This window comes from Pigmentiphaga litoralis, from assembly GCF_013408655.1.
Classification (GTDB): domain Bacteria; phylum Pseudomonadota; class Gammaproteobacteria; order Burkholderiales; family Burkholderiaceae_B; genus Pigmentiphaga; species Pigmentiphaga litoralis_A.
In genome coordinates this window covers 3,760,237-3,816,362 of record NZ_JACCBP010000001.1, presented here as the reverse complement: position 1 = coordinate 3,816,362, position 56,126 = coordinate 3,760,237, and the positions used below count along the sequence as shown (strand labels likewise).

Below are 56,126 nucleotides of genomic sequence, written 5' to 3'. Positions count from 1 at the left end.
GAACCGTCAATGGTCGCTGTACGGCAGCTATGCCGACACCTTCGCTCCGCAAAGCCAATACCGCACGGCAGCGGGCAGCGTGCTGGCCCCGGCCGTCGGATCCAACATCGAAGCGGGTGTGAAAGGCGAACTGTATGAAGGCCGCCTGAACGTTTCGGCCGCCGTTTTCCACACCAAGAAGAATGGCGTGGCGGTGCTGGACGCGGCCAATCCCGATGGCTGCCCGAGCGGCGGCGCGACGTCGTCGTGCTACCTGAGCGGCAGCACGCTGCGTAGCCGCGGCTTTGAAGTGGAAGCCACCGGCGAAGTGCTGCCCGGCTGGCAAGTCGCCGCCGGCTACACCTATGTGTCGAGCCGCGACAATGCCGGCGAAACCATCAGCGCCGAAACGCCGCACCACTTGTTGCGTGTGTCAACCAACTATCGTTTGCCGGGCGATCTGAACGACTGGACCATCGGTGGCGGGGTGTCTGCGCAAAGCCGCTATTCCTACTTCGCGGCCGACAACACGGCGGTCCGCATGGGCACCGGCGGCCGCGCCGTGTTCGACCTGCGCGCGTCCTACCGCGTGAACCGTCAATGGACGGTGGGCCTGAACATCGGCAACCTGTTCGACAAGACCTACTACGCGATGCTGGGCGAACTGCGCCGGGGCAACTACTACGGTGAACCGCGCAGCGCGACGCTGGTCGTTCGCGGCTCGTTCTGATCACCGCAGGCCGTCTCGCATGAAGGCGCATTTCCGTCAGAGCATGGCGTGGCTGCACACCTGGTGCGGCCTCGTCTGTGGCTGGCTGCTGTGCGCCATTTTCCTGACCGGCACACTCAGCGTGTTTCGCGACGAAATCACGCGGTGGATGGAAGCCGAACCCGTCGTGGTGGCGCACGCATCGTCCACCGGGCCCGCTGCTGCCGAGCAGGTAGCGATGGGCACGGCCTACCTGGCGGCGCAGGCAGCCGACGCGCGCTTCTGGCGCATAGAACTTCCCAAGCGGGAAGGCGCGCCGCTGAACGTGTTCTGGCGGATCGGCACCACCAATCAGCAGGCCGCGCTGGACCCGCAAACGGGCCAGGTCGCCGACATTCCTGCCGCCCGCAAGACCACGGGCGGCGGCCACTTCGTCAAATTCCATTACTCCCTGCAGGCCGATGTCCCCGGCTTCTATGTGGTGGGCGTGCTCTCGGCCGGCATGTTGATCGCGCTCATTTCCGGCGTGGTGATCCACAAGAAAATATTCATCGACTTCTTTACGTTCCGGTGGGGCAAGGGGCAGCGGTCGTGGCTGGATGCGCACAACGCCACCGCCGTGCTCACCTTGCCCTTCCTGTTCATGATCGTCTACACAGGGCTGGCGATCTTCTACACCAGCTATGTGCCGATGCCGATGGAGACGGTATATGGCAACGACGGCAAGGCCTTCAGCCGCTTCGAAGCCGACGTGGCGTCGCACGCGCCCGCGCATGGCATCGCCCCATTGGGCGCGCTGTCTTTGCGTGACCTGTCCCGCCCCCTGGCCGTGGCCGAGACGGTCCTGGGCCGGCCGATCGGACGTGTACTGATCGATCGGCCAGCCAGCGCCGATCCCAAGGTGCGCTTCTTTGGCGCCAAGACCGACACCGGCGACTCGCCCCGTCTGCTCAATGCCGAAGGCAGCATCACCTTCTCTGCCGCCAAGGGCGCCGTAACGGCCTTTGACGCGTCAGACCCCATGCCGTTTTCGATCCACGACATCCACCGCGCCACCGAATACCTGCACCGCGTGGCCTTTGGCGGCGCGGTCATGCAGTGGCTGTACTTCCTGAGCGGCCTGGCCGGCACCGCCATGATGATCACCGGGTCCCTGCTGTTTTCCACCAAGCGCCGGCTCAAGCACGACCACGCCTTCGGCGCTGCCACGCCGTATCTGTATCGCGCCATCGAATCGTTGAACGTCGCATTGATCGCCGGATCAGCCATTGCCAGCATTGCCTACTTCTACGGGAATCGATTGATCCCTGCCGATGTGATCGGCCGCGCGCCGATGGAAATCCGGGTGTTCTTCTGGGTGTGGCTGGCGACACTTGTCCACGCCGTGGTGCGGCCGCCGCAACGCGCGTGGGTCGAGCAAGCCGCGGCCGGGGCGATGCTGTGCGCGTGCCTGCCGTTGCTGAACGCGATCACGACCGGACAGCATCTGGGGGTGTATGTGGCAGCAGGGGACTGGGCGCGGGCGGGGGTGGAGATCACCAGTCTCGGCTTCGCAATGCTGCTGGCGGCGATCGCCTATCGTGCGGCGCGGGCGCCGGTCGCGGTCAAACGCAAGGCGCCTGCCGTGCGGCCCGCGTCTGCACAGGCGGCGTCTTCATGAGCGGCATCAGGTCATGATGAACATGCCTGTCTCGCTCACCGTCTTCGTTGACGAGCGCGTCGCGTCATGAGCGGCGCTGCATCCTCCCGCTCGCCCGCCGCCTACCGCTGGGGCGTCTTCAGCCGGGTGATGGCGGCCAGTCTCGGCGCCTACGCGCTGGCATCCTTGGCGTCGTCTGTCCTCGCCGTCGCGCTACCGATGCTGTCCGCCATCTCGGTGGCCGACGGCGTGATCATCGGCACACTGATGAGTTTCGTGTTCCATGCGGCCGCCGCGATCTGGGTGTTCGCGACGCGATCGGCAGTGCGGGCGTGGATCGGCATCGGCGCCGTGTCGGGGTGCCTGGCGCTGCTCCTGAAAGGCTTGCACGCGTTGGCGTGAGCAGGGGAATGGGAGCCGGTGAATGCGAGCCGGTGCATGGGACCGGTGAACGCATCCGGTGAATTAGGCAGTTGACTTCGAGTGCACTCGAAGTCGTACGCTACACCCATGACGACATTTCTTTCCATCGCCGAGGCGGCCGCCGCCACCGGCCTGTCCGCCACCACCCTGCGCTACTACGAACAGATCGGCCTTATCGCGCCGATCGAACGCCGCAGCGGCGCGCGCCGCTATGGCGACGCCGACCTGCGCTGGATCGAATTCCTGGTTCGGCTGCGGGCCACCGGCATGTCCATGCGCGACATGCAGCGCTATGCCGAACTGCTGCGGCTCGGCCCCACCCCCGACTCCGTGGCCGAGCGCCAGGCGCTGCTCGAAGACCACGCGCGGCGGGTCGAAGCCGACCTCGACACCCTGACCGATACCCTGGCCCGCATCCGCGCCAAGATCAGCGGCTATGCCGCCCTGAAAGCCCCCGACGCCCCCGGCGCGGCCGACGCGCCCCTCTGTTCCACTACCCGGAGATCTGCAGCATGACCACGACACTTCCTACCCGTACCCTGGGCCGCAACGGCCCCACCGTCTCGTCCATCGGCCTCGGCTGCATGGGCATGAGCGACTTCTACAGCGATCGCGACGATGCCGAATCCATCGCCACGCTGCATCACGCGCTGGACCTGGGCGTCAACTTCCTGGACACCGCCGACGCCTACGGCCCGCATACCAACGAACAACTGATCGGCAAGGCGATCGTTGATCGCCGCAACCAGGTGATCCTGGCAACCAAATTCGGTCTGGTGCGCGATCCGGCCAATCCCGCGGCGCGCGGCTTCAATGGGCACCCGGATTACGTGCGCGCCAGTTGCGAAGGCAGCCTGCGGCGGCTGGGCGTCGATCACATCGACGTGTACTACCAGCACCGCGTCGACACGAACGTGCCGATCGAAGACACCGTGGGCGCGATGGCCGACCTGGTGCATGCCGGCAAGGTGCGCTGGCTGGGCCTGTCCGAAGCGTCCGCCGCCACCATCGCCCGCGCCGTGGCCGTGCACCCGATCGCCGCCGTGCAAAGCGAATATTCCCTGTGGACCCGCGACCCCGAAACCACCGGCACGCTGGCCGCCTGCCGCGCGCACGGCATCAGCTTCGTCGCCTATTCGCCCCTGGGCCGCGGCTTCCTGACCGGCGCCTTCACCACGCCCGACGACCTGCCCGCCGACGACTACCGCCGCACGTCCGCCCCGCGTTTCCAGGGCGACAACTTTGCCGACAACCTGCGGCTGGTCGACGTCGTCAAAACCCTGGCCGCCGCAAAGGGCGTGACGCCGGCGCAACTGGCATTGGCCTGGGTGCTGGCGCAGGGCGACGACATTGTCCCGATTCCCGGCACGAAGCGGCGCAAGTACCTCGACCAGAACGTCGGCGCGCTGGCCGTGACGCTGGACGCGGCGGATCTGAAGGCGCTGAACGATGCCTTCCCGCCGGGAGTGGCGGCGGGGCTGCGGTATCCGGAAGCGTTTATCGGGTCGGTGAACGTGTAGGGTTTGAAGGTCAGGGGACGGCGCACGTGGCGGTCCAGCCGGTCAGTGGCGCCATCGGGAAATCGTTTGCCACAACGCTGTCCACATTGGTGAACCCGGTGTCGCGCAGCGCCTGCGCCATTTCACCTGCTGCCGTGACATGCCGGCCCAACATCATCATGGACAGGTAGTACGGCAGCACAGCGGCTGCCTCTTGGGGCGTCGCACCGACTTCCGCTTGCGCGCACACCAGGACACCGCCAGGGCGCAACGCCGCATGAATGCGCCGTAACGTGGCGGCGACATCGGGAACGAAGTGCAGCACCGATGCGCACCAGATCACGTCGTACCCCGTGCCGATATCGTCGATGGCCAGGTCCCCACCGATCACCGACAGGCGGTCATCCAGCCCTGCGGCAGTAATGTTCTCTTGGGCAACCTCGGCCGTTTCGGGCAAGTCGAACACGACGGCGTTCAGTTGGGGAAAGTCGTTGGCGAGCGCGATGGCCACCCAGCCAGGGCCGCCGCCCAGGTCCAGCAGGCGAGTGGCGGTGTTCATGGCAGGGACGCGAGCCATGACACGGCTCGCAGCGGCAACGGTAAAAGCGCGTTGCTCCTGGCCGATCTGTGCACGGGCTGCGCTGGCCCACAACGCGCCCATCGCGGCGCTTCCTGGCGGCGAAGACGGTGGAACACTGGGCGTCGCCTCTGCGGGTGCCGCAGCAGTCGCGGCCACGGCAGGAGGCGTCAGCCGATTCCGCAATCGCGCGCCCGATTCACGCATAGCCTTCAAACGGACTATCCATGCGTCCCCGCAATCGACCTTCTGCCACAGCGCCGGTGAGCGGCGCTATCGATCGGGCACCTCGGTCACGCAACTGCGATTGCGCATCGACCAGACGGCCATGACGCGCTACTTCGGGCCCGACGCATGGCATACGTGGGCGCCTGACAGCAGTGTCCGCCTTTGTGCGTCTCAAAAGACGTCCGAGGCGGTATCCGCGCACGTCGCGGCAATGCTGCATCAGGTGACGCAAGAAAGCGCCGCGTCGATCGACCTGTACATCCCTGCCTTGAGTCTGCTTGCCAAGGTAATGCGTGGAATGCAAAAAGCACCTTCACGCAGTGCTGGCCTGAGCCACCGGGACCTGGAAAAGATTGAGCACGTTCATGAAATCATGCAGACGCAACTGCACCGTCCATTGACACTCGACTACCTGTGCCTGACCGCGGGATTGAGCGTGTTCAAGCTCAAAGACGGCATTCGCCGCCGTTACGGCACGACACCGCACCGGCTGCTGCACGACCCTGCGGATGCAGCGTGCCTGGACGCTGCTGGAAGCGGGGTGCCAGGTCGCGCAGGCGGGCTGGCAGGTGGGCTATGCGCACCCCGGCAATTTCGGTGCGGCGTTCGCCGCGTATTTCGGCAGGTCGCCCAAGACCGTGTTCGGCAAACGGCATTGAGTCACGCGGCGCACCCTCGGCAATAATGCCCCCATGACCGACACCGTCCCGCTGCGCGTCCTGCGCACCCTTGCTGCTGTTGCCGAGACCGGCAGCGTGACGCGCGCTGCGCGTGCCTTGCATCAATCGTCGTCATCAGTCTCGCGCGCGGTGCAAAGCGCAGAGGCGACGCTGGACATCCGCCTGTTCGACCGCGGTGCGCGCGGCGTGTTGCCCACCGCGGCGGGCGAGGTGCTGGCGATGCGGGTCACGCGCGCCATGCAGTTGTTGCGGGCGGCGGCGGACGGGTTGCAGCTGCGGGGGGCTCCAGCGTCGGTGGCGGCGTTGCCGCGGCTGGTCAGCGACACCTCGTTGCAGGCCTTGGCGGCGCGGTCGGCCCACCTGACCGAAAGCGCGGCCGCAGTAGCCCTGGGCATGTCGCAATCGGCATTGCACCAAGCGTTAGGCCGGCTGGAACATCTGGCCAAGGTGCAGCTGTTCGAACGCACCCGGATCGGTACGCGGCTGAACGAGTCGGGGCGCTGGCTGCTGCAGCACACGCAGCAGGCGCTGGCCGAGATCCGGATCGGGCATGAAGAACTGGCGCGGTGGCGCGGCCTGACAGGCCGGCAGGTATCGATCGGATCGTTGCCGATTGCGGGCGATGTGCTGGTGCCGCGGGCGGCGGCACTCGCCCTTGCGGCGCAGCCGGACCTGCGCCTGGCTGTCAAGGACGGGACCTATGACGCGCTGATCGACATGTTGCGGGCGGCGGATATCGACTTCGTGGTCGGGCCGCTACGAGGCGTGTCGGCCGCGCCGGACCTCGTGGAAGAAGTCCTGTTTGTCGACCGGTTCGTGGCGGTGGTGCGGGCGGGGCATCCACTGTTGAACCGGCCCCGGCGTAAAGGCGTTGCGGCCCAACTCAAGCAGATGGTGGCCTACCCCTGGATCGGCGCCTTGCCGGGCACGCCTGCGCAGCGGGCGTTCGAGCGGCTGTTTGCCGACGCGGGCATTGCACCGCCCGAAGTGTCCTTGCAGGCGCACAGCACGGCCGTGGTCCGGTCGGTGTTGCTGTCGGGGGATCACATTGCGTTGGTGTCGCCCCTGCAGGTGCGGGCCGAGGTGGACGGCGGCCTGCTGGTGCATGCCTGCGGTCCTTTTGTCGGAACCGAGCGTGCCATTGGCATCGCCCAGCGGCGGGACGCGCTGGCGTCGTCGGCCTGCGCGCACGTGCTGGCCTGCCTGCGCCAGGCGACAGTCGAAGCGACCGGCAATAAGTAGAACGCAACGCTTGCTCCCCAGCATGCAAGGCTGAAGCCGCGTTGGCACGACCTATGCTCCGTATACTGAGTTCCCAAGAGCAACGTGCGTCGGACCGTTAGCGGTCGCTCGGCACGCGACCCCCACGAGCGGGATCGCTGCCAACGCACGGACACGACACCAATAGGGGACAGGCATGAAGCATTGGATAAACGCAACGGTCGCCATCACGGCTGCCGGACTGATGGCAGGCTGTGCGGCCCCGATGCAGACGGCGGTTCCGACCATCCCGACCACGCCAACCCCGTCCGGCCCGGTCGAAGTCGTGTGGCTTGGCCAGGCCGGCTTCAAGATCACGACGCCGGGCGGCAAAGTCATCGTGACTGATCCCTGGCTGCGCACGAACCCCAGCGCGCCGTCGCCGTACAAGGAGCTGGATGGCTTTGGCAAGATCGACGTGCTGCTGGTCAGCCATGGCCATTTCGACCACATTGCCGATGCGCCCGCGCTGTCCCAGCGCTACAACGTGCCGCTGCGCGCGCCGGGAGACCTGAGCCAGGCGCTGACGACCTTGGGCGTGCTGCCACCAGCGATGCTGCCGCGCATGAACAAGGGCGGCACGGTCCAGCCGGCGCCCGGCATCAAGGTCACTGCGGTGCATGCCGAACATTCGTCGGTCTATGTGTGGCGCAACCCGGGATCGGGCAAGGACGAGACGCATGCGGGCGGTGAACCTGTCGGCTGGATCATCGAGCTTGAAAACGGCTTCCGGATCTACCACGCGGGGGACACGGCAGCCTTCGGCGACATGCGCCTGATCAACGAACGCTACAAGCCCGACCTGGCGCTGGTGCCGATCGGCGGCAACTTCACCATGGACCCGGTCGACGCCGCCTGGGCCGTCAAGGACATGATCCGGCCCAAGGTGGTGATCCCGATCCACTACGGTACGAACCCGCTGGCACTCGGCACCGCCGCGCAATTCCAGGAAGCCATGGGGCAGAGCGACATTCGTGTCATCGTCGCCAAGCCCGGCCAGCCGCTGACATTCTGACGCGGCCGCGGGGCATAGGGGCGCGGGCCCCTTGCCCCACGCGCACGATCATTGATTTCAACAACAACATCCGAGACACCCATGACTTTCCTTCTGCGCGCACGCCGCCGCCACGTACTGCAAACACTCGCCGCCACGTCCCTGGCGCTACTGACAGGCGCCGCCTTCGCGCAAGACGCCGCCAGCTATCCCGACAAGCCCCTGCGCATGATCGTGCCCTTCACCCCCGGCGGATCGACCGACATCCTGGGCCGCACCATCGCCCAGCAACTGAGCCTGGCCTGGGGCAAGTCCGTGGTCGTGGAAAACATTCCGGGCGCGGGCGGCAGTATCGGCGCGGACAAGGTCGCCAAGGCGCCGGCCGATGGCTACACCCTGCTGATGGGGCACATCGGCACCCTGGCCGTCACGCCGTCGCTCTATTCCAAGCTGCCGTATGACCCGATCAAATCCTTTGCGGCGGTCGCATGGGTCGCGCGCGTGCCGAACGTGTTGGTCGTGCACGCGTCGGTGCCTGCCAAGACCCTGAAGGAACTGGTCGACTATGCCAAGGCCAACCCCAACCAGCTCAATTACGGGTCGGGCGGCAACGGCAGCGCGGCGCATATCGCCACCGAATACCTGAAGCTGCAAAGCGGCACGCAGATCCAGCATGTGCCTTACAAAGGCACCGGCCCGGCCGTGAATGACCTGCTCGCGGGCCACATCAAGATGATGTTCACGGGCGTGCCGGCAGTGATCGCGCAGATCAAGGCAGGCCAGTTGCGCGCGATCGCCGTGTCGTCCCCCCACCGCGTCAAGCTGTTGCCCGACGTGCCGACCGTGGCCGAAAGCGGTTATGCCGGCTTTGAAGCCGACCAGTGGTACGGCGTGGTCGCACCGGCCAACACACCGCGGGCGATCGTTGAAAAGCTCAACAAACAGATCAACCAGTCGCTGTCGTCGCCCGATATCGAAACGCGTCTGGCCAGCGAAGGCGCGGAGGCCACCCCCAACACGCCCGAAGTGTTTTCCAAGCTGATCGTGACCGAGATCGCGCGATGGCGCACGGTGATCGAAAAGGGAGGGGTGAAGGTCGAGTAACGTTGACGTGCCTGCAGACCAGCAGACCGGCGAGTTTCTACCCGCCACGCAAGGCCAGCAGGCGCCGCAGCCGGGCAACACCCGCGTCGCTGGCCAACAGGATCGACGCTGCGTCGGGGTCGGCAATCTCCTCTCGTTCGATGGCTTCGAGCAGTACCCGGTCTTCATCAAAGGTCGCCTGGTACAAGGCCTCGAACTCCCGCGTCACATCCGCATCGTCCACCGCGATGTTGCGCAGCTGGAACGAAAAGTAATGCGTGGAATGCGCCGTCTCGGGCGTCAGGAACGCGTAGGAGATGGTGCGATACGGCGCCGCATCCATCGCCGCTTCATCGTGCGGCTGTCCGGCTTCCACGGCGCCAAAGTCCACTGACGACACGCAGGGCAACGCCAGCCGGTACACCTGCCACCGGTCCATGGGCCGGTCGTGTCCCAGAAAGCGCTGCATCATCGGAACGGGCGGCTCGCCGTTCACCCAGCGGCGGCAGACGACGTCGCCGTGTTCTTCGGTCGCCGTGATCGGTACGTCGTCCGATCCCTTGCCCCCGATCGTGCGCCGATGGACGAAGCCCGTATGCGCCGGGTCCACCAGGTTGTCCAGGATATTGGTCCATCGCGCCGCAAAACGCAGGTAGCCGCGTGACGCCGTCCAGCCCGGTGCGTCGTACTGAGGAATCGACACCAGCCTTGACGGATCGGCCGGCACCGATTCATCCATCCACGCAAACACCAATCCATACCGCTCAAGCGTCGTGTAGCTCGTGACGCGTGCCACGGGCGGAATCCGCGATTGGCCGGGTACCCGAACGCAGGCGCCATCGGGCGCATAACGCACACCGTGATACGGGCACTCGACCGTGTCGCCGACCCGCTCGCCCATCGACAGCGGCGCAAACCGGTGTGCGCACCGATCGCGCAGCACTACGGGGTGTCCTGCCGCGGTCCGATAGATGACCACGCGCCGGCCAAGCACCTCGCGCGCCAACAAGGCATCCCCGACCTCGGCCGATGCTGCCACGGCGTACCAGGCATCGCGGATGAAGGCGGTCGGCGCTGTCACAGCTTGCGCTCCGCCTCGGCAGGCAGGAAGGCCTCGTTGAACACGTCTTCCGCGCTCACATAGCGCTTCAGCCCATAGGCATCGACGATCTGCACGATGTTGGTTCGCAGCCGCGCCTTGTCCACGCCGCCCAGTCCCGCCGATCGAACGGCGGGGGTCGCCAGGAAGTTGTCCAGGAAGAAGCGCAGCCGGCGTTCTTCGACGGCAGGATCGATGATGCCTTCGCGCTTCTGGACGTAGCGGATGCCTTCCTTGGGATCCTTGACGGTGTCCTTGATCCCGCGATTCAGTGCGCGCACGAAGGCGGCCACGGCTTGCGGGTTCTCCTTGATCATGCGTTGGGAGGCGACCACCACGTTGCCGTACAGGTTCACGCCATAGTCGGCGTACCGAAAGTAGGTGATATCGGACGCCTTGATGCCGCGGGCTTCAAGGTTGAGCAGGCTCGTGTAGAAGAAACCGGTGATGCCATCCACTTCCCCCCGCGCCATCAGCGTTTCGCGTATTGCCGGGTCCACGTTGAGCCACGTCACGCTCGCCGGATCAATGCGATTGGCCTTGGCAAACAAGGGCCATGCCTTGCGGCCTGCGTCGAACACGGGTGCCGCCAACTTGCGGCCGGCCAGGGCGGCCGGGGTGTCGATGCCGGACTTCTTCATGACGAAGATGGTGGATGGCGCCCGCTCCAGCAGCACATACACGGCCTGCAGTTTTTCGCCGGCGGGGTTGGATGCCAGGTACTCGACCACCGAACTGATGTCGGCAAATCCGATGTCGTGCGTGCCCGAAGCAATACGCTGCACGGCCGCGCCCGACCCGGCGCCGGCATCGATCGACACGTCCAGATTTTCCTGTTTGAAGTAGCCCTTGCCTTCAGTCAGCAGGGCGATGGCGCCCGGCCCGTCGACCCGCCAATCGAGCGTGAATCGCACGCGTGTGGTCTGGGCGTGCACCACCTGGGGCAGGGCGCCCACGCCCGCCGCACAGAGCAGGGCGGCAGTCACACGAACGGCCAGGCGGCGGCGCCAGATAGCGGAAAACAAAGAGGAGGTCATGCGTCGTTCCTGTTGATGACGGCGGACGCCGGGGAAGCGTTTGACCAAGGCTACCGGTGCGATGACAATCGGTGAAGGCGCATAATCCGATTAATCGATCGTTTTTATCGATGGCGCTCGCCATGTCCCGGGACCGCAATGACGCATCCGTTACCTTCCTCGCCCACGCTCTCGGAACTTCGTGCCTTCGTGGCCGTGGCTGATGCAGGCCACTTCACCAAGGCGGCCGAACGGCTGGGCCTGTCGCAGTCGTCGCTCAGCGCTGCAATCGGCAAGCTGGAAGCGGCGATTGGCACGCGCGTGTTCGATCGCCACACGCGGGGCTGCCGGCTGACCGATACCGGCACCGACATGCTGCCCGCGGCGCGGCGTCTGTTGCACGATATGGATACCCTGGTGGAGGGGGCCCGCAGCGCCGCCACCCTGCAGCGCGGACGCGTCACCATCGCCGCGCCCAGCGCGCAATGCACCTTGCTGCTGCCACCGCTCGTACGCCACTTCACGCAGCAGCATCCCGGCGTGCGCGTGACGGTGCATGACATTGCCGAAGAACATGTGCGCGAGCAGGTGCGCACCGGCGCCGCCGACCTGGGCATCGCAACCCAGACCGACGAGCGCACCGAATTGATGGCGACTCCGTTCTACTCCGACCAGTACATCGTTGCCATGCGCAATGATCATCCGCTGGCTGTGCGCAAATCCGTGGAGTGGAGTCAGGTGTGCAAGGAGCCGATCATCGGACCCCTGCCCGGCAATCCGGTGCGGCGTCACCTGGATCAGCGGCTGGCGCGCGAAGGCCTGCAGCTTGATTACCGGTACGAGGTGTCGTTGCCATGGACCATGGTGGGCCTGGCGCGCGAAGGGCTGGGCGTGTCGGTGCTGACGTTGGCGGTCAAGCCGCTGGTCGACTGGCTGGGCCTCGTGATGAAGCCCATCGGGCGTCCGGCCATCGCTCGCACCTTGGTCGTGTTGCGGCCGCCGGGGCGGACGCTGTCACCTGGCGCGGCCGCCTTCCGGGACCTGCTGCTGGGCAGCAACGTCCGGTAGATGCCGGTCTGGGAACCGGGTCGTTCAGGCCCCCAGCTTTCGCGGATCCACCAGCAGGTGCCGGCCGACGTCCTGGATGTTCTTGGTCCCGGTCAGCGCCATGCTGACGTCCAGTTCCTTGCGCATCACGTTCAGCATGGTGGTGACCCCTTCCTGCCCCATCGCGCCCAGCGCATACAGGAAGGCGCGGCCGATCATTACGCCACGCGCGCCCACGGCGCAGGCCTTGAGCACGTCCTGGCCGCTGCGCACGCCGCCGTCGAACATGACTTCGATATCGTTGCCCACCGCATCCACGATCGCAGGTAAAGCCGAAATGCTGGAAAGCGCGCCGTCGAGCTGGCGGCCGCCATGGTTGCTGACGACGATGGCGTCGGCGCCGCATGAGGCCGCGATGCGCGCGTCTTCGACATCCAGGATGCCTTTCAGGATCAGCTTGCCGCCCCACTGCGACTTGATCCAGGCCACGTCGTCCCAGGACAGGGTCGGGTCGAACTGGCTGGCGGTCCACTGGCCCAGGCTGTTGATGCCGGTGGTGTCTTTCACGAAGCCGTCCAGGTTGCCAAAGGTCTTGCGTTTGGCGCCGGCCATGCGCAGCGCCCAGCCCGGCTTGCTCATCACATCCAGGATGTTGGCCAGGGTGATCCTGAGCGGCACGGTCATGCCGTTCTTGATGTCCTTGTGGCGCTGGCCCAGGATCTGCAGGTCCAGCGTCAGCACCAGCGCGGAACACTTGGCGGCCTTGGCGCGCTGGATCAGCGACGCCACGAATTCGCGGTCACGCATCACGTACAGCTGGAACCAGAACGGCTTGGTGGTCGCGGCCGCCACGTCTTCGATCGAACAGATGCTCATGGTCGACAGCGTGAACGGAATGCCGAACGCTTCAGCGGCGCGCGCGCCCAGGATTTCGCCATCGGCCCATTGCATGCCGGTCAGGCCGGTCGGCGCGATGGCGACGGGCATGGTCACGGGCTGGCCGAGCAGGGTGGTGGCGACCGAACGTTCGTCGACGTTGATGGCCACCCGCTGCCGAAGCTTGAGCGCGCTCAAATCTTCGGTGTTGGCGCGATAGGTGCCCTCGGTATACGAGCCGCTGTCGGCATAGTCGTAAAACGCGCGGGGGACGCGCTTCTTGGCCAGCAGGCGCAGGTCTTCGATACAAGTAATGGCGGGCATGACGATTCCAGAGTGATGCGTGTTGCAAGGAGGCCAGGCGCCTCCATCCGCTATTTTGCAACAGTCCGGCATCGGCACGCGAATCGCGTCATTACAATCGCGCCACGTCCCTCACATTTGCGTGGCTCGCCATGAACGATCTCCAGCACCAGCTTTCGATGTCCATCCTGATGACGCCCGACATGGCGAACTTCTCGGGCAACGTCCACGGCGGCACGATTCTGAAGTACCTGGACCAGGTGGCCTATGCCTGTGCCAGCCGCTACGCGGCCCGCTATGTGGTGACGTTGTCGGTCGATCAGGTCGTGTTCCGGCAGGCGATTCACGTTGGCGAACTGGTCACCTTCTATGCGTCGGTCAACTACACCGGGCGCACGTCGATGGAGATCGGCATCAAGGTGGTGACGGAAAACATCCGCGAGAAAACGGTGCGCCACACCAACAGCTGCTACTTCACCATGGTGGCCGTGGACGACGAGGGCGTACCGGCGATCGTTCCGCCGCTGGAGCCGCAGACCGAAGAAGAAAAGCAGCGGTTCGAAGCCGCCGGCCTGCGCCGCGAACTGCGCCAGGAAATGGAGCGCCGCCACAAGGTCATCAAGGTGCGCACCACCGGCGCGGTCGAAGACTGACCGGCCCGCCATCCCCCGCCAACGTTGTATTGACAGCAAGACGTGCGGCTGCTATAGCGCTGCCGCGAAGTGTTTGCTATCGTCGCCAGCATACGAAAGTCAGACATCAAGAAATCAATAAAAAAGGCGCGGTGATGAGGCACGTCGGGGAGTCCGGGTTATCGAACCTGCGTATTCGTCATCTTCAACTGGTGGAGTCACTGGTGGATTTCGGGGCGCTGTATCAGGCCGCGAAAGCGATGAACATGACGGAGTCGACCGCCAGCGCCATGCTGCGCGAAGTCGAAGCCGCCTTCGATGTGTCCTTGTTCGACCGCACGCCCCAGGGCATGACGCTGACGAAAGCGGGCGAAATCGCCATCGGCCGCCTGCGTGGCGTGTCGAGCGAACTGGCGATGCTGACGCAGGAACTGGTGCAGCCCGAAGCCACGCCCGTGCTTCGCATCGGCGCCGTCCAGCACACCTTTTTCGGCGTCCTGCAAAAGGTCGTGCCGCAACTGCTGGCCGAAATGCCGTGCCGTCTGGAACTGTGCGACGCCACGTCGTCCGAGCTGGCCTCGTGCCTGCAGCAGGATGAACTGGACTGCATTCTGGGCCGCATGCCCGAAGACTGGATCGAGTCGTTCCAGAGTCCGGCCTTTTTCTACAGCCCCCTGTACGACGAAGAAATCTGCGTGGTCGCGTCCCCCGATCACCCGTTTGCGCGCTGCGACGCCGTCATCCTGGAAGACCTGGTGAAGGAATCGTGGGTGCTGCCCAAGCCCGGTTCCCACCTGCGCCATGTGCTGACCACGGCATTCGTGTCCGAGGGCCTGCCGCCGCCGGAAGCGTTGATCGAAACGTCGTCCTTCGTGTTCACGCTGCCGCTGTTGACCGGGTCCAAGCTGCTCACGGTCGCCACGCGCGATCACGGTGTGAGCTATGAATGGGCGGGCCAGGTGCGGGTGCTGCCGATCAAGCTGCCGCAGCTGTCGCCGCCGGTCGCCTTCGTTGCCAAGAAGCGGTCGATGAAGAACCCGGCCGTGCTGACCTTCTGGGAACTGCTGCGCCGGGCGGAATCGCCGCCAATGATCTGACGTAAAGTTGAGGTTTGCGCGCTAGTAAAAAGGAACCTCAGTGAACTTCACCCCGAACCCCGCCCGCGGCACGCGTGGCATGGCCGTTGCCCCCAACGCCCTGGCGTCGCAAAGCGCGATGGCCGTCTTGCGTGAGGGCGGCAACGCGGTCGAAGCCATGATCGCCGCGGCCGCCACCATTGCCGTGGTGTACCCGCACATGAACAGCATCGGGGGGGATGGGTTCTGGCTGATCTCGCGGCCGGGCGAAGCGCCTCGCGGCCTCGAAGCCTGCGGCGCATCGGCGGCATCGGCTAGCATCGACACCTACCGCGCCCAGGGCATCTCGGCGATTCCCTTTCGCGGCCGCCTGGCCGCCAACACGGTCGCCGGCACCATTTCGGGCTGGGACGCCGCCTACCAGTATTCGCAGCAAGCCCTGGGTGGCCGCCTGCCCCTGACGCGTCTGCTCGGTGACGCCATCGACTATGGCCGTGACGGCATTCCTGTCACCCGCAGCCAGGCCCTGTGCACCGCCGGCAAGCGCGACGAACTGATGGCCGTGCCCGGCTTTGCGCAGACCTTCCTGCACGACGGCGCGGCGCCGCAGGCCGGCACCCGTTTCATGCAAGCCCGGCTGGCTGCGACGCTGGATCACCTGGCCCGCCATGGCCTCGACGATTTCTACCGCGGCGAACTGGCGCAAAGCATGGCGAGCGATCTGGCCGCCGTGGGCTCGCCCGTGTCCCTGGCCGACCTGAACCGTCACGAAGCCGTCTGGAAGACGCCGCTGGCCTTGCAGCATTCGCTGGGCAAGATCTACAACATGCCGCCGCCAACGCAGGGCGTGGTGTCGCTCATGATCCTGGGCCAGCTGGACCGCCTGTTCAACGCCGACATGGACCCGCTGGGCGCATCGTACGTGCATGCCTGCGTCGAGGCCACCAAGCAGGCCTTCAGGATCCGCGATCGCGAAATCACCGACCCGGCCCACATGCGGATCGACCCGCAAGGCCTGCTCGATCCGGCCGCGCTCGACGCGATGGCGCAGGCCCTGTCGGCCGACCGCGCGCTGCCGTGGGGCCAGGGCAAGGGCCCGGCCGATACGGTGTGGATGGGCGTGATCGACAAGGACGGCGTGGCCGTCAGCTTCATCCAGAGCATCTATCACGAGTTCGGCAGCGGTATCGTGCTCGACCAGTCGGGCGTCAACTGGCAGAACCGCGGCTGCAGCTTTTCGCTGGACCCGGCCGCGCGCAACCCGCTGATGGGCGGCCGCAAACCGTTCCATACGCTCAATCCGGCCATGGCGCATTTCGACGACGGCCGCATCATGGTCTACGGCAACATGGGTGGCGACGGGCAGCCGCAATCGCAAAGCGCGGTGTTCAGCCGCATCGCCAACTTCGGCATGAATCCGCAGGCCGCGATCGACGCGCCCCGCTGGCTGCTGGGCCGCACCTGGGGCCAGGTCAGCGACACGCTCAAGCTCGAAGCGCGCTTCCCGCAAGCCACGGTCGACGCGCTGCGCGCGCTGGGTCATGAAGTGGATGTGCTGCTGCCGTACGACGAAACCATGGGTCATGCCGGCGCGGTAGTGATGCACCCGGGCGGTTTGTTCGAAGGCGGATCGGATCCGCGCAGCGACGGGGCGTGCGTGGGCTGGTAAGCCGCTCCGCTTTGGCAGGGGCCGGTCGGTTCAAGCGATTGAACCGACCGGCCCTTGGCATATTCACTCGGGCCGGATGTTCGCGTTCTTGATCACTTCCGCCCACCGTTTCTGGTCGGCGGCCATCGTTGCCGTAAAGGCTTCCGGCGTGCTCGTCTCGGTAAAGATGCCCTGTTCGGCCAGCTTGTCCTTCACTTCAGGCAAGGCCAGCGCGCGGCGCAATTCGGTATTGAGCTTGGCGATCACCGGCGCCGGGGTCTTGGCCGGCGCAATCATCCCGATCCAGATATCGCTTTCGTAACCCGGCAGCGTTTCCGCAATCGTCGGCACGTCCGGCAGCAGCGGCAGCCGCTTTTCGCCCGTGATGCCCAGCGCGCGCAACTTGCCGCTGCGAATATAGGGCAGGGCGGAATTGATCGGGCAGAACATCATGTCGACCGTGCCCGCCAGCACATCGACCAGCGCCGGCACCGAGCCGCGATAGGGCACCTGCGTCATCCGCACGCCTGTCATCGACTTGAAGATTTCCGCCGACATATGTTGCGGACTGCCTGACCCGGCCGTTGCAAACGTCAACTTGTCGGGCGACGCCTTCGCCATCGCGATCACGTCGGCCACCGAATTGGCCTTGACCTGCGGCGGCACCACCAGCACCAGCGGCACCCGGCCCATCATCGTCACGCCCGTCAGATCGCGTGACGCATCGAACGGCAGCTTCGGATACAGCACGGGATTGACGGCCACCGTCTGGTTCGGCGCAATCGCAATCGTGTAGCCGTCCGGCGCCGACTTGGCGATGTAGTCGGTCGCGATATTGCCGGCCGCACCCGGCTTGTTTTCGACGATGACCGGCTGCCCGAAGGTCTTGGACATTTCCTGGCCCACGATGCGCGCCAGCACGTCGTTCGATCCGCCCGGCGGCAACGGCACGATGATGTGAATGGGCTTGTCGGGGAACGCCTGGGCCTGGGCCTGAGCGATCAGAGGGGCGAGCGCGAGCGCGCCTGCCAGCGCGACGCTGGCCAGGGCCAGCGAGGCGGGACGAAGGTTGGACATGGTGTCTCCAGTCTGCTTTTGTCGTTATGTAGTCGCATCCTAAGAGCCGGCCTTCAACTATTCAATCTTGAACCTTGAATCAACCTGTCGTGGCAAAACGCCACGTAACCATTTATGAATGGTGCAGGCGTAAACTGATACAAATAGGCCTGTCGCCCGCAGCTGGCGCGTCCCCCTTTCATGGCGCGTTCCCCCCTTTCAGAGAGTCAGCATGAACATCAGGTTCCAGGAACCGGCCGAAGAACGCCTGCGCATCGCCGCAGTGGAACGGTTCAAGACCATGGACGCGTCCGTGCACAAAAGCTTCGTGTCGGCGGCCAACATCCTTCAGAAAATGACACGGACGCCAATTGCCGGCTTTTCCTTGCTCGGCCAGGAAACGCAGTGGTTCACCAGCGCGATGGGCGGAGACCTGATCGAATCCCGACGGGACGAAACGTTCTGCCAATTCGCCATCCAGTCAGACATTCCGCTGATCATTCCAAATGCCAGGATGGACCCGGACTATGCCGATCATCCCCTGGTCGCCGGGAACCCGTACATCCAGTTCTACATGGGCCTGTGCGTGCGGGATGCCGACCAGTACCCGCTCGGCGCGCTGTGCGCGGCAGACATGTTTCCGCGATCGCTCGACGACAACGCCTACTTCGTCGCCGTCAATCTGCGGGACATGCTCCAGAACCTGCTGGTCGTGGCGGCGCGGCGTCGGGTCTCGTAGCAACTTATCAAGCCGTGTTACGCCGCAAGCTCCTACGATGACGCTTGCCCCTGGACGCCATACGCGCGCCCGGGGCGAGCCACGCAAGGGAGAACCATCATGTTGGAAAAACTGCCCGACAGCATCGGCCACGCGCTGCAGAACCAGCGGGCCGGGCTCGACAAGATTGCCTTCAACCAGATCGGCACCGGTGCCGGCAGCGCGTCCTTGACCGTGCACAGCCTGGCCTTTGTCGATCACGCTCCCATTCCCGAGCAATACACGGCCGACGGCGTCGGCATCTCGCCCCCCGTGCAGTGGACCGGCGTACCGTCCAATGCAGCCGCGGTGGTGCTGATCGTCGAAGATGCCGATGCGCCCACCCCCAAGCCCCTGGTCCACGCGATTGTGGTGGACCTGCCGGTGGGCAGCGATGGCGCCCTGGAAGCCGGCGCACTCGAAAGCCCCGACCACGAAGGCGACGATGGCCTGCACACCGGCCGCAATTCCTATCTGACCGCCAAGTGGCTGCCCCCCGATCCGCCCCCGGGCCACGGCCCGCACCGGTACGCGTTCCAGGTGTTCGCGCTGGCCGCGGGCGAGCCGTTTTCGTCGACCCCCGGCCGCGATGAAGTGCTGGATGCGCTGCGCGAACGCGCGGTGGCCAGCGGCTGCCTGATCGGCACCTATGAACGGCCGGACGGCAGCATCAAGATCGGGGCGACCGAAGACACCGCCGTGCCGATTACGCCGGATCGCAGTGCGCTGATCTGAGCGACACCTGGGGCAGGCTGCGCAGCATGTCGCCGTAAAGCCGATAGAACATCCGCGCGCTGTCGATGATCGTCCGTCTATCGGTTTCCTTGTCGATTTCATCCATCACCATCGCAAATTGCGCGATCCGTTCCCGATCGAAGGTGCCATGCGAGCGAAGGTAGGTGAATGCCTGATCGGGCCACCGCAGCCCTTGCTGGATCCGGTCGGTTGCTGCCAACGCCAGCGCGACGGTCGTGCCTTCCAGCACATGCAGCATGCCGAACACGCCGATCGCTTGGTGACGGTCGATCATGTCGTAGGCACAGGCGACCAGGAGCTCGGTCGCCGCGCCGGGCGTGCCATGCCGCACCGATTGGGCGTCGCCGCCTGATGCGGTGATGTCATTCAGGATGCGCTCGCCGTGACCCTGTTCGTCGTCGATGTATTCGTCCAAGGCCGCGACCAACCAGACGGGACGATCCTTCAAGGCGTCACGGCAGGCACGCAGGATAGGCACCGTGTGACGCGCGTGATGGTAGGTTTCCTGCAGAAAAGCCCGGTAGCTTTCGGGCCATACTTCGCCTCTCAGGCAGGCCTGGACGAAGGGTGTGTCGATCAGATTCTGGCGGCTGTCGCCGGTCTGGGCGATCAGGGTATTGAAAAAAGCCATTGGTGCAAACGTCCTTGGGGTCGCGGTGCGGAACTTCCTTTGTCAGGGTCGCAGGGTAGAGGCCCAACCTTAACCAGACATTAAGCAAAGGCCGCGCAAGGTCATCCATTCGCAGTGGTACGCTTGGCCGGTCCCAAAGGCTCCCGTGGCGCGCGCATGCGAATACTGATTGTTGAAGACGACTCCCTGCTTGGTGACGGCCTGTCACGCGGACTGAGGTTGCTCGGCTATGCCGTGGACTGGTTCCGTAACGGCAAGGAGGCGGATCACGCACTGGCTGCCGTGGCCTATGACGCCGTCGTGCTGGATCTGGGTCTGCCCGGCGATGACGGCATGGTCTGGCTGACACGCTGGCGCGCCGCGGGCAAACGGATACCTGTCGTGGTGCTGACGGCGCGCGACGCGGTGGAAAACCGGATTGGTGGTCTGGACGCTGGCGCCGACGACTACCTGGTCAAGCCGGTCACGCTCGACGAACTGGCGGCGCGTTTGCGCGCGGTGACGCGGCGCAGCGCGGGCATGCCGGAGCCGGTCTGGATGCATGGCGAACTGCGCTACGAACCGTCGTCTCACCAGGCCTTCTGGCGCGGGCTTCCTGTCGAGCTGACCACCCGCGAGGCCGCATTGCTCGAGCTGTTCCTGACGCACCCCAACCGCGTGTTGACGCGCGATTTCATCCGCGAAAAGTTGTACGACTGGAACGACGTCCTTGAGAGCAATACGCTCGAAGTCCATATCCATCACCTGCGCCGCAAACTGCACCCGAAGATCGTGCGTACCTTGCGCGGGTCGGGCTACGCGCTAGGCACTGTTGACGGGGAACAGCCATGACCCTGCAGCGGCGCCTTTTCATCTCGATACTGCTGGCCGCGCCCGTGGCCTGGCTGCTGACGATCGCGGTGACTTACTGGCGCGCCGAACTGGAAATCAACGAGCTCTACGACACGGACATGGTCAGGATGGCGCAGCAGACTTATGCGCTGCTGCCCCTGTTCCAGGTTGACGCGCTGGATGCCCGGCGCATTCCGCAAGCGGTACCGCGCGGCAGCCAGGGCGACGCGGTACTCGGCGACGTTGCCGTGTCTGCGTGGGCCCCGGATGGGCGCAACCTGCGCATCGAACGCGACACGGAAACCTTGCCGAAGCGGGACGGCACGCATGGATTTGCCGATGTGGACATCGCGGGCACCGCCTGGCGCGTGTATTACCTTGAGGACGAACGCGGGGGCTGGCGGGTGGCGGTCGGCCAGCGCTTGGGCGAGCGCGATGAACTGATCATGTCCAACATGCTTGGGCAGATCGTTCCCTGGCTGGTGGGGCTGCCGATCCTGATGCTTCTGATGGGGTGGAGCGTGCGGCGCGCCTTGCGGCCCGTGCGGGAGCTGTCACGCGACATCGAACATCGCAGCGTGGACGATCCTACGCCGCTTGATGTCAAGGCGGTGCCCGGAGAAATCGCGCCGCTGGTCCAGGCGACCAACCGGCTGATGGCGCGGGCGTCCGCGTCGATCGAGCACGAGCGGCGCCTGACCGCCGATGCCGCGCATGAACTGCGCACGCCGCTGGCCGCGTTGCGGTCGCAATGGGAAGTCGTCCAGCGGGCGACCGATCCGGCCGAACGCCTGCACGCGGGTGCCAAACTCGAGCTTGGCATCGAACGTCTGAATCGCCTGGTGTCGCAACTGCTGGCCATGGCGCGACTGGAAAATGTGACGCAGGCAGGCTTTACCGGTGACGTGTCGTGGCCACGCGTGGCGGAGCAGGCCATCTCGGACTGCCTTGCCCTGGCCCAGCGCAAGAATGTGGACATCGAAGTGATCTGGCCGCCGGCAGGGGCGGTGGCGCTTCCTGTGACCGGGGACGAACATCTGCTGGTGCTGCTGCTTCGGAACCTGGTGGACAACGCGGCGCGGTACAGCGCCGATGGCGGCCTGGTCACCCTGCGGTTCCTTCCAGACAGCATCGAGATCGAAGATTGCGGGCCGGGTGTGTCGCCCGACCAGCTGGAACGGCTGGGGGACCGGTTCTTCCGGATGCCCGGACAGCAAGAGCAGGGCAGCGGGCTCGGCCTGTCGATTGCACGGCGCGTGGCGCGCATCCAGGGGCTGGAGGTCACGTTTGCGAACCGGATGCGGGGCGTGGAGATCGATGGATTTGTCGCAGCGGTCCGGCGCGAATCGCGGCCACCGACGTTGGCGTGAGCGCGATCCCTTCATGAAAACCACGCTCGACGAACTGCTCGCCTTTTGCACCGTGATCGACACCGGGTCCATCACGGCGGCGGCCAACGAGCTTGGCCAGACCATCTCGGGCATCAGCCGGGCATTGAGCCGGCTCGAAAAGAAGCTGGGCACGGCCCTGATGAACCGCACCACGCGGCGCATCGAGCTGACCGAAGAAGGCACCGCCTTTCTGGCACAGGCGCGGCAGATCATCGCGTCGGTGGAAGAGGCCGAAGAGCAGGTGGCGATCCGCCAGCAGAAGCCGTCGGGCCGCTTGCGGGTCAACGCCGCGCCCGCCTTCATGTTCCATGTGATTGTGCCGCTGGTGGGCGAGTTTCGCGAACGCTATCCCGACATCACGCTGGAGCTGGACAGCAGCGAAGAAATCATCGACCTGCTTGAACACCGCACCGACGTCGCCATCCGCATCGGTACGCTGCAGGATTCGACGCTGCGTGCGCGGCACCTGTTCATGAGCCGCGTGCGGTTGCTGGCCAGCCCGGAGTATCTGCGCCAACGGGGCAAGCCGCGCAACGTGGCGGCGCTGAACGGGCATGACTTGCTGGGCTTCAATCAACTGCCGGGGCTGAACCGGTGGCCGGTGCTTGACGAGTCCGGCCACCCCTTCGTGGTCGAACCGCGCATTGCCGCATCGAATGGCGAGACCTTGCGGCTGCTGGCGCTGGCGGGACAGGGCATCGCCAGCCTGGCGGATTACCTGACCGAAACGGACCGTGAGCGGGGCGACCTGGTGCAGGTGCTGGCCAAGGACACGGTGGATTCCTTCCAGTCGATCAACGCGGTGTATTACCGCAATACGCAGATCGCGCTGCGGATCGCGTGCTTCCTGGATTTTCTGGGGGAGATGGTGGTGGACGGGAAGCGGCGGGGCTGATCCCTGCCGCGCCCCACCACGGCGGAACGCGCTCAATGTCGAGCGTGCTCAGTGCCGCATTTCCTGCAGCGCGCGCAGCCGATCTTCTTCTTCGCGCCGCACCGCTTCGATATCGCGCAGCACTGCGCCCACATCGGCCGGACGATGATCGACTTCCACCTTGCCGGTCAGCGTCATGCCGGGCCGCAACTCGCCTGCCTCGTAAGCCTTCCAGATTTCCTTGCCGTACTGCGTGTCCGCCAGTTCCGGCGCAGTCTGCGCAAAGAAGGTGGCCAGGTTCTCGACATCCCGCTCCAGCATTACGCCGGCATTGTTGTTGGCGGCGGCATCGATGGCCTGCGGCAAGTCGATAATGACCGGGCCGTTGGCATCGACCAAAATGTTGTATTCCGACAGGTCGCCATGCACCACGCCGGCGCAGAGCATCAGCACGACCTGCTCGATCAGCATGGCGTGATAACGGCGGGCCAGGTCCGGCGTCAGTTCGATATCGTTCAGGCGTGGCGCGGCGTTGCCGTCGGCGTCGGTCACCAGTTCCATCAGTAGCACGCCTTCGTGGCACAGATAGGGTTGCGGCACGCGCACCCCGGCATTGGCCAGTCGGTACAGCGCATCGACCTCGGCCGTCTGCCAGGTTTCTTCCTGCATCTTGCGGCCGTAGCGCGTGCCCTTTTCCATGGCGCGCGCCTGACGGCTGTTCTTGACCTTGCGGCCCTCGGTGTACGACACGGCCTGATGGAAGGCGCGCTGGTTGGCCTCTTTGTAGACCTTGGCGCAGCGCACGTCGTCGCCGCAGCGGACCACATAGACGGTCGCTTCCTTGCCGCTCATCAACTGACGCAGCACGTCATCGACGAGGCCTTCTTCAACGAGGGGTAGGATTCTTTTGGGTGTCTTCATCGGCCGCTGGGAGTGGGGGCCGGCAAGGGCGCCGGACCGTGTGCATAGTACAACTGCAGAGCTAGGCTGCGTGCAGGGCGTAGGGGTCGGCGCCTTCGGCGGCGTCGCGTTCCACGGCCGCGGCGCTGACGGCGGCGTTATCCGCATTGACGCGTGCAAGCCGCGCCTGGCCCCACGTGGCCAGCGCCGTGATCACCGGCCGCAGGCTGTCGCCTTCCGCGGACAGGGTGTATTCGACCTTGGGCGGCACCTGCGCATAGACCTTGCGCACGATCAGCCCGCATTCTTCCAGTTCGCGCAGCTGCTTGGTCAGCATGCGCTGCGTGATGCCGGCCAGCGCCTTGCGCAGCTGGTTGAAACGCATCGTGCCGTCGCACAAGTGGTACAGGATCACGCCTTTCCACTTGCCGTCGATCAGGTCCAGGGTGGCTTCGACCGGGCAGCCCGCCGCGCAGTCGTAGTTTTTCGGGGTCATGGGACAGTATCCAAAAGGGTACTAGATACACAAAATTGGCGTATTTACCGAAACGTCGGTATGGCCTAATTTAGCGGTTCGTTATCTCTCTCGCAAGGCAACGCCATGAAAGCTGTCGGCTACCACACCCCCCTTCCGATCAACGATCCCGCCGCCTTGGTGGACCTGGACCTGCCCAAGCCGCAGGCTGCCGGCCGCGACCTGCTGGTGGCCGTGCAGGCCATTTCGGTCAACCCGGTCGACACCAAGGTGCGCAAAAGCGCCGCCCCGCCCGAAGGCGAAGCCAAGGTGCTGGGATGGGACGCGGTGGGCATTGTCGAAGCCGTCGGGCCCGACGTGACCCTGTTCAAGGCGGGCGACGCGGTCTACTACGCCGGGTCGATTGCCCGCCCGGGCGCGAACGCCGAATTCCATCTGGTGGACGAACGCATCGTCGGCCGCAAGCCGTCCACCCTCAGCAACGCCGAGGCCGCCGCGCTGCCATTGACCGCCATCACCGCCTGGGAACTGCTGTTCGACCGGCTGGGCGCCGTCGTCGGCAAGAAGCGCGACGCCGGCCACCTGCTGATTATCGGCGGCGCGGGCGGCGTCGGGTCCATCCTGATCCAGCTGGCTCGCCGCCTGACCGGCCTGACCGTGATCGCGACCGCCTCACGCCCTGAGACGCGCGAGTGGTGCCTGTCCTTGGGCGCCCATCACGTCATCGATCACAGCAAGCCCTTCCTGCCGCAACTGCAGGCGCTGGGCATCGAGAACGTGGAAAAGGTCGCCAGCCTGACCAACACGTCGGATCACTTCGACGGCATCGTGGAGGTCGTCGCCCCGCAAGGCAAGCTGCTGCTGATCGACGATCCCAAGACGCTGGACATCATGCCGCTCAAACGCAAGGCCGTGTCGGTGCATTGGGAACTGATGTTCACCCGTTCGCTGTTCCAGACGCCCGACATGATCGAGCAGCATCACCTGCTGAATGAAGTGGCCGACCTGATCGACGCCGGCATCATCCGCACCACGCTGGGCGAGCAGTTCGGCACGATCAATGCCGAGAATCTGAAGCGCGCGCATGCGCTGATCGAGTCAGGCAAGGCGAAAGGCAAGGTGGTGCTGGAAGGGTTTTAAGGGGTCTTCCAGGACGCGCGATCGGCGCCAAAGCCCTTCGCGACAAAGTCGCCGGCCACCACCGCATCAAATGCCGGTTCCTTGGTCAGCGGCAGGTCGCGCGGGTCCACCACCGCGTGATAATCAGGGTGGTGGAACTGCGGGATCGAATACCGTTCGCGGCCCGACGCGTTGATGACCCGATGCACGGCCGACCGCAACCTGCCGTTGGTCCAGCGGGTCATCAACTGCCCGACGTTGACGATCAGGGCGTCTTGTTGCGGCGGCACGGCGATCCACGTGCCGTCCAGCGACTGCACTTCCAGTCCGGCCTCGTTGTCATTGAGCAGCAGGGTGATCAGGCCGCGATCGGTATGCGCACCCGCGCCTTTGTCGGTGCGCCCGGCAATCTGATCCTGCGGCGGGTAGTGCACCAGCCGCATATTGGTGGACGGCCGCTGGCATTGGCGCGCGAACAGTTCCGGGTCGGCGCCCAGCCCCAGGGCCATGGCGCGCAGCACGTCGTGGCCGGTCGCCAGCAGACGGGTGTACAGGCCTTCGATCGTGTCCCGAAAGCCCGGCAGGTCCGGCCAGGTGTTGCGGCCGTGGAAAGGCAGGCCGGCCACGACGCCCGGGTCATCCGCCGAAAAGGGAAACCCCATGTCGAAGGATTCCTTGCCATCCGGCGTGGCCTCGGCCCGTTGCTGCGTGTCGAACATCGGCTGGTAGCCGCGGTTCTGCCGCTTTTCACCCGCCCGGCAGGCCATGCGATCGGCCAGCGGCAGTGCAAAGAACGCACGTGCCGCGTCGAACGCCGCATCGACCTGGGTGCGCGCGACGCCGTTGTCCGACAGGTAGAAGAAGCCGTAGGTCTCGCCTGCGGCAACGATCCGGGCGGCGATGGCCTGACGTTCGGCGGCACTGCCATCACGGAAGCGGCCGAAGGCGACGGTGGGCACCGTCAGCGGCGCCGCGGCTTGCGTGGGCAAGGTGGCCATGGACGACATCTCAGTGCTGGTCGTTTCAGTGCTGTTCATGATTGAGCCTGCTCAATTCGCAATCACGGTGCGTTCGGCGCGGGACGGCAGGTAGCGCATGTCGATCAGACCCGCCGCGTCCGGGCGCGTCTTCAATTTCATTTCCGGGGCCAGCCGGTCAATGTTTTGCTGCAGGCGCTGCGGGTCGATTTCCCCGATGCCGTTGCGGCGGGACAGCGGCGTGTCGACCTGCCGGTCCAGGAAGATATTCAGGCGCGTGGTTTCCACCGGCACTTCGACCAGCGGTTCGAACGCCTTCAGTGCACGGACGGCTTCTGCCCGATCCGCATACATGTCCTTGAACGCGCGCGCCACGGCTTTCAGAAAGCCGCGTACCGCATCGGGGTGCGATTGCAGGAACGCGGTACTGGCCAGCACCGCGTTGCCGTAGATCTGCACGCCGTTGTCGGCATAGGGCAGGATCTCGATCTGATCGGCGGGCACGCCCAGCTTTTCCAGCGACATGAGCCCCGACGCCAGGTAGGCGGCGATCGCATCGACCTGCCCCCGCACCAGCATCGTTTCACGCATCGCGGGTTCGATCGACATCCACGTCACATCGGTTGGCGCAAGGCCATTGGCCGCGGCCAGCAAAGGGAAGACCTTGCGCGCGCCGTCGTTGACCGGGCTGCCGATGGTCTTGCCCTTCAGGTCCGCCACGCGCCGGATGCCCGTTTTCTTCAGGGTCATGATGGCGGCGGGCGAGTTCTCGTAGACCAGGAACACGGCACGCGCGGGCAGTTGCGGATTGTTGGCGGCGAACTCGATCACCGACGACATGTCCCCCACGCCCATGTCCACGGTACCCGTGGCCAGACGCGTCACCGTGGCCGATGCGCCGGACCCGACGTTGATCGCGACGTCCAGCCCTTCCTGCGCGAAATACCCTTTGCGCTGCGCAAGGATGTAGGGGATCGCGCTGGCTTCGAAGCGCCAGTCGAGCTGAAAACGGATCTTGACGGGGGACGGTGCCGCGGCCTGTGCGCTGGCCGATTCAGGAATGGCGATCGTGGCCGCGGACAGGGCAAGCAGGCCGAGCAACACGGCGCGGCGAGGCAAGGAAAACAATGACCGCATGGGATTGGCCTTCGACAGTGACTGGGGAAGGCTGCACTCTACTATCGCGCTGGGGTGCCAACTAGCACCGTTTTTCGATGGCTGCGTTCACTTCAAGGCAACGCAGACTTGCGTCCGGTGTCGTGGCCGACATAGCCATTGAAGCGGCTTTCCAGCAGCTCGAGCAACATGGCCGCGGCCACCGACAGATTGCGTTCACTGCGCACCAGCAAGGCGAAGTGGAAGGACTTCACGCCCTTGTCCGACAACGGGACGTGCACCAGCCGCCCCTCGCGGATATCGCGCACGATGTTGATGCGGGCCATGATGGCGGCGCCCGTTCCCAGCAGCGTCAGCTGCCGCAGGGTCGCAATCGAATTGGTTTCGGTCATGGGGTCGAGCCTTTCCGCAGCGCCATGCAGCGTGCTGTCCAGCACCCGGCGCAGCTCCATGTCGTCCGTCGGCAGGATCAACGGCAGGCGCGCGCATTCGCGCAGCCGTACGCTTTTGCGGGCGGCATACGGATGATCGGGACGCACCACCAGTCCGATAGGCATGGCGGCGGTACGCACCCGTCGCACGGGGGCGGAGGCGGGGGGTTCCCAGCACAGGCCGATGTCGAGCTCACCCTTGGCAATCCGATCGACGATGTCGTCCGAATTGCCGACGAACACGGTAAAGACGATGCCGGGGTACTGCGCATGGAGTTCAGTGATCAGATCCGGAATCACCTGATCGCTGAAATGCTGCATGACGCCGATCGAGATGCGGCCCCGCCGCAGCCCCTTCAGTGCATCCACCTGCGTGATGGCGCTGTCGAAGTCGCGTTGCAGCCGATGCACCGACGCCAGTAGCAGTTCACCTGCGGACGTCAGCCGCACACCGCGCGGCAGCCGGTCGAACAGCTGCATGTCCAGCGCCTCTTCCAGCTTCATGATCTGGCGGGTGACCGCCGACGGCGCGATATGCAGGCGCTCGGCGGCGCGGCGCACCGAACCTTGGGTGGCGACTTCTTCAAAGTAACGGATCAGCGGGGAAAAGGCATGCATCGGGGCGCCAGGGAGTCGGCCAGGCCGACGGGGGAATCGCCGATTACACCACCGGCACGACCCTTGGCGCCACGGTCTTGCGTCCGTTCAACGAGGCCGTGCTGGACGCCGCCTGGTCGTGCGGCACGCCCAGCGGAATGGCGCTGGCGTCGTCCAGCTGCTGCAACTGCGTGTCGTCCAGTTTCAGGGCAAGCGCACCGATCGTCGCATCGAACTGGGCGCGGGTGCGCGATCCCAGGATCGGCACGATGCCGGTGGTGGAGCGCCGCGCGCGCGCCAGCAGCCACGCGATCGCGACGTGGGTGGCGGGGGCATCGACCTGCGCCGCCACGGACGTCACGGCGTCGAGCAGGGCGGTCTGCCGGGCATTGGTTTCGGTGTGGACCAGCATGCCGAGCTTGGTCAGGCGCGCATCGGCGTTGGCGTCCTGGTTGCGGTATTTGCCGGTCAGGAAACCGCCGCCCAGTGGCGACCAGGTGGCCACGCCCAGGCCGAGGGCTTCGGCCATGGGCAGCAGTTCGCGGTCGGGCGTGCGTTCGGCCAGGCTGTATTCGATCTGGATGCCGGCCAGCGGCGCCCAGCCGCGCAGTTCGGCCAGCAGGTCGGCGCGCGCGACGCGCCACGCCGGAAAGTTGGACAGGCCCGCGTACAGGATCTTGCCCGAGCGGACCAGGTCATCAAAGCCACGCAGGATTTCTTCCATGGGCGTGACGCCATCGGGCAGGTGCGTCCAGAGCAGGTCGATGTAGTCGGTCCCCAGCCGCGTCAGGCTCGCGTCGACCGAGCGCATCATGTTCTTGCGGCTGTTGCCGGTGGCCGAAACGCCTGCGCCGCCGCCGGGCAGGGCGCCCATCGTGTACTTGGTGGCCACCACCAGATCGTCGCGTTGGCCCTTGATGAATTCCCCCAGCAGCACTTCGGACTGCCCGGCCTGATAGGTGTCGGCGGTGTCCAGGAAGTTGCCGCCTGCGTCCAGGTACCCGTCGAACATGGCGCGCGCTTCGTCGCGTTCGGCGCCGTGGCCCCAGCCCGTGCCGAAGTTGCCGGTGCCGAAAGCGAGTTCAGACACACGCAGGCCGCTGCGGCGGCCGAAGGTCAGGAAGTTCATGGAAATGCTCCATCGGAATGCCATCAAGGCTTTAAATGATATACGTCATTTAAAAAGACGGCCAGCCAGTTGTTGGGCTTGGTTATACAGACTGCCTTGGCTGCGGTGTTGTATATCTCTTTAGGCTATTTGCTTATACTCATATGGAATAACGCGCGACGCGTTTCTACGGAGTGTTTTGATGCTGTTCCGCCAACTGTTCGACGCCACGTCCAGCACCTACACCTATCTGCTTGCGTCCCGAGTGGGCGGCGAAGCGCTGCTGATTGATCCGGTCAAGGAACAGATGCCTGCCTACAGGGCGCTGCTGCGCGACCTGGATGTGCGCCTGGTGCATGCGATCGACACGCACACGCACGCCGACCATGTGACCGCGTTGGGTGACTTGCGTGATGACACGGGCTGCGTGACGGTCATGGGCGAGTTTTCGCAGGCCACTTGCGTGTCGCACCGGGTGCAGGATGGCGAGCGCCTGCGCGTGGACGGCGTCGTGCTGGAGGCACGCTACACGCCGGGGCATACCAACGAGTCGTTCAGCTTCGTGCTTGAACCGGACCATCCGCGCGCGGTGTTCACCGGCGACGCGCTGTTGATCCGTGGCACGGGCCGGACCGATTTCCAGGGCGGCGATGCGGGGCGGTCGTGGGATTCGATCCAGCAGCTGTTCACGTTGCCCGACGACACCACGCTGTATCCGGGCCACGATTACAAGGGGTGGACGGCGTCGAGCATTGGTGAAGAAAAACGCAGCAACCCGCGGCTGGCGGGCAAGACCCGCGAGGCGTATATCGAGATCATGCAGAACCTGCACCTGCCGCATCCGCGCCTGATGGACGTTGCCGTGCCTGCGAACCTGGCTTGCGGCCAGCCGTGAACCAGCCCTGTCACACGGTTGCAGCGCGGCAGGTGTAGGGTCGTGGTCCAACCGCCTTTTTAGTCCGGACCTCGACATGCTAAGCAACGACGATGATTTGATCCGGCGCATCCGCCTGGACCTGGCCGACAGCTACGACGAAGAGCTTGAACTGGAGCTGGAAGACCGCCCGCTGGACGGGCTGTCGGATAGCCTGGCGCCGAATGCATCCGACGAGGAACGTGCCGAACGCCGGCGCTACTTTCGCGAGCTGTTCCGGCTGCAGGGCGAGCTGGTCAAGCTGCAGGACTGGGTGGTCAAGGCGCGCCACAAGGTGGTGATCATCTTTGAAGGGCGCGATGCGGCTGGCAAGGGCGGCGTGATCAAACGCATCACGCAGCGGCTGAATCCCCGGGTTGCGCGGGTGGCGGCGCTGCCGGCGCCCAACGATCGTGAACGCACCCAGTGGTATTTCCAGCGCTATGTGTCGCACCTGCCGGCGGCGGGCGAAATGGTCCTGTTCGATCGCAGCTGGTACAACCGCGCCGGCGTCGAGCGCGTGATGGGCTTCTGTTCCGAAGACGAGGTCGAAGAATTCTTCCGGTCGGTGCCCGACTTCGAAAAGATGCTGGTGCGCTCGGGCATCCAGGTCATCAAATACTGGTTTTCGATTTCCGACGAAGAGCAGCATCTGCGCTTCCTGGGCCGTATCCATGATCCGCTCAAGCAATGGAAGTTGAGCCCGATGGATCTGGAGTCGCGCCGCCGGTGGGAGGACTACACCAAGGCCAAGGAAGTGATGCTGGAGCGCACGCACATTCCGGAAGCGCCCTGGTGGGTGGTGCAGGCGGTGGACAAGAAAAAAGCGCGCCTGAATTGCATCCACCACCTGCTGTCGCAGATGCCGTACGAAGAGGTGGAGCACGCGCCGATCGTGCTGCCACCGCGGGTGCGCCACGACGACTACGTGCGCAACCCCGTGCCGGACAGCATCATCGTGCCCGAGGTGTACTGAGGGTCAGTGAGCTGAAGATCGGCGTGCTGAAGGTCGGTGGGCTGAAGATCGGTGTACTGATGACTTTCGTGCGGGCGATCAGGGAAAGGCCACGCCTTGCGTGCCCGATGCCCACGGCGTCCACTTCTGCATGACGTGGGCAAAGGCGTCACTGTCCAGGATGCTGGACAGCCAGGCTTGCAGCGCGGGCCAGTCCTGCGCGGCAAACCACGCGGCATCGGTGTGGGCGAACTGACGCACGAAGGGGGCAATGGCCATGTCGGCCAGGCAGGGCCGGCTGCCGAACAGCCAGGCATGGGCCTGCAGGCGGGTGTCCAGCCCGCGCAGCCACGCCGCGCCTGCATCGCGCTCGGCGATGGCGTCCGCGCCGTTCGCGCGGTCCGACCCCGCGGCACCCTGATACCGATCCGGATACTTGTAGCGATCCAGGTTCCGCTTGAATGCGCCATCGTTCTCGGCAATCAGCGCGAACATGGCGTCGGCCGTCTCTTGATCGGGCGATAACCACTGCCCCGGATCGTTCCGATGCAAGGCCCACTGCATGATGTCCAGGCTCTGGTCCACGACAGTGCCGTCGGTGTCCACCAGCACGGGCACGGTGCCCTTGGGCGACGCCTGCAGCATCTCCGCAGGCTTGCTGCGCAGCACGATTTCACGCAGTTCGCAGGTCTGCCCGCTCGCCGCGATCGCCAGCCGTGCACGCATGGCGTAGGGGCAGCGGCGGAAGGAATACAGGACTGGCAGCGGGGGGCTCACGATGCGTCGTCCGCCGGAGTGGGCCGGACGGGCTGCGCGGCCACGCCGGTCGCGCCGTTCCGGCCAGGCGCGTCGGGGACATCGGCCACATTGTGCGCGGCAGGCACGGCCGGAAAACGCGCGCCGATGTGCCGCTGATTGCGCTGTTTCGCCAATTCCACCTGCCGGTGCCGCTCGGCAATGCTGCGCTGCTGGGCTTCGGTCTTGGTGCCGTGGCAATGCGGGCAACTGACGCCAGCCTCGTACAACGGAGACGCCAGGTCGTCCTTGGTCAGCGGATGGCGGCAGGCCCGGCACAGCACCGCGTCGCCCACCTTCAGCCCGTGGCCGACCGACACCCGTTCATCAAAGACGAAGCATTCGCCTTCCCACAGGCTGCGCTCTTCCGGCACGGTTTCCAGGTACTTCAGGATGCCGCCTTCCAGGTGATAGACCTCATCAAAACCTTTCGCGCGCAGCAGGGCCGTGGATTTTTCGCAGCGGATGCCGCCCGTGCAGAACATGGCCACCTTGGGCCGGGCCTTGAGCACGTCCTGTTCTTCCACCCATTCCGGCAGGTCGCTGAAGTGGCGAGTACGCGGATCGATCGCGCCCTTGAAGGTGCCCAGCGACACTTCATAATCGTTGCGAACGTCAATGACCACCACGTCGGGATCGCTGATCAGCGCATTCCAGTCTTCCGGTTTGACATAGGTGCCGGCCATGCGGGTCGGGCTGATGCCGGGCACGCCCAGCGTCACGATTTCTTTCTTCAGCCTGACCTTCATGCGATAGAACGGGGCCGTGTCGGCAAACGATTCCTTGTGCTGCAGGCCGCCCATGCCCGGGAAGGCCCGCAGGTGGTCCAGCACGGCATGCACGCCCGCGGGCGGGCCGGCAATGGTGCCATTCACGCCTTCTTCGGCGAGCAGGATCATGCCGAGCACGTCATGGGCTTCGCAGCAGGCAAGCAGCGCCGGCTTGCGCTCGACAAAGTCGGGCAGGTCGACGAATTGGTAGAAGGCGGCAATCAGGTAAGCGGACATCGACGGGCAGTAGAAAAGACGGACGGGCAGGGCGGCTGGACAGCGCGGGCCGCAAGGGTGAAGTGTAGGCCACGCGGCGGGTCCTGCTTGGGCGGAAGGCCGGATTGCAGGGTGTATCGGTGCCTGCATGGGCCCAGAACCGGCGGTTATGATGGGCAGCCGTACATGGCGCGGGCCGCGTTGCCGGGCCGCCGCCGTGGCAGCGAACGACAAGGACGACAAGATGGCGCGTGGACTTCAAGCAACGACGAACGTGATGGTGCTGGCGGCAGTGCTCAGCCTGGCGCCTCTGCTGGCCAGCGCGGCCGCGACGGATACCGTGGCGCAGGCCGCGGGCGCTGGGCCCGGGTCGACGTCCGCGCAGGCACCTGCGGCTGCCCCCGGCGCAGGTGCCACCTCCGCCGTTGCCAACCCCGCGGTCGCCGTCCAGCAGATTTTCGAGACCGGCATGCGCGCACTCGATGCCGGCCGCTACGACGTTGCCATCCAGGAAGGCCAGCGCTTCAACGCCGAGATCGCGCGCCTGATGGGCGAGGGCAACGTCAACCAGGCCTATGGCTACACCTTGATGGCGACCGGCCACTCGTATCGCGGTGACAGCGCCGACGCGGTCAAGTACGGCGTCATCGCCTATGGGGGCTTCCTGAAAGCACTCGGCCCCACCGACATCAACACCCTTGCCGCAGGCGTGCTGCTGGCCGGCGACCTGGCCAAGACCGGTGCCGCAGGCCGCGGCGCGATCCTGCTCGACGAACTGAAAAAGAATGGTGTCGAGTCCAGCCCCGCCGCTGCCGACTACTTTGTGTCGCGGGCTGTGGTCAGCCGCTTCCAGGGCCGCGCGGCCGAGGCCGAAGGCGCCGCGCGCGAGGCCATCAAACGCACCTCACCGTCGTCTGCACCGTCGGGTGAAAGCGATGCCATCGCGTCCCGCACCTTCGTGCTGGCGCAGGTGCTCGCCATGCAGCCGACCAAACGCGCCGATGCCGAACGCACCCTGGCGGAAGCGCGGGGCCTGGCGCGCCGCACGTATGGGCCCGATCATCCGCGCACGCGCGAGATGGAGCGTTTCCAGCTGCCGGCCGCTGCCGCCCGCTAAGCTCGCGGCACCGGTGGCTGCGTGTGCACCACCACCCGGTCCCGCCCGCCGCGCTTGGCTTCATACAGCAGCCGGTCGGCCGCGGCGTACAGCACCTCGGGCGTCAGATCGTCCAGCGCCTCGCCGCCCCACCATGCCACGCCGAAGCTTGCGGTCACGATGCCGCGCGGGCTGTCCGCATGCGGCAAGGCCAGCGCATTGACGGTCTCGCGCAACCGATGCGCCAGCGCATCGGCTTCCGCCTCGGTCGGCGTCGTGAACAGCGTCGCGAATTCCTCGCCGCCCAGCCGGAACAACGGGTGACCTTCCGGATGCAGCACCGATAGCACGGCATGGCTGAAGCGCCGCAACACGGCATCGCCAGCCACGTGGCCGTAGCGGTCGTTGTATTGCTTAAAGAGATCGATGTCGAAGATGCAAAGCGCGATCGGCTCGCCCCGCCCGCGATGGGCCAGGCGCTGCGCGCACTGCTGATCGAAATGGCGCCGGTTGTAGGCACCGGTCAGCTCATCGGTAATTGACAGTGTACTGAGCTGTCGATTGGCCTCGGCCAGTTCCAGCGTGCGCTCCACCACCCGCTTTTCCAGGCGCAGCGCCATGGCCTCCTGGTTCTCGCGCGCCGCGCGTTCCGCCTGCAGCTTCTGCGTCTTGAGCGTGTTCATGGCGTCGGCCAGTCCGAAGCCCAGCACCATCAGTTCGATCCACGATCCGGCCAGCATGGCCCAGAAGCTGACACGCGTGGCGGGCAACACATCAAGCAACTGCAGGTAATACAGGACCGCACTGCAGATCAGCGCCGTAAAGGCCATCACCACGAAGCGCGCCTCGCGCACGTCGCGCACCGCCAGCACGGCCGCCGTCACGTACAGGAACAGCACCAGCGCCAACCCAAAGATCGCCGCAAAGCCCGCCGCCAGGGTGTAGAAGTCGAACAGCCCCAGCAAGGCCCCGCACATATTGGCCGCGATCAGCGCCGCCGCCACTTGCCAGACCCACGGCGTGGTCTTGCGGCGCAAGTGCAGATAGGCCATCGTGAAAGCGCCGCCGCTGGCGAAGATCAGGCTGGCGCTGACGCCCACCACAATGTTGTGCAGACGGGGCGAGTCCGGCCACAGATGTTCCATGTCAAAGCCGCGGAACGCAAAGCTGTTGATCAGGAACACGACCAGGTACACGACATACAGGCCAAAGTTCTTTTCGCGCGTCGACACGAACAGGAACAGGTTGTAGAGCACCAGCACGATCAGCCCGCCGTGGAACAGGCTGATCAACAGGTTTTCATCATGGGTGTGTTCGACAAACCCCTTGGTGCCAAAGACCCGCAAGGGCATCAGCTCGAACAGGCCGTCATGCGTCGCGACCCGCAGATACACATCCACCGTCTCGTTGCCGTTCAGCGTGTGGGCAAAGGCCAGGGTGCGGTCGTGAATGCCCCGTGTCGAAAAGGGCAGCCGGTCCCCGGTATGCACCTGCTGGCGCACCTGCCCATCCGCCGCCACGACATAGGCATCGACGTAGTCCATGTTGGGCGTGCCCAGGTCGACCACCATCCGCAGCGGCCCCGCCGTGATGTTGTGCACGCTGGCGCGCACCCAAAAGACGGATGTCGATACCCCGAAATTGAAGGTGTCGAGCGGCGCCGCGCGCCAGCCGGTCGTTGTCGATCGCAACTGTGCGAAGGTCAGATCGCCGCGGGTATCTTCAAAGACCTGCGCGTGCGGTCCGACGCGCATCGCGTCGCCACCCCCATCGAAGGGAAGCGGGGCGACGGCGGCGGCAGGCGCCGTCGCCGCCACCGCCGTGGCAGGCGCGATCGCCATCATCGACATCCACAGCCATGCAACCAGCAGGGCACACCACCCGCTGGTCCAACGCCGTCCCTTCGTCCTGCCGCCGTTCTTGTTATTCCGTCGCACCATGCCCCGCCACACTCCCGCACCCGCCTTCCGCGAGCCGTCCAGTATGGTAGCGGGTCGCCCGTCAGGGCGTGCGGGCCAGTGGTGACAGGATGGAACGGCGCAACAGTCGGGCGCGGCGCGGCAAGGGGGTCATGCGCCTGTTTGCGTGCGCCGCCGGTCCCAGATTGCCGGCCGCACCAGATGGGCAGGGCGTTGACCGGCCAGCACCTGCAGGATCTGGTCGGCGCATTGGTCCGCCGCGGCTTTCAACGCTTCATCGGTGCCGCCCGCGGTGTGGGGGGTCATGACCACACGCGACAGGTGCTGCAGTGGCGAGTCGGCGGCCAGAGGCTCCTGGTCGAACACATCCAGCCCCGCGCCTGCGATCTGCCCGGATTCCAGCGCCGCCACCAGCGCCGCGGTGTCGATCAGATCAGCGCGAGCCGTGTTCACCAGAATGGCAGTGGGGCGCATCAATGCCAAAGTGCGGGCATTGATCAGGTGACGGGTATCCAGACGCGAAGGCTGATGCAGGGACACGACATCGGATTGTGCGAGCAGGTCGTCAAGCGTCCCGCAGCGCTCGGCATCATGGGCGGCAAGCATGGCGTCTTCTGCCGAAGGCGAATGCACCACCACGCGCATGCCAAAGCCCTTCGATGCGATATCGGCGGTCAGTCGCCCGATGGTGCCAAAGCCGACGATGCCCAGCGTCTTGCCGAAGAGTTCCTGCAGGCCGGGCTGATAGCGGTAGTCCCAGTCACCCGTGCGCACCGCGTGGTCGCTTGGCAGCAGCCGCTTGCCCACTGCCAGCGCCATCATGATGGCGTGTTCGGCCACGGATCGGGCGTTGGCCGAGGGCGTGAAGATAATCGGAATGGCCAGGTCCGTCGCGTGTGCCACGTCGATCTTGTTCGTGCCGATGCCATGGTTGGCGATGACCTGAAGCCGGCGGGCCGCGGTGATGGCCGCTGTGTCGAGCCCCGCGTTCCGCGTGATGACCGCGTCGCAGTCCGCGATCTCGCGCGCAACGGTCGCCATGTCGGGGGACGATGCCATGCGGCACTCGACGCCGGCCGCAGTCAGGCGTTCGACGCCGCTCGGATGGATGGGTTGGACAATCAGGCAGACGGGCATCAGCGTTCCTGCAAGGCGGACCCGGACGGGCACAGGGCGTCGGCAAGCAGCCGCGCGCCCAGTGCAAAGTCATCCAGGTCCATGGATTCTTCGGGGTTGTGCGATCCGCGGTCGTTGCGCACGAAGATCATTCCGGTCGGAATGCCGTTCTGTGCAAAGACGGCCGCGTCATGGCCGGCACCGCTGGCCATGGGCATGGCGGGAATGCCAAAGGCTTCGGCGGACTTCGACAGCTGCGCAATGATGGCCGGGTCCATCACGGCGGGCGCCGAACCGGTGCGTTCGCCAAGCATGAACTCGACGCGCGCAAGGTCGGCAATCTCGGCGGCGCGTCGCGCCAGCAGCGCATCGACCTCGATCAGCGTCTGCGGATCCAGACTGCGGATATCCATGCAGATGTCGATCTCGCCGGCCACTTTGCTGAACGCATGCTGCGCCGGGTTGGTCGAGAGCTTGCCGAAGGTGATCACCAGATCGCGGCCTTCGTGTTCCAGCTGCTCCCAATCCTGGTCGATAGCCGCGATGAACAAGGCTGCCGCACGGACGGCATCATGGCGGCTGCGCCTGGGGACGGCGCCCGAATGCGCATAGGTGCCAAGCGCACGCGCATCGCGATACCGGATCGCGCCGCGGATTCCGGTCACGACACCGACCGGCAGACCGGCTTCGATCAATACCGGGCCCTGCTCGATATGCAGCTCCACAAACCGGGCGATACGGCCCGGCGACAACCAGGCCTGGCCAAACGTGGCGGGATCGCCGCCGCAATCGGCAAGGTGACTTGCCAGGCTTCGGCCGGTGTCGCTGCGCTGGAGCGCCAGGACAGCGTCGCGGTCGATCTGGCCGAACGCACCCTTGCTCCCCAGGTACGAGTAGGGGAACCAGGTGCTCTCTTCGGCCCGGACGCCCATCACAGTGATGTCATGGGGCGGCGTGCGTCCGGCAGCGCGCCAGCCCGCCAGCACGGCCATGCCGGCCACCACGCCTGCGGCGCCGTCGTAATTGCCGCCAGCCGGAACCGAGTCCAGGTGGGATCCCGTCATGGTGCACTGGGCCGAACGGTCGGCGCCCGGCAGCGTCACATACAGATTGCGCGTGCCATCCACGGCCACCTCGAGGTCGAGTGACCGGGCGGTGCGGATGATCAGATCGTGAGCCGCCTGTTCACCCTTGCCATAGCTGTCGCGGGTGATGCCGGTGCCATCGAAACTGTCGCGCCTCAGTGTGTCGAAGAGCGTGCTGGCGAGGGTGATGTCGGGCAGGGGGAGAGAAGAAGTCGTCATGCAGCCTTGCGTGTCGGTGGGGCGACGGCCCAGTCGGCCGGCCCGATAGGGTCCAGGTAATGTTCGAGTAGGGTGCCATAACCCACGGTGGGTGTCTTGAGGCCGAGCAGTCGCATGCACGCCCAGAAACATGCCTGGTTGCTGGTGACAACCGGTTTGCCGAGCTCCCGTTCGATGTCGGCGATCACATCCAGCGTCGCAAGATTGGTGCACGAAATGAAGATGGCTTGGGCGTCGGGCCGATCGATGGCACGTGCCATCCGGAACACGGCCTCAGGGGGGACGCGGCCGATGCCTCGGCGCTCTTCCTGTGTCTGGCCCAGTTCCAGTCCATGCATGGACGTGACGCTGAAGCCGTAATCTTCCAGGAATTTCACTTCGGCCTGGTTCACGAAATCGACGTAGGGTGTTCCCAGGGCAATGCGCGTGACGCCCAGGGCGCGCAAGGCGGCCACGACAGCGCCGGCCGTGGCGATGGCCGGCCGCCCGGTCTTCTCCGCCATGTTCTGGATGAGCTCCGGAAGCGGGCAGATGATGGATCCCGAGGTGCAGCCATAGGCGACGACGTCCACCTCGGCGGTGGCGATCTCTTCGGCAGCGCCATCGACGGCGGCAGCCATTGCAAAATACGACGCTTCCGTTGCGGGGCCCAGCAGCAGTGCCCGGGCGGTGTGGATCGTTACGCCATCGGACGCAAGGCGCCAGAACTCAGGTTCGTTGATCGTATTGGTGGACGGCACGATCAGGCCGATCTTGGCTTTCCAGCCATAGGGGCTATACAGCGAAACGGCTTTCATGAGGCAACTCCTTGGCGACCGGACATCGTCTTGAGATCGGCCGCCGCCGAACTGAATGTGTTGAACAACGCGGCGGCGTCATTGGCATAGGGCATCCAGCGGATGCCTCGTTTGATCCAGCGTTCGGCGGACGTGCGGTCCTGGCAACTGAAGCCCCAGGGCACATCGCGCGCCTCGCACGCGGCGATCACCTGTTCCAGCGCAGCAATTAGGGTCGGATGCGTCATGTCGCCGGGCACACCCAGGTCCTGCGACAGATCGTCCGGACCCACCATCACGGCATCCAGGCCTTGCACCGCGCAGATCGCATCCAGGTTGTCGAGGCCGACCTGCGACTCGATCATGGCAATCGTCAGTGTCTGGTCGTTGAGCGTCTCGATCTGCTGCAGCGGTTCGGTCAGGCGAACATAGTCGGTATGCGGGCCCCGAAGATTCAGGATGCGTTTGCCGCGCGGGTAGAACTTGGTCACGGAAAGAATGGATTCGAGCTGCTCGGCGGTCTCGACATTGGGCAGGAGCAGACCCATCGCGCCGGCGTCGAGCGGCCGGGTGTAGTCGTGCGGCTGCAAGCCGGCGGGCCGGACGATCGGCACGATGCCTGCTTCCCGGGCCATCAGGCACAAGGTGCCGACTTCGCCGATCGTGAAGTCCGAGTGCTCCATTTCCAGGATCACGAAGTCGAGTCCCGTGACGGCCAGGAGTTTCATGAAGCGAGGATGATGGACCAGGGTGGACCAGGTGCCGAAAGCGGGCTTGCGGTCCGCCCATAAGGCTTTGAGAGGGTTCATGCGCATGGAAAGGCTCCGGTCAGGCCGCGAAAGACATCTTGCTGAAGTGGGTGGCGGCGTCGCTCATGTAGGCGAGCGTGGCATCCCAGATGCGCGCCCCGGCGTCGGCCGTTGCACCCGTGGGATCGCCCTGGGTGCCGATGGGGGCGTAGTCGCTGATGTCGCTGAAGACGGAAAAGCTCGACTTGCCCAACGTGACCTTGCCGCTCGATACGGTCTTTACGCCTTCCGTGAACGCGCGCAGCGCAGGCGTCGCCTTGGCGCGGTCCATGAAGACCAGGTCGGGACATTTGGCAAGCGCGACCGAGGTCACCATTTCCGAGGCATGGCCCGACGGCGCTTGCGAGGTCGTGAACGCCCCGCCGCCCACATCCCGCATGACACTGAAGATATCGATGGTGCCGCCAACCGCGTCGTAGTTCCGCCTCAACATGCGGCACACGCTTTCGATCGGACCCAGCGAGCCGGCGTGGATATTGACGAAAAAGAAATGTCGGAAGCCCTGGCTGGCGAGCGCATCGCACATCTCGCCCAGATAGGCTTCCAGCGTGGACATCGAGACGGACAGCGTTCCCGGGTAGTCGAGAAACATGGCGGAGTAATTCACCGGGATGATGGGCGTGACAGCCAGGCCAGTGGCGGCGCCGACCTCGGTCGCCATCATTTCGCAGATGCGCAGTTCGGCGCCCGTCGCCAGGTGATTGCCGTACTGTTCGGTGGCGCCAACCGGGATCAGTACGGTGTCGTGCGATTCCAGATAGGCGCGGATGTCGGAATAGGTGCTGTGGTCGGTTCTCAAGAGGGACTTCCTGAAAGTAGGGAGTGAAGGAATGTTGCTGTCGTCAACGATTCCAGGGTTTGACCTTCCAGAGGGCACGCAGCTGCGTATCGACCTGGCGCAGGTTGCTGACGTACTCGTCACGGCCCAGGTAGCGCAGGGGCTGAAAGGTCTTTTTGGCGCGATCGACGAACTCGGCGTCGGTGCTGCATTGCTCCACCGCCTTGCTCAGTGTGCTGAGCACTGGCGGCGGCAGGCCCTTGGGCGCGGCAAGTCCTCGCATGGATCCCGCCAGGATGTCGAAGCCCGCTTCGCGGAAAGTCGGAACGTCGGGGGATTGTTGGGAGCGCGTATCGCTCATGACGCCGAGGATGCGCCAGGGCTGCCCGGCCTGGAAGGTGATCGCCTCACCCATGTTCGCCATGGTGCTGTCGATGACCTTGCCGAGCAGCGCGGTGCGAGCCGGCGATGCACCCTGAAACGGTACGGGTGACAGCGTGATGCCGGCCGATTGCTCGAGCAGCAGCGCGCTGATGTGACCCGCCGATCCGATGCCCTGCGTGCCCACGGTGACCGCGTCGGGCCGGGCGCGCGCTGCGGTCACCAGATCCTTGATGTTGTGGATGGGGCTGTCGGCGTGCACGCTGATCGTGCCGGGATCGTCCACCAGGTTGGCGATGAAGTCGAAGCTGTCGAGCGTGTATTTCGCTGGACGCTCGATGGGAATGCTGACGACACCGGGGGTATTGACGATGCCAAGCGTGTAGCCATCCGGCGCGGCGGCTGCGAGGGCCGCCAGACCGATGTCGCCGCTGGCGCCAGGCCGGTTCATGACGACGACCTGGGCGCCAGGCATCGTCTTTTCCATGCATTGCGCGATGGTGCGGCCCGTCATGTCGGTACCCGCGCCAGCAGGAAACGGGACGATGAGGTTGATCGGGCGGTCAGGGTAGGCCGCAAGGCACACTGCGGGCGTTGCGAGCACGGCAAGCATCAGGCAGGCAGGCAGGCGGGCGGGGAGGGTCGTCATGGCGAGGGTTCCAGCACAGGAAGGAGACGGGTCGGGGGCAAGGGCGCGCTGCGGCATCACGGGTTCCATGGCGAGGTCTGCCAGAGTTGCCGGAACTGCGTGTCCATGCCCTGCAATGTCGTGGCGTAAGCGTCGCCCTTCAGGTACAGGATGTCTTGCTCCGCTTTGCGGGTCGCATCGCGGAATTCGGGGTCGTTCATGGCGGCATCGATGATGCGCGTCAACGAGGCCAGCGTGTCTGGCGGGAGCCCTTTCGGCGCACCCAGGCCACGCAGCGAACCGCTTTCGACCGGATAGCCGGCTTCAGCAAACGTGGGGACGTCGGCGGCCATGGGCGAGCGCTGCGCCTTCATTTGCCCCAGCGTTCGCCAGGGCTGGCCGCGCGCAAACATCAGCGCCTCGCCAAGATTGGCCGTGGCGACATCGATCTGTTTGCCGATCAATGCCGTGCGCACATCGGATGTGCCTTTGAACGGGATGTGACGCAGGCGGATGCCGGCTGCGGACTGGAACAGCAGCATCGAGATATGACCCGCGGACCCGATACCCGCCGTGCCGTAAGTGAGCGTGTCGGGTGCGCCACGCGCGGCAAGGATCAGATCGTTGAGCGTGCGGATCGCGCTGTCGGCGTGCACGCTCAGGGTGCCGGGGTCATCGACGATATTGGCCAGCAGATCAAAGCCGCCCAGGGTGAACTTGGCAGGTCGTTCGATCGGGATGGTGAGTGCGTTGGGCGTGTTGACGATCCCCAGCGTGTAGCCGTCCGCCGGGGCATCGACCACGGATGCCATGCCGATTTCGCCGCCCGCTCCGGGGCGATTGACGACGATGACACGCGCGCCTGAAACCTTCTCCATGGAGCGCGCCAGCAACCGCGCGGTGATATCCGTGCCGCCGCCGGCGGTGAACGGCACCACGATTGAGATCGGTCGATCGGGAAAGGCCGCGTGTGCGGCGTTGCACGCCACCATGCCCACCCCCGCCGCCATATATAGCGCTGACAACCACCAACTTGAGCGAACCTGACGACGTTTCATGACGACCTCTGTAAGTGGGATAGCGATGGTTTGCGAATACTCGAAAAAGCAAATGGCATGCCATTGAAAATCCACGAAATAACTTGCGGTATTTTCTTTTCCGCACCGATGTGAGGTCTCGTCAGGTGTATTTGTAGTGCGGAATTATTATTATTGGTGCAGCGGGTGGTGCATGAAAAACAAGGAGATCGTTGGCGAATTAATCCTTAAGTATCAGGGGCTTGTGCGTCCTGAAAATAGGTGGCGCGACAAATGAAAAGCGGTTTTGGATTGACATGTGGCGTGTTCAAGCCTTCCGGAAAATAATCCGGAAAAATAATCTTTGAATGTCTGGAATGTAGGCCTGTATTCGGCTGCTGATTATGTCAGCGCGGTGGCGGCATATTCACTGCATGTCGCCATCGGGACGCTGTCGTCTCGCGTTGAAATCATGCTAAGCCCTTGAATCATGAATTCAAAACGCTTTGTTTTTGACCTGAGCAACAAAAAAAGTGATGTATCGTCGTTTCATGCTTCTGAACGGCGCGAAGGACGATCATGATCCGTGAACTCAAGACCTTTCTTGCCGTGGTCCGCCACGGAACGTTTGCTGGCGCGGGCACGCGCATCGGGCTGACGCAATCGGCTGTCAGCGCACAGATGCAAAAGCTGGAAGACGCGTTGGGGGCACCGCTGTTCGATCGCACCGGCCGCTCCGCCACGCTCAATCCCGCTGGACGCGAAGCCGTCGTGCTGGCCGAGCAGATTGTTGGGCTGTTCAGTGAAATGGGCGCGCGGGTGGCCAGTCCGATGCTGCGCGGGGTGCTGCGTGTCGGCGCTATCCAGACGGCGCAACTTGGCCTGTTGCCCGATACCCTTGCCACCCTGCATGCCGAACACCCGCAGATCGCCGTGCGGGTCGTGCCGGGACCGTCGTTGTATCTGCTTGGAATGGTCGACAGCGGTGAACTGGATGCGGCGCTCATGGTGCAGCCGACATTCGAGATCCCGCATGAGCTGACGTGGATGCCGCTGCTTTACGAGCCCTTCCACATGATCACGCCCAAGGACATGGTGTCCGATGACTGGCGAGTCATGCTCGAGACTTGTCCGATGGTCCGGTATGACCGGACGTCGTTCGGTGGGCGCGTGGTCGAAAAATTTCTGAAGGCGCAGCAGATCGAAACCCATGATTCTTTCGAGGTGCAGGACATCGAAGCTATCGTGCGGATGGTCTCGCGTGGCATGGGCGTGTCGTTGATCCCCGTTACCCACGCGCGGTCCATTGCGCGCGACGTGCGTGTCCTGTCGCTGGGTCAGGACACCTTCTACCGCGAGGTCGGCCTGGTGTTTCGGCCCGAAGGCAACAAGCCGGGCTTGACCCGGCCGTTTGTGGAGTGTGTGGCGCGAACCGTCCGCACGATGCGAGGCGCGCATCCGGACCTGAAAAAGTCGGCGGCTAAAGCCTGATCAATCGCGCGAACTCGAGCGCTCGCCATCCTGCCCCAACCCCAGCTTCCCGTCGCCCATCCGCTGCGCGCGATAGATGCCGCCGTGGCCGGAGAACAGGTATGCCATGACGCAGGCCAGCGCGGCGAAGGGGCCGATCTGCGGGCCGAACAGTTCGATGGCCATCAAGGTGCCGGCGACCGGGGTGTTGGCGGCGCCGGCGAATACGGCGACAAAGCCCAGGCCGGCCAGCATGGCGAAGGGCAGGTCGAGCAGCGGCGCCAGCGCATTGCCCAGGGTCGCGCCGATGAAGAACAGCGGTGTGACTTCGCCGCCCTTGAAACCGCTACCCAACGAAAGCACGGTGGCGGCCATTTTTTCCAGGAAGAGGCCGGGCGCGGCGGGCTCGTGAAAAGCCTGCACGATGGTCGGGATGCCCAGCCCGATCACGTCGTACGCGCCGGTTGCCCATACCGCCACGGCCAGCAGCAACCCGCCGATCACGGGCCGCAGCGGGCCGTAGTGCACGTGGCGTTTGAAGAGGGCGCCGGTGGCGTGCGTGGCCGCGCCGAACGCTCGGCTGACGAGACCGAATACCGCACCGGCCACCAGCACCGCTGCCAGCGTGCCAAGGCCCAAGGCCGCGACCTGGCCTACCGGGTAATGAGTATGCTGAACACCCCAATAGCGGCCAACCATCTCGGCCAGGATGGCGGCCAGGAAACAGGGCAGCAGGGCGTCGTAGCGCAGGCGGCCGATCACCAGCACTTCGAGTCCGAACACGGCGCCCGCGAGCGGGGTGCCGAAGATGGACGCAAAGCCTGCGCTCATGCCGGCCATCAGCAGGATGCGCCGATCGGCTTGCGACAGCTTGAATACACGCCGCACCTGGTCGGCCAGCGCGCCGCCCATCTGCACGGCGGTGCCTTCGCGTCCGACCGAGGCGCCCACCAGATGCGAGATGACGGTGCCGCCAAAGATGAGCGGCACCATGCGGAAGGGGACGGGGCGGTCGGGCTCGTGGATCGCTTCGATCAGCAGATTGTTGCCAGCCTCAACCGGTTGCCCCACCTGCATATAGACCCAACCAACGACGAAGCCCGCGACGGGCAGCAGCCAGATCAGCCACCGGTTGGCGTTGCGGGTGGCCGTGACGGCGTCGAGCGCGAAGAGGAAGGCCGCCGATGCGCTGCCTGCCAGCGCCGCCACCAGCACCGACAGCAGCAGCCATTTGCCTAGATAAGGCAGCAGCGCAAGTCGGTCAGGAAGGCGGATCGATGGCATCGAAGGTCAGGGCGGAGCGGGAAGGGCCGCGCGTGACATGGCGCGCGCGGCCGTGAGGCCGAATCAGTTGGCAGGCGACGGCGCAGGCGCCACAGGCGCGCCCACGGGCGGCATGGCCGACGTTGGCGCGGGCATGACGGGTGACGTGCCGGGTTGTGTCGGCGCGGGCATGGACGCGCGCTGACGCAGCGCCAGCAGCATCTTCATGCCGACGCGGCCGTCCGTGGGCACGCCCATGGCTTCCTGTTCCTGGCGCACGGCGGTCCGGGTCAGGGTGCCGGGAATGCCGTCGGGGGTGCCGATGGCGTAACCGCGTCCGACCAGCAGCGTCTGCAGTTCACGGATTTCGGCGCGCGACAGGCCCGGGTCATCGGTCGGCCATGGCGTGACCAGCGGCGGCTCGCCCTTCAGCTGATTCAACAGCAGGCTGACGGACAGGCCGTACTTGCGCGACTGGTTGTAGTGCAGGATGGCTTCGAAGTTTTCGGTGGCCAGGAAGATCGGGCCTTGCGAGCCGGTCGGCGCAAACACGAATGCGTTGGTATCGGCAAACGCCGCGTCGCTCAGTGGCTGGCCGTTGACACGGGTCACGCCTTGCGCGGCCCACGTGCGCAAGCTGCGGCGATCGCCGGCATTGCTGTATTCCGCATCCACTGCCGACGGCACGGTCGACTGGATCGCGGGCGGCACGCGCACTTCGATGATGCTGTCGAGCCCACGGGTCCAGCGCGCGCGGCGCTTGAGCAGGTGGTTGGCCGTCGACGCAAGCGCATCGGGCAGCGACTGGTACAGATCGATGCGGCCATCGCCGTCGCCATCGGCCGCCAGTTCATAGAACGAGGTCGGGATGAACTGCGTCATGCCGAACGCGCCGCTCCATGACCCGACAAAGGTGTCCGGCTCTACCGTGCCATCGCGCAACAGGCGGATGGAGGCAAACGCATTCTTGGCCCATAGCGGATTGCGCTCGGTGCACGCGCGGGTGATCCACGCATCGACCACGCGGACCTTGCCAAGCTGCGTGCCGTAATTGGTTTCGATGCCGAAGATCGCGACCAGCGCTTCCTTGTCCACGCTGTAGTTGCGGCCGATCGCTTCAAGCTGCGCGCCGTATTGCTGCAGGATGGCCTTGCCTTCGTTCACACGCTGCGCATCCACGGTCTTGGCGATGTAGTCCCACCATGTTTCGCGGCCTTCGGGCTGCGCCTTGGCCGATGCGACCGTGGCTTCAAGCACTTGCGCGTCAGACGTGTAACGGTCGAAGTCCGCGACCGACACGCCGTTGGCCGGTGCCGAACGGCGCAGGTTGCTCAGGCAGCTGGCGGTGTCCATCTGCGCGAAGGCTGGCGCGGCGGTCGCGGCCAGGCAGACGGCAGCGGCGGCCGAGAGGAAAAAGGAGCGGGGCGAGACGAAGCGGGGCATAGGAGGCGGTCGACACTTGAGCAAGCGTCGAGGTTAGCAGCTTTGTGTTTTTGGCCCGGCGGCGCGCAATGTTTTGTTTCCGCCTCGGCCGCCCGGACCTACCGGGGATCGACCCATAATGCAGGACCCCACGCACTTACATCGGATCGTCATGGTCGCCCTGCTCTTGCGAGAGAAATTCCTGCTGCTCGCGCTGCTTTCCACCGTGCTTGCCTATGCCTTCGAGCACACGCTGCTTGCGCACGGCGAGGTCACTGCCCTGGTTGTTTCCGGGCTGCTCATCGGCGCGATCCTGTGCGCGTCGATCCGTGTGGCCCATCATGCCGAGCTGCTGGCCGAAAAGGTCGGCGATCCCTATGGCACCATGATCCTGACCCTGTCGGCCGTGCTGGTCGAGGTCATCATCCTGGCGATCATGATGCAGCACAGCGAGTCGCCCACGCTGGTGCGTGACACGATCTACTCGGCGGTCATGCTCGACATCAATGGCATCCTGGGGCTGGCCGCGTTGATGGGCGGGCTCAAGCATGGCGAGCAGGCCTATAACGACGACTCCAGCCGCACCTACAGCGTCATGATCCTGACCGCGATGGGCATCTCGATGGTCGTGCCGGAATTCATTCCCGAAGCGCGCTGGGAGTTGTACTCGGGCTTCACGATCGTGGTGATGCTGATCCTGTATTCGCTGTTCCTGCGGATGCAGACCGGGCCGCACAGCTACTTCTTCAGCTACAGCTACCCGGAAAAGCGCAAGCGGCGCGGAACGGTCGGGGCATCCCCTGCGGCGTCAACGGCAGCGGGAAGCGCCGCCGCTGGATCCTCCGCCCCCGCATCCACCGCTCCCACCTCGGCTTCGACTGCATCCCCCACCGATAAGGTCGCCGCGACCGCATCGGCCGCCGCCCCTCAAGATCTTGCCGCGGACGGCGCGCCCGTCGTGGCGCACGAGGCCGAGCCGACAAATATCAAGGAGTCGATTGGTGTCCTGATCTTTGGCGTGATCGTGATCGGCGCGCTGGCCGAAGTCATGAGCAAGACGCTGCAACTGGGCCTGTCGTCCACCGGCGCCCCGCCGATCGTGACCGCCTTGCTGGTCGCCACCATTTCCGCCGGTCCCGAAATCCTGACGGCCCTGCGCGCGGCGCTTGCCAACCGCATGCAGTCGGTCGTGAACATCGCGCTGGGCGCATCGCTGTCCACCGTGATCCTGACCGTGCCCGTCATGGAAGCCGTGGCCCTGTACACCGGCCAGCCCTTCCAGATGGCGATGACCCCGGTCCAGACCGTCATGGTCGCCATCACCCTGATCGTTGCGGCCATCAACTTGAATGACGGCCAGACGAACGCGATCGAAGGCATGACGCACTTCGTGCTGTTCGCGACGTTTCTGATGTTGTCGGTGATGGGGTTGTAGGCGGGCGGGGCTGGGCGTCTTACAACTGGTGAACCCGGCTCGGCCGCAACCCGTATAGTATTTCGCACCGCTGAGCACATCGCCACGGGCGCGTCGGCACGCGCCATGGCCTGTGCCGCGTTCCGCCGCAGTGCCGGTCCCGAGCTTCGAGTATCAATGTGCCGCACCTGAAATCCCGCCTTCGCTCCCTTACCGCAGCGTCATGGTCGTCGCTCGCCGCGCGCATGCTGCTGTGCCTGATGCTGGCCGTCACCGCAACCGCGACGATCACGCCTGCCTACGCGCAGCAGCCGACCAGCGCCGAGACCGACGCTGCGCTGGACGACGCGCGCAAGCAGATCGATGCCGTGCAGACCGGCGTGGCCGACGTCACGGACGACGCGGAGCTGATCCGGCGGCGGGCCACGGCGCTGGATATCCAGACCAAGGCGGACGCGATTGCCGAGGCGCTGGCGCCGCAGCTGACCAGCGTGCAGGCCCGCCTGGGCGAGCTTGGGCCGTTGGCGGCGGGCGCCAAGGAAGCGGCCGACGTGGCGGCGCAGCGGTCCCAACTCGAAAAGAGCCGGGTGGCGCTGGATGCGCAGGTGAAGCTGGCGCGCTTGCTGTCGGTGGAAGGCGGGCAGGCGGCGGAACAGATTTCGGGGCTGCGGCGGTCGCAGTTCCAGGCCCGGCTGGGCGAGCGGCGGGCGTCGGTGGTGGGGTCGTCGTTCTGGCGCGAATTCCGCAGCGATGCGCCACGGGATGCCAGCCGGCTGATGGCGCTGGGGTCCGAGCTGGGCGCCGCGGCGCTGGTCACGCCGTATTGGGTGTGGATTGCGATCGCATTGGCGATCGTTGCCTTGCTCGCGCTGCGGCTGGCGATCGTGCGGCTGATCTTGCGCCTGACGGCCACGCGGGTGCCGCCTGGCCGCCTGCGGCGGTCCTTGCTGGCCTTGGCGCTGGTGATGCTGGCCACGGTCACGCCGGGCCTGGTCGCCGTCCTGATCACGTTGGGCCTGAACTGGGGCACGCCGCTGGCAAGCGATACGCAGGCGCTGATGGTGGGCCTGGTGGGCATGGCCTGCTTTGGCGGGTATATCGCGGGGCTGGGCAAGGCCTTGCTGTCCCCGTTCCGGTCGTCGTGGCGCCTGTTGCCGATCCCGGATCTGGTGTCGCTGCGCATGCGCTGGTTCCCGCTGGTGCTGGCCATCGTCATCGTGCTGGCCTGGGTGGGCGAGCGCGTGCCGGTCATGCTCAATGCCAGCCTGACGATCACGATCGCGGCCAATGCGGTGGTGGCGCTGGTGCTGGGCGTGACCATCGGCATTGCCATGTTGCGGGCCGAGCGCATGCGCCGCAACGCGCTGCGCGATCCCGAAACGCAGATCGTTCCCCCGCGTCCGTTCTGGCTGTCCTTGTTGATGGCGGCGACCTGGCTGGTGTTTGCGGTCAGCTTCGTCAGTGTGCTGATTGGCTATGTCGCCTTTGCGGGTTTCGTCGTCAAGCAGGTGGTGTGGACCCTGGTGGTGGTGTGTTCGGGCTACCTGCTGTCGGTGCTGATCGAAGACGGCTTCACCACCTTGCTGACGTCACCCGGAAAGGAAAACAAGGACGGCGAGGACACCAAGAGCGACCTGGCCAGCCCGCGCGTGCGCGATCAGGCGGCAGTGCTGCTGTCCGGCCTGGGCCGCCTGTTCGTCCTGCTGTTTGCGCTGGTGCTGCTGCTGGCGCCCTTTGGCGAAGGGCCGCTGGAACTGTTCCATCGCGCCGATCAGCTGCACAACGGCCTGTCGATCGGCGAAGTGCAGATCCGCCCTGGCGCCGTGCTGCAGGCGGTGCTGGTGCTGTTCGGATCCCTGCTTGCGGTGCGCATCTTCAAGAGCTGGCTGCAGAACCGTTACTTGCCGACGACCACCTTCGACCCCGGCATGCAGTTGTCGGCAACCACCTTGTTCGGCTACTTCGGCGTGGTGGTGTCGATTGCGCTGGCGATGTCGGCGGTGGGGGTCGGCCTGGAACGGGTGGCGTGGGTGGCCAGTGCGCTGTCGGTGGGTATCGGCTTTGGCCTGCAGGCCGTGGTGCAGAACTTCGTGTCGGGGCTGATCCTGCTGGCGGAACGTCCGGTCAAGGTCGGTGACTGGGTGTCGCTGGGCGGGGTGGAAGGCGACATCTTGCGGATCAATGTGCGCGCCACCGAAATCCAGATGGGCGACCGGTCCACGGTGATCGTGCCGAATTCCGAGTTCATTACCAAGACGGTGCGCAACGTCACGCATTCGAACCCGCTGGGCCTGGTGTCGATCAAGCTGCCGATGCCGCTGGGCACCGATGCGCAAAAGGTGCGCAAGCTGATGCAGGATGCTTTCGAAGCCCATGAAGACGTGCTGGACACGCCGGCGCCCAGCGTCGCGCTGGACGGCATCGACGGCAGCAATCTGATGTTCAACGCCAGTGGCTTCGTGAGTTCGCCACGCGCGGCCTATGGCGTGCGCAGCACCCTGCTGTTCGATATCCTGAGCAGGCTCAATGCGGAAGGGATGGCGATGGCCAAGCAGTCCACCACCATGTTGATCAGCGCGCCCTTGACGGGCGGCCTGCCGGGTCAGCCGGGCCTGCCGGTGCAGACGCCGCAGGCGGTGCCGCCCCCGGTCGGCCCGGCAACCTGAGCATGCTCAATCCAGCTTGACCTCGAACCCGCGTTTGACCGCGGGTCGAGCCATCAGGCCGTCGTACCAGCGCTGCACGTTCGGAAAGTCGGCCAGGTCGACCTTGTGACGTTCATGGCGCCAGGCCCATCCCAGGATCGCAAAGTCGGCGACTGACAGGGCATCGGCCACGTACTCGCGGCCAGCCAGGCGCCGGTCCAGCACGCCATACAGGCGGCGCGTCTCGTCCGAATACCGCTTCAGGCCGTACTTCTGGTCCGCTTCATTGGCCACGCCCAGGAAGTGGTGGACCTGGCCGGGGATCGGGCCAAAGCCCCCCATCTGCCACATCAGCCACTCCAATACCGGGATGCGTTCCAGCAGGCTTGACGGCAGGAAACGCCCCGTCTTTTCGCCCAGATACAGCAGGATCGCGCCCGATTCGAAGATGCTGACCGTCTGCCCGTCCGGGCCGTCGGTGTCCACCAATGCCGGAATCCGGTTGTTCGGACTGATGCGAAGAAACGCCTCCGCATGCTGTTCGCCCTTGCCGATGTTCACGGGAACGACGGTATAGGGCAGATCCATTTCTTCGAGCGCCACGCTGATCTTGCGACCATTGGGCGTGTTCCAGGAATACAGGGTGATGGCCACGGGCGATTCCAGTCAGGAGTGGGTTGGCAAATTGACGTCAGGCCTGGACCTGCACGCCCTTCCAGAAGGCGACGCGGTCCTTGATTTCGGCGGCCGCGCTCTTGGGCGTGGGGTAGTACCAGGCGGCGTTCGCGTTGACCTTGCCGTCGACGACCACGTCGTAATAGCTGGCGGTGCCTTTCCACGGGCAGACCGTGGTGTGGCTGCTTTCGCGGAACAGGTCGCGATTCAGGGACGACAGCGGGAAATAATGGTTGTTTTCGACCACGACCGTGTCATTGGTCTCGGCAAGGACGGTGTCATTCCACAGGGCGCGCATGGGCGTCTCCGGTTGGGGCAGGGCATGAGGGAAAGTCTGCCTCGCACGCTACGCCTGCGCCGTGGCGCTGCCTACCCCCATTTGCGATTGGTAACCGAGACGCGGGCCCGGCAGGGCGCGGTCTACTCCCGACACCGTGCTATCGTCAGCCAGCTTTTTTCGCTCCTCCTTTGTCGCCACCCCGCCCCGTGCCCCTGCCGATCTCAGCGCCGTCCGTGCCGGCGCCCTCCACGATGCAACGCCTGCGGCGCCGGTCGGGGCACGGGCTGCTTCCGTTCCTGGCGACGGTCGGGGCGGTGGGCGCCGCCACGGCGGTCGCCGCCATACTCGACCCCCACGTGTCGCTGACCGTGGTCGCCATGATCTATCTGGTCGGCGTCATGGTGGTCAGCTACCGGTTTTCGCCGGCCCTGTCGGCTATCAGCGCCGTGCTGTCGGTGCTCGGGCTGAACGTTTTTTTCGTGCATCCGCGCGGCACCCTGGCCGTTGAATCGACCGAACATTTCCTGACCCTGGCCGCCATGCTCGGCGCCGCGCTGTTGATCAGCGGGTTGTCGTCGCGGCTGCGCGGCACGACCGAACAGGCCGTCTGGCGCGAACAGCGGGCCCGCAATCTGCAGCGCCTGGCCGCGCGGCTGGCCGGGTCCGACGACGAAAGCGAGATCATCGATGCCGTCAGCGCCGCACTGAAAGAAGCCTTTGGCGACAACATTGCCGTGGCCCTGGACGACCGGGCGGGCGTGCTGCAGGGCAGGGTGCCCGGGCAGGCGGTGCTCGATCGCGGCCAGCCACATGCCGATGCCCTGGTGCACTGCCGCCAGTCGGGACAGGTCCTCGGGCCCGGAACCGGCCGGTGGGACAGCCTGTCGACGCTGTACGTGCCGGTGCGTGCCGGGGCCAGCGTGATGGGGGCGCTGGCCATTCCGTCGTTTGCGCCGCTGCGCGAAGACCGTGAGCATGCCCAGGCCATTGCGGACCTGCTGGCCGGCGCCATGCAGCGCATCCGCCATGCCGCCGAGGCCCTGGCGGCGCGCGCCGCCGCGCAGTCCCAGCAATTGCGCAATACCTTGCTGGCCGCGGTGTCGCACGACTTTCGCACGCCGCTGGCATCGATCATCGGCGCGGCCTCCTCCTTGCAGCGCCAGCGCGATCTTCTGCCGCCGGGTGAACAGGACAAGCTGATCGGCCTGATCGAAGACGAAGCCCTGCACCTGACCGCCATGACCGACAACACCTTGCAGTGGGTGCGGCTCAATGCCGACACGGCCACGTTGCGGCTGGATTGGGAATCGGTCGAAGAGATCGTGGGCAGCACGCTGTCCCGTATCCGCCGCCGGGATCCGGCCCGCCGCATCCAGGCCCGGGTCGCGCCGGGCCTGCCGCTGGTCCGCGCCGACGCCGTGCTGGTCGCGCAACTGCTCGCCAACCTGCTGGATAACGCCCTCAAGTATTCCGACGGCCCGGTGCAGGTCGACGCCGATGCGGTGGGCGAATGGCTGCAGATCGACGTGAGTGACCGCGGGATCGGCGTCGATCCGGCCGAACTCGATCAACTGTTCGACACGTTTTTCCGGGGCGCCGGCGCCCGCAAGGTGCGCGGCGCGGGCCTGGGCCTGGCCGTCAGCCGGGCGATTGCCGTGGCGCATGGCGGCACGCTGGATGCCGAACCGCGCGAAGGTGGCGGCAGCCTGTTCCGGCTGCGCCTGCCTTTGGCTGCCGCGCCGGCCATGCCGGTGCAGGAGACGGCATGATGTCCTGTCCGCGCGCCTGTCCCGGCCCCGTCCTCAACCCCATTCTGGAGACCATCCGGTGGCCATCAAGGTATTGATCGTCGAAGACGACAGCCAGATCCGCGGCCTGCTCGGCGCGGTGCTGACGGTCGAGGGCTTTGAAGTATCGACCGCCGTCAGCCTGAGCGAAGCGCGGGCCCTGCTTGCTCACACCGCGCCGCAACTGGTCATTCTTGACCTGGGCCTGCCCGATGGCGATGGCGGCGAACTGCTGCCGTCGCTGCGGGCCGCATCCGCCATTCCGGTGCTGGTGGTGTCGGCCCGGCATGACGAAGCCCAAAAGATCGCGCTGCTGGATGCGGGCGCCGACGACTATCTGGTCAAGCCCTTCGGCGTGGGCGAATTGCTGGCCCGCATCCGCGTGGCGCTGCGGCATCGGGGCACGGCCGTTGCGCCGGCCCAGGTGGCCTATAAGGTCGATGGCCTGTCGATCGACCTGGAACAGCACCGGGTCGAACGCGATGGCGTGGCCGTGCACCTGACCCCGACCGAATTCGAGCTGCTGTCGCACCTGGTGCGCAAGGCCGGGAAGGTCATCACGCATCGCCAGATGCTGACCGACGTCTGGGGCGCCGATTACGCGGAGCACACCCACTACCTGCGCATCTATATGGGCACGCTGCGGGCCAAGCTGGAAAAGGATCCGGCCGAACCCCGGTATCTGCTGACGGAACCGGGCATCGGCTACCGGCTGGCCGCCGAATAGCAGCGGCAAGGGGGCGGCTGTGGCGTAAAGACCGCGGCCGCCGATATTTATGCGTTCTTTACACCGCCCCCTCTATAAACCGGACATCGCCAGAATCCGGATCCACAATGCAAACGAACGATAGCCGCAAGAATCTTGCGGCGCTGTCGCTGGGCGCCCTGGGCGTCGTCTACGGCGACATCGGTACCAGCCCGCTGTACACCATGAAAGAAGTCTTTGCCGAACACACCGGCGTGCCGCTCGATCCGCAGCACATCATCGGTGTCGTCTCGGTCATTTTCTGGGCGCTGCTCCTGATCGTCACCCTGAAATATGTCGTGCTGATCCTGCGGGCCAACAACCGCGGCGAAGGCGGCATCATGGCCATGACCGCGCTGGCCGCCCAGGCCATGCACCAGCATCCGCGCCGCCGCAAAGTGTTGCTGCTGGTGGGCGTGCTGGGCGCGGCGCTGTTCTACGGCGACAGCCTGATCACGCCCGCCATCTCGGTGTTGAGCGCGATCGAGGGCATCAAGGTCGTCGCCCCCGGTCTGGACAGCTTCGTGCTGCCGATCTGCGTGGCGATCCTGGTGGCCCTGTTCCTGGTGCAGCGCTTTGGCACCTCGGCCGTCGGCAAGCTGTTCGGCCCGATCATCGGCCTGTGGTTCGGCACCCTGGCCGTGACCGGGCTGTTCCACATCATCGACAACCCCATCATCCTGGCCGCGTTGAATCCGCTCGAAGCCATCCGCTTCATCGAAGAACGGGGCCTGAGCATGTTCCTGGTCTTCGGGTCCGTGGTCCTGGCGCTGACCGGGGCCGAGGCGCTGTATGCCGACATGGGCCACTTCGGCAAGGGTCCGATCCGCCTGGCGTGGTTCAGCTTCGTGCTGCCCGCGCTGGCCTTGAACTACCTGGGGCAGGGCGGATTGCTGATTGGCGATCCGGGCGCGCTGGCCAATCCCTTCTTCCATATGTTTTCCGACGCGACCCTGATTCCCGCCGTGATCCTGGCCACCCTGTCGTCAATTATTGCGTCGCAGGCCGTCATTTCCGGCGCCTATTCGATGACGCGGCAAGCCATGCAATTGGGCTTTCTGCCCCGCATGCAGGTCTGTTTCACGTCGGCGCGCGAAGCCGGCCAGATCTACATGCCGCAGGTCAATCGCGCCTTGCTGGTCGGCGTGCTGCTGGTCACGCTGGGC

The 56,126-nt window shown here is 65.4% G+C and carries 54 protein-coding genes (2 of these 54 only partly in view); 28 read left to right on the top strand and 26 right to left on the bottom strand.

Features of this window, described 5'->3' with window-relative positions:
- The 5 genes from HD883_RS17355 to HD883_RS17335 all read left to right on the top strand — a co-directional run.
- A protein-coding gene (locus tag HD883_RS17355; RefSeq protein ID WP_179583249.1) for a TonB-dependent siderophore receptor crosses the window boundary here: on the top strand, positions 1 to 709 show its end. It extends 1,727 nt beyond the left edge of the window; the window shows 709 of its 2,436 coding nt (coding positions 1,728-2,436); its start codon lies off the left edge, out of view; its stop codon occupies positions 707 to 709.
- A 19-nt stretch (positions 710 to 728) separates the two neighbouring features.
- The gene (locus HD883_RS17350; protein ID WP_179583251.1) at positions 729 to 2,348 is read left to right on the top strand and encodes a PepSY-associated TM helix domain-containing protein; all 1,620 of its coding nucleotides are present in this window, start codon (positions 729 to 731) and stop codon (positions 2,346 to 2,348) included.
- A 66-nt stretch (positions 2,349 to 2,414) separates the two neighbouring features.
- Positions 2,415 to 2,729, top strand: coding sequence for a DUF3649 domain-containing protein (locus HD883_RS17345; RefSeq protein ID WP_179583253.1), 315 nt, complete (start codon positions 2,415 to 2,417; stop codon positions 2,727 to 2,729).
- A 108-nt stretch (positions 2,730 to 2,837) separates the two neighbouring features.
- Positions 2,838 to 3,266 carry a MerR family transcriptional regulator gene (locus HD883_RS17340; protein WP_179583255.1) on the top strand — a complete coding sequence of 143 codons (429 nt, stop codon included), beginning with the start codon at positions 2,838 to 2,840 and terminating at the stop codon, positions 3,264 to 3,266.
- Positions 3,263 to 4,270 (top strand): aldo/keto reductase, encoded by a 1,008-nt coding sequence (locus HD883_RS17335; protein ID WP_179583257.1) that lies wholly within the window; start codon positions 3,263 to 3,265, stop codon positions 4,268 to 4,270. The genes HD883_RS17340 and HD883_RS17335 overlap by 4 nt, the downstream gene beginning before the upstream one ends.
- Positions 4,271 to 4,280: 10 nt before the next feature.
- Here the strand turns inward: HD883_RS17335 and HD883_RS17330 are convergent, their stop codons facing one another.
- Entirely contained in the window at positions 4,281 to 4,826 is a 546-nt protein-coding gene (locus tag HD883_RS17330; protein WP_218863108.1) for a class I SAM-dependent methyltransferase, read from the bottom strand.
- Between HD883_RS17330 and HD883_RS28095 the strand changes: the two genes are divergently transcribed.
- From HD883_RS28095 to HD883_RS17310, 4 genes are all read left to right on the top strand, one after another.
- The gene (locus HD883_RS28095; RefSeq protein WP_257022269.1) at positions 4,825 to 5,739 is read left to right on the top strand and encodes a hypothetical protein; all 915 of its coding nucleotides are present in this window, start codon (positions 4,825 to 4,827) and stop codon (positions 5,737 to 5,739) included. The genes HD883_RS17330 and HD883_RS28095 overlap by 2 nt on opposite strands.
- 7 nt (positions 5,740 to 5,746) lie before the next feature.
- A complete protein-coding gene (locus HD883_RS17320; RefSeq protein WP_179583259.1) occupies positions 5,747 to 6,976 on the top strand; it encodes a LysR family transcriptional regulator in 1,230 nt (409 codons plus the stop codon).
- A 175-nt stretch (positions 6,977 to 7,151) separates the two neighbouring features.
- Positions 7,152 to 8,009: a metal-dependent hydrolase gene (locus HD883_RS17315; RefSeq protein ID WP_257022268.1), complete on the top strand. Its 858-nt coding sequence runs from the start codon at positions 7,152 to 7,154 to the stop codon at positions 8,007 to 8,009.
- 81 nt (positions 8,010 to 8,090) lie between these two features.
- The gene (locus HD883_RS17310; RefSeq protein WP_179583261.1) at positions 8,091 to 9,092 is read left to right on the top strand and encodes a Bug family tripartite tricarboxylate transporter substrate binding protein; all 1,002 of its coding nucleotides are present in this window, start codon (positions 8,091 to 8,093) and stop codon (positions 9,090 to 9,092) included.
- Between the two features lie 37 nt (positions 9,093 to 9,129).
- Here the strand turns inward: HD883_RS17310 and HD883_RS17305 are convergent, their stop codons facing one another.
- A complete protein-coding gene (locus HD883_RS17305) occupies positions 9,130 to 10,152 on the bottom strand; it encodes a Rieske 2Fe-2S domain-containing protein (RefSeq protein WP_179583263.1) in 1,023 nt (340 codons plus the stop codon).
- Positions 10,149 to 11,207, bottom strand: coding sequence for an ABC transporter substrate-binding protein (locus tag HD883_RS17300; RefSeq protein WP_179583265.1), 1,059 nt, complete (start codon positions 11,205 to 11,207; stop codon positions 10,149 to 10,151). The genes HD883_RS17305 and HD883_RS17300 overlap by 4 nt, the downstream gene beginning before the upstream one ends.
- 138 nt (positions 11,208 to 11,345) lie before the next feature.
- Here HD883_RS17300 and HD883_RS17295 point away from each other — a divergent pair, with 138 nt between their 5' ends.
- A complete protein-coding gene (locus HD883_RS17295; RefSeq protein ID WP_179583267.1) occupies positions 11,346 to 12,254 on the top strand; it encodes a LysR family transcriptional regulator in 909 nt (302 codons plus the stop codon).
- A gap of 24 nt (positions 12,255 to 12,278) precedes the next feature.
- Here the strand turns inward: HD883_RS17295 and HD883_RS17290 are convergent, their stop codons facing one another.
- Positions 12,279 to 13,433, bottom strand: coding sequence for an alpha-hydroxy acid oxidase (locus HD883_RS17290; RefSeq protein ID WP_179583269.1), 1,155 nt, complete (start codon positions 13,431 to 13,433; stop codon positions 12,279 to 12,281).
- Positions 13,434 to 13,564: 131 nt separating this feature from the next.
- On the opposite strand from HD883_RS17290, the gene HD883_RS17285 reads away from it, so the two are divergent.
- From HD883_RS17285 to HD883_RS17275, 3 genes are all read left to right on the top strand, one after another.
- Positions 13,565 to 14,065 carry an acyl-CoA thioesterase gene (locus HD883_RS17285; RefSeq protein WP_179583271.1) on the top strand — a complete coding sequence of 167 codons (501 nt, stop codon included), beginning with the start codon at positions 13,565 to 13,567 and terminating at the stop codon, positions 14,063 to 14,065.
- A gap of 134 nt (positions 14,066 to 14,199) precedes the next feature.
- On the top strand, positions 14,200 to 15,141 hold the full coding sequence (locus tag HD883_RS17280; protein ID WP_257022267.1) for a LysR family transcriptional regulator: 942 nt from the start codon (positions 14,200 to 14,202) through the stop codon (positions 15,139 to 15,141).
- 79 nt (positions 15,142 to 15,220) lie between these two features.
- Positions 15,221 to 16,789, top strand: a complete 1,569-nt coding sequence (locus HD883_RS17275) for a gamma-glutamyltransferase family protein (RefSeq protein ID WP_179588499.1) — start codon at positions 15,221 to 15,223, stop codon at positions 16,787 to 16,789.
- A gap of 63 nt (positions 16,790 to 16,852) precedes the next feature.
- On the opposite strand, the gene HD883_RS17270 is transcribed toward HD883_RS17275, so the two are convergent.
- Entirely contained in the window at positions 16,853 to 17,845 is a 993-nt protein-coding gene (locus HD883_RS17270; protein ID WP_179583274.1) for a tripartite tricarboxylate transporter substrate binding protein, read from the bottom strand.
- 211 nt (positions 17,846 to 18,056) lie between these two features.
- Between HD883_RS17270 and HD883_RS17265 the strand changes: the two genes are divergently transcribed.
- Together HD883_RS17265 and HD883_RS17260 are read left to right on the top strand one after the other, a co-directional pair.
- Positions 18,057 to 18,563: a GAF domain-containing protein gene (locus tag HD883_RS17265; RefSeq protein ID WP_179583276.1), complete on the top strand. Its 507-nt coding sequence runs from the start codon at positions 18,057 to 18,059 to the stop codon at positions 18,561 to 18,563.
- A 99-nt stretch (positions 18,564 to 18,662) separates the two neighbouring features.
- On the top strand, positions 18,663 to 19,316 hold the full coding sequence (locus HD883_RS17260; protein WP_179583278.1) for a YbhB/YbcL family Raf kinase inhibitor-like protein: 654 nt from the start codon (positions 18,663 to 18,665) through the stop codon (positions 19,314 to 19,316).
- Here HD883_RS17260 and HD883_RS17255 read toward each other — a convergent pair.
- Positions 19,288 to 19,968 carry a TenA family transcriptional regulator gene (locus tag HD883_RS17255; protein WP_179583280.1) on the bottom strand — a complete coding sequence of 227 codons (681 nt, stop codon included), beginning with the start codon at positions 19,966 to 19,968 and terminating at the stop codon, positions 19,288 to 19,290. The two genes, HD883_RS17260 and HD883_RS17255, sit on opposite strands and share 29 nt — an antisense overlap.
- 156 nt (positions 19,969 to 20,124) lie before the next feature.
- On the opposite strand from HD883_RS17255, the gene HD883_RS17250 reads away from it, so the two are divergent.
- Genes HD883_RS17250 through HD883_RS17240 form a run of 3 tightly spaced genes read left to right on the top strand, consistent with a single transcriptional unit; the run spans position 20,125 to position 23,085 of the window.
- Positions 20,125 to 20,799 carry a response regulator gene (locus HD883_RS17250; protein ID WP_179583282.1) on the top strand — a complete coding sequence of 225 codons (675 nt, stop codon included), beginning with the start codon at positions 20,125 to 20,127 and terminating at the stop codon, positions 20,797 to 20,799.
- Complete coding sequence (locus tag HD883_RS17245; protein WP_179583284.1) at positions 20,796 to 22,169, top strand: ATP-binding protein; 1,374 nt, start codon at positions 20,796 to 20,798, stop codon at positions 22,167 to 22,169. Before HD883_RS17250 ends, HD883_RS17245 begins: the two co-directional genes overlap by 4 nt.
- A 13-nt stretch (positions 22,170 to 22,182) precedes the next feature.
- Entirely contained in the window at positions 22,183 to 23,085 is a 903-nt protein-coding gene (locus tag HD883_RS17240) for a LysR family transcriptional regulator (protein WP_179583286.1), read from the top strand.
- A 48-nt stretch (positions 23,086 to 23,133) separates the two neighbouring features.
- On the opposite strand, the gene HD883_RS17235 is transcribed toward HD883_RS17240, so the two are convergent.
- Both HD883_RS17235 and HD883_RS17230 read right to left on the bottom strand, forming a co-directional pair.
- Positions 23,134 to 23,985, bottom strand: coding sequence for a PA4780 family RIO1-like protein kinase (locus HD883_RS17235; protein WP_179583288.1), 852 nt, complete (start codon positions 23,983 to 23,985; stop codon positions 23,134 to 23,136).
- 61 nt (positions 23,986 to 24,046) lie between these two features.
- The gene (locus tag HD883_RS17230; RefSeq protein WP_179583290.1) at positions 24,047 to 24,460 is read right to left on the bottom strand and encodes a winged helix-turn-helix transcriptional regulator; all 414 of its coding nucleotides are present in this window, start codon (positions 24,458 to 24,460) and stop codon (positions 24,047 to 24,049) included.
- A gap of 105 nt (positions 24,461 to 24,565) precedes the next feature.
- On the opposite strand from HD883_RS17230, the gene HD883_RS17225 reads away from it, so the two are divergent.
- On the top strand, positions 24,566 to 25,579 hold the full coding sequence (locus tag HD883_RS17225) for a zinc-binding alcohol dehydrogenase family protein (RefSeq protein WP_179583292.1): 1,014 nt from the start codon (positions 24,566 to 24,568) through the stop codon (positions 25,577 to 25,579).
- Here the strand turns inward: HD883_RS17225 and HD883_RS17220 are convergent.
- The 4 genes from HD883_RS17220 to HD883_RS17205 form a co-directional block, all read right to left on the bottom strand.
- Positions 25,576 to 26,595: an isopenicillin N synthase family dioxygenase gene (locus HD883_RS17220; RefSeq protein ID WP_179583294.1), complete on the bottom strand. Its 1,020-nt coding sequence runs from the start codon at positions 26,593 to 26,595 to the stop codon at positions 25,576 to 25,578. The genes HD883_RS17225 and HD883_RS17220 overlap by 4 nt on opposite strands.
- A gap of 12 nt (positions 26,596 to 26,607) precedes the next feature.
- Entirely contained in the window at positions 26,608 to 27,672 is a 1,065-nt protein-coding gene (locus tag HD883_RS17215) for an ABC transporter substrate-binding protein (protein ID WP_179583296.1), read from the bottom strand.
- A gap of 92 nt (positions 27,673 to 27,764) precedes the next feature.
- The gene (locus HD883_RS17210; RefSeq protein ID WP_179583298.1) at positions 27,765 to 28,700 is read right to left on the bottom strand and encodes a LysR family transcriptional regulator; all 936 of its coding nucleotides are present in this window, start codon (positions 28,698 to 28,700) and stop codon (positions 27,765 to 27,767) included.
- A gap of 43 nt (positions 28,701 to 28,743) precedes the next feature.
- Positions 28,744 to 29,808: an aldo/keto reductase gene (locus HD883_RS17205; protein WP_179583300.1), complete on the bottom strand. Its 1,065-nt coding sequence runs from the start codon at positions 29,806 to 29,808 to the stop codon at positions 28,744 to 28,746.
- Between the two features lie 181 nt (positions 29,809 to 29,989).
- Here HD883_RS17205 and HD883_RS17200 point away from each other — a divergent pair, with 181 nt between their 5' ends.
- Both HD883_RS17200 and ppk2 read left to right on the top strand, forming a co-directional pair.
- A complete protein-coding gene (locus tag HD883_RS17200) occupies positions 29,990 to 30,682 on the top strand; it encodes an MBL fold metallo-hydrolase (RefSeq protein ID WP_179583302.1) in 693 nt (230 codons plus the stop codon).
- Positions 30,683 to 30,758: 76 nt separating this feature from the next.
- Complete coding sequence (ppk2, locus tag HD883_RS17195; protein ID WP_179583304.1) at positions 30,759 to 31,676, top strand: polyphosphate kinase 2; 918 nt, start codon at positions 30,759 to 30,761, stop codon at positions 31,674 to 31,676.
- Between the two features lie 78 nt (positions 31,677 to 31,754).
- On the opposite strand, the gene HD883_RS17190 is transcribed toward ppk2, so the two are convergent.
- Together HD883_RS17190 and trhO are read right to left on the bottom strand one after the other, a co-directional pair.
- Complete coding sequence (locus tag HD883_RS17190) at positions 31,755 to 32,432, bottom strand: glutathione S-transferase (protein ID WP_179583306.1); 678 nt, start codon at positions 32,430 to 32,432, stop codon at positions 31,755 to 31,757.
- Positions 32,429 to 33,457: an oxygen-dependent tRNA uridine(34) hydroxylase TrhO gene (trhO, locus tag HD883_RS17185; RefSeq protein ID WP_179583308.1), complete on the bottom strand. Its 1,029-nt coding sequence runs from the start codon at positions 33,455 to 33,457 to the stop codon at positions 32,429 to 32,431. The genes HD883_RS17190 and trhO overlap by 4 nt, the downstream gene beginning before the upstream one ends.
- A 223-nt stretch (positions 33,458 to 33,680) precedes the next feature.
- On the opposite strand from trhO, the gene HD883_RS17180 reads away from it, so the two are divergent.
- On the top strand, positions 33,681 to 34,553 hold the full coding sequence (locus HD883_RS17180) for a hypothetical protein (protein ID WP_179583310.1): 873 nt from the start codon (positions 33,681 to 33,683) through the stop codon (positions 34,551 to 34,553).
- Here the strand turns inward: HD883_RS17180 and HD883_RS17175 are convergent.
- From HD883_RS17175 to HD883_RS17140, 8 genes are all read right to left on the bottom strand, one after another.
- Positions 34,550 to 36,373, bottom strand: coding sequence for a sensor domain-containing diguanylate cyclase (locus HD883_RS17175; protein WP_179583312.1), 1,824 nt, complete (start codon positions 36,371 to 36,373; stop codon positions 34,550 to 34,552). The genes HD883_RS17180 and HD883_RS17175 overlap by 4 nt on opposite strands.
- 228 nt (positions 36,374 to 36,601) lie before the next feature.
- A complete protein-coding gene (locus HD883_RS17170; protein ID WP_179583314.1) occupies positions 36,602 to 37,588 on the bottom strand; it encodes a hydroxyacid dehydrogenase in 987 nt (328 codons plus the stop codon).
- Positions 37,588 to 38,871, bottom strand: coding sequence for a Zn-dependent hydrolase (locus HD883_RS17165; RefSeq protein WP_179583316.1), 1,284 nt, complete (start codon positions 38,869 to 38,871; stop codon positions 37,588 to 37,590). Before HD883_RS17165 ends, HD883_RS17170 begins: the two co-directional genes overlap by 1 nt.
- A complete protein-coding gene (locus HD883_RS17160; RefSeq protein ID WP_179583318.1) occupies positions 38,868 to 39,668 on the bottom strand; it encodes a maleate cis-trans isomerase family protein in 801 nt (266 codons plus the stop codon). Before HD883_RS17160 ends, HD883_RS17165 begins: the two co-directional genes overlap by 4 nt.
- On the bottom strand, positions 39,665 to 40,462 hold the full coding sequence (locus HD883_RS17155; protein WP_179583320.1) for an HpcH/HpaI aldolase family protein: 798 nt from the start codon (positions 40,460 to 40,462) through the stop codon (positions 39,665 to 39,667). Before HD883_RS17155 ends, HD883_RS17160 begins: the two co-directional genes overlap by 4 nt.
- A 13-nt stretch (positions 40,463 to 40,475) precedes the next feature.
- On the bottom strand, positions 40,476 to 41,255 hold the full coding sequence (locus HD883_RS17150) for a creatininase family protein (protein WP_179583322.1): 780 nt from the start codon (positions 41,253 to 41,255) through the stop codon (positions 40,476 to 40,478).
- 43 nt (positions 41,256 to 41,298) lie between these two features.
- Positions 41,299 to 42,264 (bottom strand): tripartite tricarboxylate transporter substrate binding protein, encoded by a 966-nt coding sequence (locus HD883_RS17145; RefSeq protein ID WP_179583324.1) that lies wholly within the window; start codon positions 42,262 to 42,264, stop codon positions 41,299 to 41,301.
- Positions 42,265 to 42,320: 56 nt separating this feature from the next.
- Positions 42,321 to 43,235 (bottom strand): tripartite tricarboxylate transporter substrate binding protein, encoded by a 915-nt coding sequence (locus tag HD883_RS17140; protein ID WP_257022548.1) that lies wholly within the window; start codon positions 43,233 to 43,235, stop codon positions 42,321 to 42,323.
- A gap of 603 nt (positions 43,236 to 43,838) precedes the next feature.
- On the opposite strand from HD883_RS17140, the gene HD883_RS17135 reads away from it, so the two are divergent.
- Positions 43,839 to 44,750 (top strand): LysR family transcriptional regulator, encoded by a 912-nt coding sequence (locus HD883_RS17135; RefSeq protein WP_179583326.1) that lies wholly within the window; start codon positions 43,839 to 43,841, stop codon positions 44,748 to 44,750.
- Here the strand turns inward: HD883_RS17135 and HD883_RS17130 are convergent, their stop codons facing one another.
- Both HD883_RS17130 and HD883_RS17125 read right to left on the bottom strand, forming a co-directional pair.
- On the bottom strand, positions 44,751 to 46,013 hold the full coding sequence (locus tag HD883_RS17130; protein WP_179583328.1) for a voltage-gated chloride channel family protein: 1,263 nt from the start codon (positions 46,011 to 46,013) through the stop codon (positions 44,751 to 44,753).
- A 63-nt stretch (positions 46,014 to 46,076) separates the two neighbouring features.
- Positions 46,077 to 47,435 (bottom strand): lytic murein transglycosylase, encoded by a 1,359-nt coding sequence (locus HD883_RS17125; RefSeq protein WP_179583330.1) that lies wholly within the window; start codon positions 47,433 to 47,435, stop codon positions 46,077 to 46,079.
- 151 nt (positions 47,436 to 47,586) lie between these two features.
- Between HD883_RS17125 and HD883_RS17120 the strand changes: the two genes are divergently transcribed.
- Both HD883_RS17120 and HD883_RS17115 read left to right on the top strand, forming a co-directional pair.
- Positions 47,587 to 48,849, top strand: a complete 1,263-nt coding sequence (locus tag HD883_RS17120) for a calcium:proton antiporter (RefSeq protein WP_179583332.1) — start codon at positions 47,587 to 47,589, stop codon at positions 48,847 to 48,849.
- Between the two features lie 224 nt (positions 48,850 to 49,073).
- A complete protein-coding gene (locus HD883_RS17115) occupies positions 49,074 to 51,494 on the top strand; it encodes a DUF3772 domain-containing protein (RefSeq protein WP_179583334.1) in 2,421 nt (806 codons plus the stop codon).
- 6 nt (positions 51,495 to 51,500) lie between these two features.
- Here the strand turns inward: HD883_RS17115 and HD883_RS17110 are convergent, their stop codons facing one another.
- Positions 51,501 to 52,127 (bottom strand): glutathione S-transferase family protein, encoded by a 627-nt coding sequence (locus HD883_RS17110; protein ID WP_179583336.1) that lies wholly within the window; start codon positions 52,125 to 52,127, stop codon positions 51,501 to 51,503.
- Positions 52,128 to 52,164: 37 nt separating this feature from the next.
- Positions 52,165 to 52,446, bottom strand: a complete 282-nt coding sequence (locus HD883_RS17105) for a DUF427 domain-containing protein (RefSeq protein ID WP_179583338.1) — start codon at positions 52,444 to 52,446, stop codon at positions 52,165 to 52,167.
- A 233-nt stretch (positions 52,447 to 52,679) separates the two neighbouring features.
- Between HD883_RS17105 and HD883_RS17100 the strand changes: the two genes are divergently transcribed.
- The 3 genes from HD883_RS17100 to HD883_RS17090 all read left to right on the top strand — a co-directional run.
- On the top strand, positions 52,680 to 54,197 hold the full coding sequence (locus HD883_RS17100) for an ATP-binding protein (protein WP_179583340.1): 1,518 nt from the start codon (positions 52,680 to 52,682) through the stop codon (positions 54,195 to 54,197).
- A gap of 58 nt (positions 54,198 to 54,255) precedes the next feature.
- Positions 54,256 to 54,942, top strand: a complete 687-nt coding sequence (locus tag HD883_RS17095) for a response regulator (protein ID WP_179583342.1) — start codon at positions 54,256 to 54,258, stop codon at positions 54,940 to 54,942.
- Between the two features lie 107 nt (positions 54,943 to 55,049).
- On the top strand, positions 55,050 to 56,126 hold the 5' portion of the coding sequence (locus HD883_RS17090) for a potassium transporter Kup (protein WP_179583344.1). The gene runs 804 nt beyond the window's last position; 1,077 of the gene's 1,881 nt are visible here — the first part of the coding sequence; the start codon lies at positions 55,050 to 55,052; its stop codon lies beyond the right edge, outside the window.

Coding starts and splice junctions, on each gene's coding strand:
- HD883_RS17350 (WP_179583251.1), top strand. CDS start 729: ATGAAGGCGCATTTCCGTCAGAGCATGGCGTGGCTGCACACCTGGTGC.
- HD883_RS17345 (WP_179583253.1), top strand. CDS start 2,415: ATGAGCGGCGCTGCATCCTCCCGCTCGCCCGCCGCCTACCGCTGGGGC.
- HD883_RS17340 (WP_179583255.1), top strand. CDS start 2,838: ATGACGACATTTCTTTCCATCGCCGAGGCGGCCGCCGCCACCGGCCTG.
- HD883_RS17335 (WP_179583257.1), top strand. CDS start 3,263: ATGACCACGACACTTCCTACCCGTACCCTGGGCCGCAACGGCCCCACC.
- HD883_RS28095 (WP_257022269.1), top strand. CDS start 4,825: ATGACACGGCTCGCAGCGGCAACGGTAAAAGCGCGTTGCTCCTGGCCG.
- HD883_RS17330 (WP_218863108.1), bottom strand. CDS start 4,826: ATGGCTCGCGTCCCTGCCATGAACACCGCCACTCGCCTGCTGGACCTG.
- HD883_RS17320 (WP_179583259.1), top strand. CDS start 5,747: ATGACCGACACCGTCCCGCTGCGCGTCCTGCGCACCCTTGCTGCTGTT.
- HD883_RS17315 (WP_257022268.1), top strand. CDS start 7,152: ATGAAGCATTGGATAAACGCAACGGTCGCCATCACGGCTGCCGGACTG.
- HD883_RS17310 (WP_179583261.1), top strand. CDS start 8,091: ATGACTTTCCTTCTGCGCGCACGCCGCCGCCACGTACTGCAAACACTC.
- HD883_RS17300 (WP_179583265.1), bottom strand. CDS start 11,207: ATGACCTCCTCTTTGTTTTCCGCTATCTGGCGCCGCCGCCTGGCCGTT.
- HD883_RS17295 (WP_179583267.1), top strand. CDS start 11,346: ATGACGCATCCGTTACCTTCCTCGCCCACGCTCTCGGAACTTCGTGCC.
- HD883_RS17290 (WP_179583269.1), bottom strand. CDS start 13,433: ATGCCCGCCATTACTTGTATCGAAGACCTGCGCCTGCTGGCCAAGAAG.
- HD883_RS17285 (WP_179583271.1), top strand. CDS start 13,565: ATGAACGATCTCCAGCACCAGCTTTCGATGTCCATCCTGATGACGCCC.
- HD883_RS17280 (WP_257022267.1), top strand. CDS start 14,200: ATGAGGCACGTCGGGGAGTCCGGGTTATCGAACCTGCGTATTCGTCAT.
- HD883_RS17275 (WP_179588499.1), top strand. CDS start 15,221: ATGGCCGTTGCCCCCAACGCCCTGGCGTCGCAAAGCGCGATGGCCGTC.
- HD883_RS17270 (WP_179583274.1), bottom strand. CDS start 17,845: ATGTCCAACCTTCGTCCCGCCTCGCTGGCCCTGGCCAGCGTCGCGCTG.
- HD883_RS17265 (WP_179583276.1), top strand. CDS start 18,057: ATGAACATCAGGTTCCAGGAACCGGCCGAAGAACGCCTGCGCATCGCC.
- HD883_RS17260 (WP_179583278.1), top strand. CDS start 18,663: ATGTTGGAAAAACTGCCCGACAGCATCGGCCACGCGCTGCAGAACCAG.
- HD883_RS17255 (WP_179583280.1), bottom strand. CDS start 19,968: ATGGCTTTTTTCAATACCCTGATCGCCCAGACCGGCGACAGCCGCCAG.
- HD883_RS17250 (WP_179583282.1), top strand. CDS start 20,125: ATGCGAATACTGATTGTTGAAGACGACTCCCTGCTTGGTGACGGCCTG.
- HD883_RS17245 (WP_179583284.1), top strand. CDS start 20,796: ATGACCCTGCAGCGGCGCCTTTTCATCTCGATACTGCTGGCCGCGCCC.
- HD883_RS17240 (WP_179583286.1), top strand. CDS start 22,183: ATGAAAACCACGCTCGACGAACTGCTCGCCTTTTGCACCGTGATCGAC.
- HD883_RS17235 (WP_179583288.1), bottom strand. CDS start 23,985: ATGAAGACACCCAAAAGAATCCTACCCCTCGTTGAAGAAGGCCTCGTC.
- HD883_RS17230 (WP_179583290.1), bottom strand. CDS start 24,460: ATGACCCCGAAAAACTACGACTGCGCGGCGGGCTGCCCGGTCGAAGCC.
- HD883_RS17225 (WP_179583292.1), top strand. CDS start 24,566: ATGAAAGCTGTCGGCTACCACACCCCCCTTCCGATCAACGATCCCGCC.
- HD883_RS17220 (WP_179583294.1), bottom strand. CDS start 26,595: ATGAACAGCACTGAAACGACCAGCACTGAGATGTCGTCCATGGCCACC.
- HD883_RS17215 (WP_179583296.1), bottom strand. CDS start 27,672: ATGCGGTCATTGTTTTCCTTGCCTCGCCGCGCCGTGTTGCTCGGCCTG.
- HD883_RS17210 (WP_179583298.1), bottom strand. CDS start 28,700: ATGCATGCCTTTTCCCCGCTGATCCGTTACTTTGAAGAAGTCGCCACC.
- HD883_RS17205 (WP_179583300.1), bottom strand. CDS start 29,808: ATGAACTTCCTGACCTTCGGCCGCCGCAGCGGCCTGCGTGTGTCTGAA.
- HD883_RS17200 (WP_179583302.1), top strand. CDS start 29,990: ATGCTGTTCCGCCAACTGTTCGACGCCACGTCCAGCACCTACACCTAT.
- ppk2 (WP_179583304.1), top strand. CDS start 30,759: ATGCTAAGCAACGACGATGATTTGATCCGGCGCATCCGCCTGGACCTG.
- trhO (WP_179583308.1), bottom strand. CDS start 33,457: ATGTCCGCTTACCTGATTGCCGCCTTCTACCAATTCGTCGACCTGCCC.
- HD883_RS17180 (WP_179583310.1), top strand. CDS start 33,681: ATGGCGCGTGGACTTCAAGCAACGACGAACGTGATGGTGCTGGCGGCA.
- HD883_RS17175 (WP_179583312.1), bottom strand. CDS start 36,373: ATGGCGATCGCGCCTGCCACGGCGGTGGCGGCGACGGCGCCTGCCGCC.
- HD883_RS17170 (WP_179583314.1), bottom strand. CDS start 37,588: ATGCCCGTCTGCCTGATTGTCCAACCCATCCATCCGAGCGGCGTCGAA.
- HD883_RS17165 (WP_179583316.1), bottom strand. CDS start 38,871: ATGACGACTTCTTCTCTCCCCCTGCCCGACATCACCCTCGCCAGCACG.
- HD883_RS17160 (WP_179583318.1), bottom strand. CDS start 39,668: ATGAAAGCCGTTTCGCTGTATAGCCCCTATGGCTGGAAAGCCAAGATC.
- HD883_RS17155 (WP_179583320.1), bottom strand. CDS start 40,462: ATGCGCATGAACCCTCTCAAAGCCTTATGGGCGGACCGCAAGCCCGCT.
- HD883_RS17145 (WP_179583324.1), bottom strand. CDS start 42,264: ATGACGACCCTCCCCGCCCGCCTGCCTGCCTGCCTGATGCTTGCCGTG.
- HD883_RS17140 (WP_257022548.1), bottom strand. CDS start 43,235: ATGGTGGCGTGCAACGCCGCACACGCGGCCTTTCCCGATCGACCGATC.
- HD883_RS17135 (WP_179583326.1), top strand. CDS start 43,839: ATGATCCGTGAACTCAAGACCTTTCTTGCCGTGGTCCGCCACGGAACG.
- HD883_RS17130 (WP_179583328.1), bottom strand. CDS start 46,013: ATGCCATCGATCCGCCTTCCTGACCGACTTGCGCTGCTGCCTTATCTA.
- HD883_RS17125 (WP_179583330.1), bottom strand. CDS start 47,435: ATGCCCCGCTTCGTCTCGCCCCGCTCCTTTTTCCTCTCGGCCGCCGCT.
- HD883_RS17120 (WP_179583332.1), top strand. CDS start 47,587: ATGGTCGCCCTGCTCTTGCGAGAGAAATTCCTGCTGCTCGCGCTGCTT.
- HD883_RS17115 (WP_179583334.1), top strand. CDS start 49,074: ATGCTGCTGTGCCTGATGCTGGCCGTCACCGCAACCGCGACGATCACG.
- HD883_RS17105 (WP_179583338.1), bottom strand. CDS start 52,446: ATGCGCGCCCTGTGGAATGACACCGTCCTTGCCGAGACCAATGACACG.
- HD883_RS17100 (WP_179583340.1), top strand. CDS start 52,680: ATGCAACGCCTGCGGCGCCGGTCGGGGCACGGGCTGCTTCCGTTCCTG.